This window comes from Thermobaculum sp. T2p (genome assembly GCF_059335935.1).
This window is the reverse complement of the sequence record NZ_JANZYQ010000014.1, coordinates 115344-173014: the sequence shown is the minus strand read 5'-3', so window position 1 is coordinate 173014 and position 57671 is coordinate 115344. Positions and strand designations below refer to the sequence as shown.

Genomic DNA, 57671 nt, shown 5'->3' with positions numbered 1-57671 from the left:
CGTCCGTTTAAGGTTTGGGCTGATGAAGAGGAATACTCTGCTCTATCTGTGATTATTGCCACCGGAGCATCTGCCAAGTTTCTGGGTGTTCCAGGTGAGTCGGAATTTATGGGAAGAGGCGTATCAGCCTGCGCTACCTGTGATGGCTTTTTCTTTAGAGACAAGAAGGTAGTGGTAGTTGGTGGTGGCGATGTGGCAATGGAGGAAGCACTGTTCCTAACTCGATACGCTAGTTCTGTGACCGTTATACATAGAAGGGACCAGCTACGGGCTAGCAAAATAATGCAGGAAAGGGCTAAATCCAACCCCAAGATAAATTTCATCTGGAACACAGTGGTCGAAGAGATATTAGGGGATCAAAATGTCAAGGCTATAAAAGTTCGTAACGTCGTTACAGGAGAGTTGAGCGAAATCCCCATTGATGGTGTTTTCATAGCAATCGGGCACAAACCTAACACTGATATATTTGTTGGCCAGGTAGAACTGGATGAGAAAGGCTACATAAAGGCCCAAGACTCATGGAGCACAGCTACCAATATAGATGGTGTATTTGCAGCAGGGGATGTACGTGATCACAAGTACCGTCAGGCTGTGACAGCTGCTGGTGATGGATGCAAGGCTGCAATGGACGCCGAAAGGTGGTTGGAATCTCAGGGCGTGCAAGTGGACATAAGTGATGAAATTTACTCGCTACCTAAATGAGCAATGCTAGCGGTACTTGTATCCGGGGGCGAGATGTCGTCTCCAGATCTATTTGCCCCCTTATTGAAGGAAGCAGATTTTCTTGTAGCAGTCGATTCGGGTTATCATTTGTTTCGGACAGCAGGAGTCAAGCCCAACCTCTTGGTTGGTGATCTTGACTCCATCTCTCCAGAGATGCTTACCCATGCTCGAGAAGCTGGAGTTGACCTAATAACATTCCCGACCGAAAAGGATTATACAGATACTGAATTAGCCATAAATCAGGCTATCGATAATGGTTGTTCAACCATCTTGGTCGTAGCTCCTTTTGGAGATAGGATCGATCATACTTTGGCCAACGTTCTCCTGTTGACCTCTCCTAAATTTAGGAATTGTGACCTGAGATTGCTTAATGAATATCAGGAAGTGCGGCTTATTAGAGGGTCTATAAGCATTCACTCTCGCCCTGGAGAGCTGATATCTTTATTACCACTGTCGGATGTGGTTGAGGGCATAACTACTGCTGGGCTCTATTACAGGTTGCAAGATGCTAACATGATTAGAGGACCGGCTCTGGGAATTAGTAATGTTGCTACTTCAGAGATAGTGTCAGTCTCTGTTGTTTCTGGTGATCTACTGCTAGTTCGGATATTCTGGAATGGCTTGGACTCTGATGAATATATACGTAATGAGCTTGGATGTAAGCCGCTAGACTAATCTCATTTGGAGGCAGTGCTATGGAAAGAGCAAGCAATGATGGGCTAGGTTCCTTAGATGCCTTTTCGACGCCTAAGGGGACTTCTTATTCGTACTATAGCCTAGAGAAGCTAGCATCTCAGGGATATACATCAATAGATAAATTACCCTTAACTATAAAGCTATTTCTTGAAAACCTTTTACGTAATTCCTCCCGAGAGAGCCAGAGCGAAATAGATCGCTTAGCCAAATGGTCTCCTCAAGATGCCGGCGGATATGAATTTCCATGGATGCCTGCTAGGGTATTGTTACAAGACTTTACTGGGGTACCTGTAGTGGTTGATCTTGCAGCTATGAGGTCGGCTGCAGCGCGTATGGGTAAAGATCCTAAGAAGATCAATCCTTTGGTACCTACAGATCTTGTTATAGATCATTCTGTACAAGTGGATTTCTTTGGTACCAGGATGTCTTTCTATCAGAACGTTGAGCTAGAGTACCAGCGCAACGCGGAAAGATATGCATTGTTGAGGTGGGCTCAACAAGCTTTTGATAATTTCAGGGTTGTTCCTCCCGGTACTGGTATTGTTCATCAGGTTAACCTTGAGTACCTCGCCAAAGTAGTGCAAGTGTCTACACATGGCGACAAACAGATAGCTTATCCAGATACCTTAGTAGGGACTGATTCTCATACCACCATGGTTAATGGGCTTAGCGTTCTTGGATGGGGCGTAGGTGGTATTGAAGCCGAGGCGGTACAGCTGGGGCAGCCTATGTATATAGTCTGTCCCGAGGTTATAGGTTTTAGAATAACCGGCGAGATGAAAAGTGGTACTACAGCCACCGATCTAGTATTGACCATCACTCAGATGCTGAGGCAGAGAGGCGTAGTGGATAAATTTGTAGAGTTCTTTGGTCCTGGCCTGGATAAGCTTAGCGTTGCTGATAGAGCTACGATTTCGAATATGTGTCCCGAGTATGGAGCTACAGCCGCTATTTGGCCTATAGACGACGAGACACTTAGATATCTTAGGATGACAGGCAGATCTGATGAACTGGTTGATCTTGTAGAACGCTATGCCAAGCTTCAGGGAATATTCAGATATTCCGACTCAGCGGAGGCTACCTATAGCGATGTGATAGAGCTAGATCTGTCTACTGTTGAGCCAAGCATGGCCGGACCTAGGAGACCCCAGGACAGAGTGGCTCTCCAGGATGTAAGAAAATCCTTCTATGATACCTTTGGATCCCTGATACGTGCCCATAATGAGCAATCTCATGGTGTTGACAGTAGTTCTTCTTTGGGGACTGCAACACTTGAAGCCAAGCGAGTAGTTGATGTGAGATTGGACGGTCAGCATGGGGAAATTTCAGATGGATCGGTAGTGATAGCCGCTATCACCAGCTGCACCAATACTTCTAATCCATCTGTTATGCTCGCCGCAGGGTTGGTGGCCAAGAAGGCTGTAGAGCGCGGGCTGCTTAGTAAGCCTTGGGTAAAGACAAGCCTTGCACCTGGATCTCAAGTGGTTACTGATTATCTTGAGCGATCAGGGCTTCTCTCATTCCTCGAGGCTTTACGTTTCCACCTGGTTGGTTATGGATGCACAACCTGTATAGGCAATAGCGGTGCTATATTAGGCCCTGTTGCCGAGGCGGTTCAGGAGAATGAGCTGGTGGTAGCTGCGGTTCTCAGTGGTAACAGGAATTTTGAGGGTAGGATAAATCCACTGGTTAGAGCTGCATATTTGGCTTCTCCTCCGTTAGTCGTGGTTTATGCTCTAGCTGGGACTGTCGATTTGGACCTTACCAGAGATCCCGTGGCCTATGATCCTAACGGTCAACCAGTATTCCTGCATGACATATGGCCTACGCAAGAGGAACTCAATGAAGTACTTGAAAAGTCTGTAAGTGGTGACTCTTTCCGGAAAATATACTCAAACGTGTTCTCTGGAGACGATCATTGGCGCAATCTTCCCGTGCCTCAAGGGGAACTTTATAGCTGGGATCCCGACTCTACTTATGTTCAAGAGCCGCCTTACTTTGATGGTATGTCGATTGATCCAGAACCTCTTCAGGACATACGCGGGGCCAGGGTCCTTGCCTTACTTGGCGATAGTGTCACTACTGACCACATTTCGCCAGCAGGATCTATCCCCAGGAATAGTCCTGCTGGCGAATATTTGATGGAGAAAGGGATACCCCCTGTACAGTTCAACAGCTTTGGTTCTCGTAGAGGTAATCATGAGGTGATGATGAGGGGTACGTTTGGCAACATACGCCTGCGGAACATGTTGGTCCCTGACAGGGAAGGCAACTGGACCATACATATCCCCTCAGGTGAGGTAACAAGCATTTATGAAGCTGCGATGAAATATAAGGACGAAGGCGTGCCTCTGATAGTAATAGCCGGTAAAGAGTACGGAACAGGGAGCTCCAGGGATTGGGCAGCTAAGGGGCCGAATCTTCTTGGAGTTAAGGCCGTGATAGCTGAGAGTTTCGAGAGAATACACCGAAGTAACCTTATAGGCATGGGCGTGCTTCCTCTACAGTTCCTGAATGGACAAAATGCCCAGCGTCTAGGGTTGAGTGGCAAAGAACTCTATTATATATCTGGAATAATGCACATGGAGAAACCGAGATCTAAGCTACCGGTTGTAGCTGTGCGTGAGGATGGATCCCAAGTAGAATTTGAGGTCCTAGCGCGAATCGATACTCCAAAAGAGCTTGAGTACTACAAGCATGGAGGAGTGTTGCAATACGTCCTAAGATCCTTGATCAAAGAGAATTAGGTACAGGTAGGGTAGCTGCCTCTAGCTAGAGGCAGCTACCCTTAGAGAGTCAACAAGTTTTCTTATCTCTTGTGCAGCGCTCTTTGGGTCATCTGCACCTACTATTGCAGTTGTAACTCCAGGACATAAGATGCCAGTGGACATAACGTCTTTTAGATTATCTGCCCTTATACCTCCGACAGGTACGACCGGAATACTTACTGTCTGCGTGAGCCGTCGAAGGCCATCTATTCCCATAGAGGGACCTTTATCGATGGCCCATCTTGTCCTGAATAATGGCCTGGCGACTATAAAGTCAGCGCCTGCTTCCTGAGCTTCTAATGCTTCCTGGGGGTCGTAAGCACTGGCGGCTATTAGCATGGTATCCCCTACTAGCCTTCTTACGACCTCTATAGGTAGGTCTTCTGGTCCCAAGTGCACTCCATCTGCTTCTACAGCCATGGCTATATCTGGTCGGTCATTTATTATCAAGTAGGCATTATATTGCCTAGTAAGTTCCCTCAGCTGTTTGGCGACTTCATATTGCCTTCGAACGGTAGCTCTCTTATCTCTAAATTCGATAACATTAGCCCCACCCTCTAAAGCGAGCTTTGCTACCTCCGTGTGCATTCTACCACCTGATAGGTCAGGGTCCGTTATCACGTAAAGGTTAAAATCTAGTGCCTTGGTAGGCATTAACTTCACCTCCAGTAAACAAGTAGCACCTAGCGCGGAATAAAAGACTGTACTTAGTACAGCACTAATACTGCCAGCAATATAGCATAAAACTAGTTTCTGGTAAGCAAGCTATATAACCCCAGCTACAGCTAGATCCGAAATCCTAGCTATTACCGTAAGGTAGCAACTCGTTCGTGAAATAGGACTTATAGTCAGGCTCCTGCTTGAGGGGTTTATTGTCAGGACCTAGCAGATTACCTGTTTTGTACATGAAGCGTGGATAATTTGTCCATACGCTCAGATCCTGTATACCCCAGTGCTTCTTTTCTGCTTTGTATCTAGGACTCAGCCACCTCTGACTCTCTACAACCAATCCTGGATCCGGAAACGTACCCTTGGGTGCTGCCTGTATCAGTATCTTTGCCGAATCATCAGGATGCTTTATAGCATACTCATAGCCTCTAGCCGTAGCCTCCATGAATCTCTTAGCTAATTCGTGAGATCTGTCTAAGAATTTTCGGCTGGTGATTATAACTGGTGTGTAGTAGTCGGGTACACAATAGTCCTTAATATAGAATACGTTCAGTTTAAGCCCCTCTCTCTTTGCCTGAATACCTTCCCATCCCATAAATATCCATACGAAATCTGCTCTCTTGGCCTTTAGAGCTTCATATCCAAATACGTTGGTGGTTACTGTCTTGAAATCTCCCTTTCCACCGTCGCACTTTATTACTTCCGATATAACTGGTTTCTCAAAAGGAGAGCCAAAGCCAGCGTATCTTTTACCATCGAGCATTCTTGGCCTGCTAATACCGGATTCTTTCAGAGTAACCAAGGCAGAAGTGTTGTGTTGTATGATAGCAGCGACAGATACAACGTCTAATCCTGCTGCTTTGGAGGTGACGACCCCTTCCTCGAAACTGATACCGAAATCCGCCTTACCCTGAGATACTAACTGATTAGTATCTGTTTCAGAGTAAGGGAGTATCTTGAGGTTTATCCCTTTTTCTCTGTACCATCCCTTCTGCAGGGCCACATATATGCCTGTGTGGTTTGTATTTGGAGTCCAATCGAGTGCCAGCGTTACGGTCTGTAATTTCTTGTTGCTTCCTTCGCTTGAGATTGGTGTTGTTGTGAATGTACCTCTTACAACACTTGGAGTTGCTTGAGGAGCCTGGCTACCGCATGAAACTATCAGTAACATCAAGATAGTTAGGATAAGATATATTTTGCTCTTGCTGAACATACAACCTCCTACGAAGTAGCTTTTGCATGCCATGGTATTAGTTTGCGCTCGACTAGATTTGTCAGCCAGAATAGACCTACACTAAGCAATGCAGTAACACATATTGCTGCAAAGACTAGATCTGTTCTGAAAGAGTTCTTGGCTGTTTGGATGAGTATGCCCAATCCTTGATAAGCTCCAACATATTCTCCAAATATTGCTCCTATTACTCCGTAAGTAACACCGACTTTTATCCCGGAAAATAGGTAGGGTAGCGAGGCAGGTAACTGAACCTTGGTCAGCGTTTGTAGCCTATTGGCACCCATGGTCTTCAGCAGCTTTATAAGCTCCCGGTCGGTACTGCGAAGTCCATCTACCATGGCAACTACTATCGGGAAGAAAGTCACCAGCACTACGACTATGACTTTCGGAGCCAGTCCAAAGCCGAACCATAATACAAGTAAAGGAGCGAGCGCGACCATAGGTATAGTTTGAGACACTACGAGCACTGGATATAAGGTTCGATCCACGAGTTTAGAAATATCTATCAGGATGGCTAGGAACGAGCCTACTATGATCGAGATGGTCAAGCCTATGGCAGTTTCTAGTAGGGTATAGAGAGTATTGTTCAATAGATCACTTCTTGCATACCATAGGGCAGCAACTATCCTTGAAGGAGATGGCAATACCGTTTGGTCGACTCCTGCGGCTCTAACGTAAACTTCCCAGACAAGGAGCATCAGCATTATAAATAGTATTGGAAGCAGTAATTCACTATTTGACTTGTGCTTTGACTTTACTTCCTTCACCTAAACTCTCCATAATTTCCCGCTTTATTGCCAAGAATTCTTCGCTAAGCTTCATGTCCAAAGTTCGGGGCCGGACAAAAGGTACATTTAGCACCTCCAAAATTCGCCCGGGTCTTGGAGTAAATACTACAACTCGGTCGGAAAGCCATATAGCCTCTTCGATATCGTGTGTAACCAGCAGCGTAGGTATCTTGATTTCGTCCCATACGCGCATTAGCCAAGTCTGCATTTCGACTCTGGTTAGTGCATCCAGGGAAGCAAAGGGTTCATCCAGCAGCATAGCCCGACCTTCACAGCACAGAGTTCTTATAAAGGCTACTCTCTGTCGCATGCCTCCAGATAATTTGGAAGGAAGTACGTCCTCAAAACCTTTTAGTCCTGCCAGTCGAAATAGTTCTTGAGCTCTACGCCTAGCGGTTCTCTTATCGACACCCTTGAGTTCTAATCCTAGTATTGAGTTGTCGAGAGCAGTACGCCAAGGTAATAACAAGTCCTTCTGAGGCATATAACTAACACGTCCTAGCCTATGGGTGGAACTACCGATAAGAACCTTCCCCTGTGTTGGCTCTTCCATACCTGATATGATGTTTAGTAATGTTGTCTTGCCACAGCCACTAGGACCTATTAGGGATACAAATTCTTGGTCATATACTGTAAGATCGACGCTATCCAAAGCTTTTGTAGCCGTAGCGCCCTCGCCGAATACTTTGGATATCCCAATTACTTCAATGGCGATGTTAATCTCTGTTGACATGTCCCATCACTCCCAAACAAAAAAGCCGTCGGGTAGAAGCCGACGGCCAAAGAGATCTATGTGATTCCCTGCGCCAGCATTACCCGGTTCAGGTTCCAACGGTCGGTGGAGCTCCCTGGGGATTGTCCACCCTCTCAGCCCGGCTGACCCGAGCTCCCGTATCCTCAATATTTACTTGTCACCAGACTATAGCAACGCCGATAACCTTTGTCAATCTAGAAGTTGGCAATCTAGACCCTACTGGTAATGTTTATCATAGCCTCGTGTAGTTTGCCGTTCGAGGCAACTATTTCGTTCTTATAGCTAGTAAACTTACCCCCATAGAAGTCAGTTACCTTACCTCCCGCCTCCTGAACTATTATAGCTCCTGCGGCTATATCCCAAGGGAAAACATATCTTTCATAGTATGCATCCATCTGCCCTGTTGCTACATAGCAAAGATCTAGCGAGGCAGATCCTAGCCTTCGTACTCCTTGAGCATGCAATGTGAAGTAAGTCCATAGCTCTATTATGCTCGAGACCTCTGACCTATCATATGGAAATCCTGTGACCACAAGGGAATGTATCAAATCCTCAGTATCTGAGACCTGTATAGGTTTGCCGTTCTTTAGGGATCCTTCGCCCCTGGCTGCCGTGAACATCTCATCCGATATGGGGTTGTAAACCACTCCGAGTATCGTCTCTTCCTGATGCTCAAGGGCTATGGATACTGCGAACAGAGGAAAGTTGTGCGCGAAGTTTGTGGTGCCATCTAAGGGGTCGATTATCCACCTGAGAGGCTGAGTGCCCTCCTTGATACCACTCTCTTCCGCGTATAAACCATGATCAGGAAATGCCTTGTGTATAGTTTCTATGATTGTCTTTTCAGATTCAAAATCCGCGGTTGTTACTAAATCCACCCGGCCTTTATAGTGAACCTGTACACCTTTCTCAAACATGCTTCTCAGGACTTTTCCGGCCTTGTAAGCTGCCTCGATAGCTACTTCCAGCTCTTTTTGCACTCTCTTTTCTCCGATCGATCAGATAATTGGTTTCCTTAGGCATTTTAGTACAATCGGGCCTGGGATTCTCCGATGTTGTATTTGCGGATACACGTTAGTACATATATGATTGATCTAGCTAGAAACATGATGCTTCAGGAGTAAAGCTTTCCATGAGTAAGCGGGTCGATGTTGAGACCAGGGTTCGTGAGCTTGCATCTAAGCACCCTGGTTGGACTCCCAGTCAAATAGCTATTTACCTTCAAGGAGAGAATATCAAGATCACGAGCGACGAAGTTAGGAGAATACTAAGAGGCTCTCAAACTGGTTCGTCAGCACGCACGCGCTCTGCCACACCTGTTACCCGACATACTAGTAGCTTGCCTATAGGTACTATCTTCGGGCTAATCTTTTTCATAATTCAGACAGCTGTGTCCTATGTAGATCCCAATAACTACTACCTTTATGCTGAGATTGCATTAGCAGTGATCGCAGTTGGGCTTATAATATGCGGTGCCTTAGCTTCTCGTATTGGAGCTCTAGCTGCGAATGCTGGAGCATTGGCCGGTCTTGTATTTGGCATAGTCAGCTTTTTGCTCTTAGTAGTATCATATAATTTCTTCCCAGGGATCTATTCTAAGTTGCACTATGATGTTTATCCAACAGCACGAGAGTTTATACCCAACGGTCTAGTTCTTTATGTTGCTTTCTTGATTGTCTCTGTAGTAGCTGGGTTCGTCCTAGGATGGATAGGAGGGAGGCTATTTGGACGTAGAAAGAGGAGAGTTGCATTTCAGTAGCTTTTAGCTGATCATAGGGCTAAAAAGTTGAGGAAAATGCATGCTTGCCAACCTTATAAAAGGTGTTCCATACTCGTTCAAGCCCCTGCTTAGTCCTGCAAGTTGGGTGCTCTATGACCTTGCGAATACCATATTCAGCTTTGCTGTACTCAGTTTTTATTTCCCTCTGTGGCTCAAGGCTGTTGGAGGCTCGGATCAAATTTTTACTAACGCTCTGGCTGTCTCTTACTTGTTGGTCTTCATTACGGCTCCAATCCTAGGTGCTGTATCAGATCAAGCCCGTCGTAGAATACCCTTTCTCGTAATTACTACCTTGATATGTGTAGGATTTACATTTTTCCTGGGAAGTGATGGGCTTCTGTTGTCTCTAGCACTAGTTGCTATTGCTAACTACTTCTACCAGGTAGGGTTGATATTCTACGATGCTTTGTTAGCTGATGTTAGTACTGAGAAAAACCGGGGACTTATCGGAGGCATAGGCGTTGGATTAGGATACTGTGGATCTATAGTTGGTCTACTAATTGGTAGCTTAGTACTAGGCGATAGCACATCAACTGATAGATACAGTTTGGTCTTCAAGGGTATAGCCTTATCCTTCTTATTGTTTTCTTTGCCTTGTTTTTTTCTTGTAAGAGAGAAAGAAAGGCGTGCACTCGTAGTGTCCCCAGCTTCTGCTGCGGCAGAAGTACTGCATAACCTTAGAAATACATGGGGGCTTATGAGGCGTTGTGAAGGACTTGGCAGATTCCTCTTAGGCAGGGTTTTTTATACAGATGCAGCTAATACCCTTATATTAGTCATGGCTATCTATATGACTGAGGAGATTGGGCTAAGTAGGACGGATGCTGAGAAGATAGCATTTGTTAGCATCATAGCTGCGATATTCGGAGGCATCCTCTGGGGCGTAATAGTTGACCGTGTGGGACCCAAAAGGACGCTGGAAATGGTCCTGATCCTTTGGATGATAGTGCTTGCCTCGGGCATAGCTGTTCCTATCCTTCATTTGAGCTCGCAATTCTTTTGGTTGATAGGTTGCCTAGCAGGTATAGCCTTGGGAGGAACATGGAGTTCTGATAGACCGATGATGATAAGGCTATCGCCGCGTGACTACCTGGGGCAGCTTTACGGATTGTACAGTATGGCAGGTCGTTTTTCAGCTATAGTTGGACCAGTGCTTTGGGGATTAATAGTTGATACATGGGGACTTGGGCGACCATTGGCGGTAGCTATCTTACTGATCATGATCTTAATTAGCTATCTGCTTCTGCGTAAAGTAGATGATGGTGTGAGAGCTTGGATGGGAGAAAAATATGTGCCCGTTACCACATATTTGCAGTAACGGGCACAACCCAAAATATAAGATTTTATGCTTGTCTATACTTCGGCTGCTTCAGGCTCTCTAGCTTTGGCACTGAACTGGATCTGTCCATTCACATAATCTACTAAGATAGTATCTCCATCCCTAAATTCGCCTTGCAAGATCCTCATAGCCAGAGGCTGGACAACTTCCTTCTGTATAACCCTCTTTAGGGGACGTGCGCCATACACCGGGTCGTATCCAGCGAGCGCTAGATGCTCCTTAGCACTTGGCGTTAGCTCCAAGGTCATGTGCCTGTCCTTGAGCCTTTCCCTTAGGCTATTTAGCTGCAGCTCTACTATCTGCTCGATCTGCTCAACCCCTAGAGGCTTGAATATCACTATCTCATCTATTCTATTGATCAACTCCGGCCTGAAGTGTGCTCTCACTGCATCCATGACTCTGCTTCTAACCTCTTCCCAGCTCAGGCCAGGTTCCATGATCCATTGACTACCAAGGTTCGAGGTCATGATTATTATGGTATTTCTGAAGTCTACAGTTCTCCCTTGCCCATCAGTGAGCCTACCATCGTCCAGCACCTGCAGGAGTATGTTCAGGACTTCAGGGTGAGCTTTCTCTACTTCATCGAATAGTATCACGCTGTAAGGCCTTCTTCTCACTGCTTCGGTCAACTGCCCAGCCTCTTCATATCCAACGTATCCAGGAGGAGCTCCTATGAGCCTGGATACAGAATGCTTTTCGGTATACTCGCTCATGTCTATTCTGACCATAGCCCGCTCATCGTCGAATAGAAACTCGGCTAGAGCTCTGGCAGTTTCGGTCTTACCTACTCCTGTTGGACCCAAGAACAGGAAGGACCCTATAGGGCGATTAGGATCCTGCAACCCAGCTCTCGCGGCTCTTATGGCGTTAGCCACCGCAGATATAGCCTCATCCTGACCGACAACTCTCTGTCTCAGATATTCTTCCATGTGGATAAGTTTCTCCACCTCGCCAGATAGTAACTTGCTAACAGGTATGCCTGTCCAGCGGCTAACTACTTCTGCTATATCCTCTTCAGTCACCTCCTCTTGTACCATTCGGTTTTCGGAGGTCCTTGCAAGTCGCTCCTCTAGCTCTTTGAGCCTCCTCTCCAGATTAGTCAGGTCAGAGTACTTGAGTTGAGCAGCCCGGTTGTAGTCGTAACTCCTCTCTGCCTGCTCGATCTCATGCTTGACCCTATCTATACTCTCCTTTACAGAGTTTATTTCCTGTAGCAGGGACTTCTCTCTTTCCCACTGCATACGCAGGGCTTCTCTCTTTTCCTTGAGATCAGCCAGTTCCTTCTCAAGGTTAGCTAGTCTCTCCTTAGAAGCTTCATCCGTCTCCTTCTTGAGAGCCTCGCGCTCTATCTCTAGCTGCAAGATCCGACGCTCAAGCTCGTCGAGCTCCACTGGCATGGAGTCTATCTCCATCCTTATCTTAGACGCTGCTTCATCCACCAGGTCTATAGCTTTGTCTGGTAGAAAACGATCCGATATGTATCTATGAGAGAGTACCGCAGCTGCCACTAAAGCGCTGTCTCTGATTCTCACGCCGTGATGGACTTCGTACCTCTCTCTTAGACCTCGCAGTATGCTGATGGTATCTTCTACAGAAGGTTCGCTAACGTAAACGGGCTGGAACCTTCTCTCCAGGGCAGCGTCCTTCTCTATATACTTGCGGTACTCATCCAGAGTAGTGGCACCTATAACTCTGATCTCACCTCTAGCTAGCATAGGCTTAAGTATGTTCCCTGCATCTATTGCGCCTTCTGCAGCGCCTGCACCCACTACAGTATGAAGCTCATCTATAAACAGGATGATCTTGCCTTCGCTGCTGGTTACCTCTTTGAGCACGGCCTTCAGTCTTTCCTCAAACTCACCACGGAACTTTGTGCCTGCCACCATGCCAGCTAGATCAAGCTGGATTATTCGGCAGTTTTTGAGACTCTCTGGTACATCTCCACGTACTATTCTCTGGGCTAATCCCTCGACTATGGCTGTCTTGCCTACCCCAGGCTCGCCTATAAGTACTGGGTTGTTTTTCGTGCGTCTGGATAGCACCTGAATAACGCGCCGAATCTCTTCGTCTCGACCTATCACTGGGTCTAGCTTGCCTTGCTCAGCCAAAGCTGTGAGGTCACGTCCGTACTTCTCAAGAGCCTGGTATTTCTCCTCGGGGTTAGGATCTGTGACCTTCTGGTTACCCCTTACCTTAGACAACGCTTGCAACACGGTATTCCTGTCAAGGCCCCTGCTTCTTAGTATTCTCCCAGCGGTGCCCATGTCTTCACACAGAGCCAGTAATAGGTGCTCTGTGCTCAGATATTCGTCCTGCATCTGTTGAGCTTCTCGCTCAGCATTAGAGATGATTCTTGATAGTGCAGGCGAAAGGTAAACCTGTACACCCGTGCCACTTACTCTTGGTAGTCTACTAAGCTCAGCCTCTAGTCCCCGCACTAAGTCTTCAGGTGAAGATCCAGCAGACCTAACAACCGCCGGTACGATGCCGTTTTCCTGAGTAAGCAGAGCATAAAGCAGGTGCTCAGGCTGTATTTGACTATGGCTCCTGTTTTCAGCCTCTCTTTGAGCTTGAATAATTGCCTCTCTAGCTTTTTCGGTCCAACGCTCTGCGTTCATGTTGATCACCTCTATAGTTCATTCTTGCTCTTCCTCTCCTGACCATTCACGCATTGAATGCCAGGATCTCCGTAGTCTCAAGACTTCCCTAATACCAGCGTAATTGATGCCCTTCTTAGCTAGCCGGGCTATCTCTATAATTAACTCTACGTCTTCGTCGGAGTACCTTCTTGTCTGTCCTTCGGTCCTAGCAGGACTAATCAACCCGTATTCCTCGTATTGCCTCAATGTATGAGTAGGTACTCCTGTCATGATGGAAACTACACTTATTGAATACTTTGGGAACTTTCTGTCTTCATGATAGTTCTGGTTGCTATCCTTTCTCATACTTCATCCTACTAAATCTAAGAATTTTTGTCAAGTTTTATGTATAACAATGGTAAGCATGAATTATAAGGTTACAAAACTTGCATGACGTTTGCTGTTCATAATTTTACCTAAATATCTCAGACATTGATTGCTTTACACTGCGATAAACGGGGATATAGAATGCCTAGGTGATTTAATCTGAGGTATTGTGTATGAGTAAAAAGATCTTCTACAACGCTCGCTTTCTAACGCTCAGGTCCCAAGAGGAGGTTGTCGAAGCTATTGCGGTTCAGGATGGCAGAATAGTCGCTCTGGGCTCTCGAGGTGATTGTGAGAGCGTACTTGGTACTGGTTTCCAGAGTATCGATCTATTTGGATACTGCGTAATACCTGGATTGACGGATAGTCACATCCATTTTGCTGAGTTCTCGAAAAAACAGGATTGGCTTGATCTTTCTGAAGTTAATTCGCTGCAAGACACTCTACAGAAGGTAGCACAGAGAGCTTCAGCTCTCCCAGCGGGTTCTTGGTTACTTGGAAGTGGTTGGACGATGAATAATTGGCAAGATGCTAATAGACCACCCTCTAGGCGAGATCTTGATAACATAGCCCCTGACCACTTAGTGGCACTCTTTAGCAGGGATTTCCACTCTGTATGGGTCAATACTCTTGTGTTAGAGCGTGCGGGAATCTCTAGAGATACTTCTGCGCCTCCAGGAGGTGAAATAGCTAGAGATGAATCAGGAGAACCTACTGGTTGGCTTTTAGAGAATGCTCAAGACCTGATAGATCATCTTCTACCGGATTACTCTCAGGAGCTGCCTGAGCTTATAGCGAAAGCCTCTTATAAGCTGCTCTCCAGAGGTATCACTTCCATACATGATTTTGATGGTGTAGATGCTATAGAGGCTTATAAACAGCTATCCTCCAACAGGAAGATTGGGTTTAGAGTATATAAAACTATACCAGCTTACTATCTGGAAACTGCTATAGAGCAAGGCCTCAAGACCGGGCATGGTGATGAATGGTTCAGGATAGGGCCCGTTAAATTCTTCTCCGATGGTGCTTTAGGTTCTCGTACTGCTGCAATGCTCGAGCCCTATTTAGATGATCCTAGTAACACTGGAATAGAGGTAATGAGTCTTGAGGAATTGAAGGAAGGTATATATAAGGCCAACAATAACGGTATCGCTTGTGCTATACATGCCATTGGAGATAGGGCTAATCGGAACGTCCTAGATGCATTCGAATACAACTTTGGAATTGACACGAATTTCAGAGGCTTCAGAAACAGGATAGAGCATGTACAGCACCTCCATCCTAATGACCTTCCTAGACTCGCACAGCTAGGGATAATAGCCTCGATGCAACCCATTCATTGTATCTCTGATATGATGGCTGTAGACAAGCTGCTTGGTGATAGGGGGAAGTTTTCCTACGCTTGGAAAAGTCTGTTAGCCCAGGGAACAAGCTTGGCCTTTGGCTCAGATTGCCCTGTAGAAACCCTAGATCCTTTTGTCGGAATATATGCGGCTGTTACAAGGCGCAGGCATGAGTACGCTCCAAATGGATGGTATCCTGAGGAAAGGATATCAGTTTATGATGCACTGCGCGCCTATACATTCGGTGCCGCTTATGCTTCTGGGGAGGAATCTATAAAGGGTGTCATTGACGTTGGCATGCTTGCAGATTTTGCAGTAGTGTCATGTGATCCTTTACATTGTGATCCCGAAGCTTTGCCGGAGACGAAGGTACTCGCTACCTACGTAGGTGGAGAGGAAGTCTATACATCTTAAGTTGGAGGTTTTTGATGAACGAGTCTCTTTTGCGCGGTCTGCTTACCACTCCTGGTGTATCCGGTAGAGAGGAAAAAATAAGAAAGTATGTCATAGATCAACTCTCTTCTCTCGTCGACGAGGTTAGCGTCGACGCTATGGGTAATGTTATAGGGGTGAAGCATGGAGAAGAACCTAGTGTAATGCTTTCAGCACACATGGATACCATAGGATTTCTCGTCAGCCACATCGATGATGATGGCTTTATACGCTTTGTACCAGTTGGAGGTTTCGACCCTAGGACCCTGGTGATGCAGAGGGTAATAGTCCATGGGAAGAACGATTACCCCGGGTTGGTATCCCCTTCTTCTAAACCTATACATCTCAGTAGGCCAGAGGATCGAGACAAAGCTATAAAAATAGAAGAGCTCTTTATAGATCTCATGATGCCGCCTGACAAAGTCAAAGAGAATGTGCAGGTAGGCGATCCTATTTCACTTTGTCGAGAAGTGCTCGTCAATGAGTGGTCATTTGCTAGTGCATACCTAGATGACCGCATTGGGGTTTACATAATGCTAGAGGCTCTCAAGAGAGCCTCTCCCAAGGTCAAGGTGTATGCTGTGGCATCGGTACAGGAAGAGGTGGGTCTCCGGGGAGCCCGTACTAGTGCTTATGGTATAAATCCAAGCATAGGTGTTGCTATTGATGTAACTATTGCGGGCGATATACCCGGGATGGATAAAACTCAGCAGGTTACATCTTTAGGCAAAGGAGCTGCTATCAGCATAATGGATGCTGATTCGATTTCTGATCCTAGACTAGTTTCACAGTTTAGATCTGTAGCGGAGAAGTACAATATTCCATATCAAATGGAAATTTTGCCTAGGGGAGGCACAGATGCCGGGGCCATCCAGCAAGCGCGTGCAGGGGTGCCGGTAATAACGCTTTCCATACCAGTAAGATATATACATACTGTTAACGAATCTGCCAGGATATCTGATCTAGAAGCTACGGTTGATCTTCTGGCTAAGTTTTTGGAACATGCCCACGAGGTGGATCTATCATGGTAAGCAGATCTGATGGTAAACCTCTAGGATTCAATACCCGGCTTGTTCACTCGAGCACGTGCAGCTCACGAGTAGGAGACGTAAAGCCCGTAGTTCCTCCTATCTATTCTAGCGTTACCTATGTTTCTGAAGATCCAGCAGATCTTAAGGCCATTCTGCTTGGTGAGAAAGAAGGATACGTATACAGCCGTAATGGTAACCCTACGATATCTGAACTAAGAAAAGCTATAGCTGATATAGAGGCAGCTACAGATGCTGTAGTCTTTGCTAGTGGTATGGCGGCTATCCATGCTTCGCTGATTGCACTTGGCGTATCTCCTGGGACTAAGATTGTTGCCAGTAAGGACCTGTACGGCGTTACTGTTTCCCTGCTGAATGAGGTTATTAGACCTTTAGGAGTCGAGGTAATTTACACAGATCTGACCGATATAGAGAACGCTGAGCGCGTGATTACCTCTCAGAAGCCGCTAGTAGTGTTCTGTGAAACAGTATCTAATCCTTTGTTGCGAATAGTGGATATCAGGGCTCTAGCGGATATAGCTCATGCTGTAAGAGCTTTTCTCGTTGTGGATAATACTTTCTGCACTCCCCTTATGGTCAGACCTCTTGAGCTGGGAGCAGATATATCTCTGAACTCTACTACCAAGTATATTAGTGGCCATGGGGATGTGGTCGGAGGATGTGCTGCGGGGGCTTGGGACGTGTGTGGCCGGATGCAATCTGTAGCCATCTATAGTGGGGGCGTAATGGGTCCTTTTGAGGCTTGGCTTACTCTGCGAGGCATGAGGACGCTAGGGCTAAGATTTGCTAAACAGTGTGAGAATGCTCAGGCTATAAGCCGGCTTCTAAAGGATCATCCAGCAGTATCTACAGTAAATTATCCCGGCCTCGAGTCTCACCCACAGCATGATCTTGCTTCTGACATGTTCCATGGAACATACGGAGCTATGCTATCCTTCAGACTCAAAGACGATACAGTTGAGTCTGCTTATAGATTTATGCGTGCCTTGAAGATATGTCTACCTGCAACTAGCCTTGGTGATGTCTTCACCCTAGTTCTTCATCCTGCTACTAGCTCTCACCTTACCATGAATGAGGAGAGCAGACTTGCTGCTGGTATAACTCCGGGGTTAGTGAGGATATCTGCCGGTATAGAAGACACAGATGATATATTGACGGATATTGCTAACGCGCTCGATGCAGTCTAAAGATATCTCCCTTGAGAGAAAACTCTCAAGGGAGATAAGTCCTAATTTATTAGGACCCAGGACGAATCTCTCGACCGTAGTGTCTATCCTCACCAGTGATTGGTCTCGTTCTAAACCCAGGTATTTCCTGCGGTTTTCTTAGGCTATTGTTCTCATGCCAAGCCATAATTAGGAGCACAAACGATGCAGGCAGGAAAAATAGCCCTGTAAAGTAGACAAATGGAATAAAGTTTCCATCGTCCATCATGGGCACAAAGCCTAGCCCCCTTATAATGGCGGCTATAGGTGCTATAAGGCCCATCAAAGCCGATATGCCTGCCCAATATAGGTAGGCGCGCAGGGACCTGTCCACAAATCTTAATCCAATAACACTGGCCAGGAGCAACCCGATCGAGATGATGGTGAGTATGATTAAGATTATTTGTATTGGATGCATATCTACAATTTACTACAAGTGAGCGCTTCTTGCCAAGCCTAAACAATAGCTTCAGGGAATAAAGTTTGCTGCCTAAGATAGGTAGGAGAATAGGAGGCAGAAAACAGGCATGAAGATTTGCTTTCTCGGCGATGTAATGCTCGGAAGAGGGGTGAATGAAGCTTCCAGGCACATGTCTCCCCAGGAGCACTGGGGTGATACTCTCGAGCTGTTGAGTTTGGCAGACTTGCGTATTATCAATCTAGAGTGTGCTATTACTGATTACCATATCCCATGGACAAAGACTCCCAAGGTATTCCACTTCAGAGCTGACCCCAGAGCAGTAGAGATCCTTAAGACTGCTCACATAGATATATGTTCTCTAGCTAACAACCATACTCTGGATTTCTGTGAACAGGGCTTACTTGACACGCGAGAGTATCTGCTTAAAGCTGGTATTTGTCCTGTAGGTGCTGGGAAAGATATTTATGAAGCTTCTAAGTCTTGTATAGTGAAGGCTGATAACTTCATAGTAGGTGTAGTAGCTTTTACCGATAACGAACCTACGTTTGCTGCTGGTGAAAATAAACCCGGGACAAACTATCTAGAGGTATCTTTGGATCCATCCGTTCTAACTAAGGTAGAGACAGCTATCCAGCGGACACGAGATCTGGGAGCTGATGTGGTGATATTCTCAGATCACTGGGGACCCAACATGAGATTGCGTCCCTCACCTCTATTTAGGCAGTTTGCTCACCGAGTCATCGAATTAGGCGCTGATGTTTTCTACGGCCATAGTGCTCACATATTTCAAGGCATAGAGATATATCAACATAAGCTGATACTCTACGATACAGGAGATTTTATTGACGATTATGCTGTTGATCCTGTCCTACACAATGATTGGTCTTTTGTATTTGAATGCTCGTTTGAAGACCATAGCTTTTCATCCCTGACCCTTTATCCAGTTAAGCTTTCTTTTGCACGTGTGCAAAGGGCGAGGGGCCAAGAGTGTCAACAGATAATCCGCAGGATGTTGGAGCTGTCTGCTGAGTTAGGGACTAAGTTAGATGTACGAGATGAACTTATAGTATACCAAGTATGAGGTTATTGCATAACTGAGTTATGGTTCTTCTATGTGTTGGGGGATTACAATAGGTTGTGATCTGTTACATCTGGAGTTGTAATAAATGGATTTACTTGAGCTGTTAGGAAGGGTACTAGGTATAGTTGTTATCGATTTGGTTTTGAGTGGAGATAATGCAGTTGTCATCGGAATGGCTGCCCGAAAGCTCCATGGTAAGCAAAGAAGAAGGGCTATAGTCCTTGGGGGAGCTGCTGCCATAGTACTTAGGATGACCTTTACTGCCTTGGCCGCAGTGTTGCTCAATATTCGTCTCCTAATGGCTATAGGTGGTACCGTCCTTATATGGATAGCTTTTAACCTCTTGTCTCCTGAGTCCGATGGTGTCGGCGAAGTGGAGGCAGCCCGAGGAATCTTGGATGCTATGAGAATCATTATCTTGGCCGATCTGATAATGAGCCTGGACAACATACTAGCGGTAGGTGGAGTATCTCATGGTCATATCGGGCTATTGGTCTTTGGACTTGCGCTGAGCATTCCCATACTTATGACTGGAGCCAGCTTGGTTGCTCTGCTGGTAGACAGATTCCCATGGCTAGTGTGGCTTGGGGCAGTTATTCTTGCTTATACTGCTGGCCAGATGATTATAGAGGATCCTATAGTACATGATCTGCTAGAGGATATACCTCATATATCTAAACTATTCCCATTCGCTGTCATAGTTTTCGTAGTGCTCATCGCAATTTCTAGGGGCAATATCCCAAGGTTCTATTCTCGCAAGTCTCAAAGGTATGAAGAAGATCCATCGCCTAGTAAACCGCGTGTTGATTCTCATATCAGCGTAAAACACTAAGGAGTATAAGTATGAGTCAGCCTTCTGAAGCTGCGAGCCTCGCTTTACACCATCTAGCAATAAGACCGGATACACGTACTTCGGGTTCAAATCCCTGTATTGTTATGCTTCACGGTAGAGGTAGTAATGATGAAGATCTAATAGGCCTGGCACATGAACTGGGAGAAGATCTATTTTATATTTCTGTTAGGGCTCCGTTTGAACTTGGCTTTGGCTATCATTGGTATGAATTCATAAGTGTTGGCACTCCTGAAAAGACGACATTCAAGAGATCTATAGAGCTGCTCAGGGAGTTCCTAACTAAATTACCTCAATCGTATCCCATAGACCCAAGCAAGATCTACTTGCTTGGGTTTAGTCAAGGAGCCGTTATGGCTGGGTCTATTCTACTTCAGGACCCAGGCGTTGCTGCAGGAGCAATTATGCTAAGTGGTTACGTGGTTACACCCAGAGATGATAACGGGGATTCTTCTCTAGCTAACAAGCATTTCTTTGTTGCTCATGGTCTGTACGACGATGTCATTCCTGTAGATTTTGGAAGACAAGCCTCAATAGTGCTTAAAGAGCATGGTGCAGATGTTACCTACAAAGAGTATCCCATAGCTCACTATGTATCAAACGAAGAAGTAAGTGATCTGAAATCATGGATCGCGCGTAAGCTAAATGCATCTTCTAGTTGTTGAGTGGCCCTTATATCACTTAGCTCATGATAATCGACCTACAAGTCTGATACACTGTCTAACTGTGATGTGAATGTGGTGTTAGGTTAGTGTTTTTAGGGGGGATGATGTTTATTCGGACTATTAGGGTAATTCTTGCTTTTCTTATATCTACAGGACTAATTCTTTCTCATATAAACGGCTCCCAAGCTTCAGATACAGAGTATTACCTGGTAATAGTCAAGAATAGGCAAAGGCTATACTTAGCCAGAGGCAATCCTGATTCTCCGCTTTGGTCAGATGTCATAAAAGAAATTCCCGTCACCACTGGCGCTCTTTGGACCCAGAAGGGTCTAGAAACACCTAGTGGATATTTCAAGGTTATAGAAAAATCTAACAGACCTAATCAGGGTGGTTATGATTTCTCCGATACAGGGGATGTTGTGCTCACCCCGTATTTCATGAGGTTAGCCATACCCAATAGAGGCGGTATAGGTATACACACCTATAAGGGTTATACGCTAAAGATATGGCGATTTGGTGTCCCTGGAGGGGAGAGTACTCATGGTTGTATTGCAGGGCCACCTAACGATATTCAGGATCTTTATAAGAATTACGTAATACCTGGTAAGACTAGGGTCTGGATAGTAGATGATGCTTCCGAGGCTTTCAAGGATATAAAACCACCCGAACCGGCTAAAGTGACTGTGGTCAATAATAAAACCTGGGAAATTGTGGAAAGTCCTACCAATGAGCAGTTCTACGCGATAGATATGCTATCAGATGATCTAGGTTGGGCTGTGTCAGGAGATGCTTATTATAATCCTCGCACTAACAAGTACGGCTGGAGAAGCCATATATGGAAGTGGGATGGTAATAAATGGACATTAGAACAGACCATACCTTATTGGATACACAGCATCTACATGTACAGTCCCAATGAAGGGTGGGCAGTAGGTCAAAACTATATGGGTGGTTTCCATTACGACGGCACTAAATGGACCAGGGTAGATAGACCAATTCCCAGGGTGCCCTACATGAGCGATGTGGACATAATCTCTCCAGATAATGCATGGATGGTCGGAGGTGGTGGGGAGATTTTCCATTGGAATGGCCGTGGATGGAAGGTAGATGTAGAACCAGATATCATGAAGACTTTGAGGGCGGTGTCTATTCTTCCAGATGGTATCGGTTGGGCAGTTGGAGGCGGATGGGATACTGTTACAAAAGAGACAATCCCTATGGTGGCACGTTTTGTCAATGGGGATTGGAAAGCAGTTGATGTGCCCATAAAGGAGTTGTTTTATGGAGTCGACACTCTAAGCGATGATGATGCGTGGGCAGTGGGTTCTGGCGGAGCAATAATCCACTGGGATGGACACGAGTGGAAGCAAGTTTCGAGTCCTACCAAAGACAGACTTAGTGATGTAGTTATGCTTAGCTCCAATAACGGTTGGGCTGTAGGTGACGAGAAGGGAGTAGCTTTGCATTGGGATGGTAGATCCTGGTACAAGGTAAAGCTACCACTGAATGAAAAGTTCTATGAGCTGGATGCTTTACCTAGTGGTACTGTTTGGGCTGTGGGTAGCCATGGATCTATAATCAGGTTGACCGACGTTGGCAAGTCCTCCGGCTCAAAGAATATTGCTGGAAATCCTTCTTCATCGGACGAAGGACCAAGTAAGGATAAGGAGGTTGCCGATAATAATAGCGCTGAGAGTCCTAAGCCTTCGCCTGAACCTACACAGATTATATCTAACGATGGCAAGTCAAGTGGAAACAGCTCTGATACAGGTATCGAGGCTCAGGATGGTAATTTCTCTAAGATAACCCCAACGCCTCCATCAAGCGATAGTGATTCGGATCAGGCATCGTCTACAGTATCTTCAGGGTCTGGGTTACCGGTCATGCCCGTTGTAGCCACAGGGGGACTGTTGATAGCTTTGGTTGTTGGGTTAATTCTCAGAAGGCTGTTGTAAACAAGCTGGTCGGAGCCTTAGAAAACATGTAACTTTCGCTAGGTTCCGACCAGCTTTTTATTTAATGCAGCTAACGCAGGGTGAGCCCCAAGGTTGTGGCTATTTGCCTAAGTACACATGCTTTGTTAGTATCATCGTTCTGAATGATCTCTTCCGATAGACTTCTTAGGAGCTCTACTGCCTTGGGAGTGTTCAAGTTATCTTCCATTGCTTGCCTGAAAAGTTCAAACTCATATGTATCGTGAAGCTCTGTATTGTCTGCTGGTGCTCGGCTTGCGGCTATCCTGATCTTTTGTGCCAGCTTTTCCGCTTCTTCAATCATGCTGTCCTGGTATTCCCAGCTTTCTTGATAATGGTGAGATATTAGTACTAACCTCACAGCATCTGGAGAATAGTTCTGTAAAAGCTTATCTACGAGCACTAGATTTCCTAGGCTCTTGCTCATCTTTTCACCTTGATATCTCAGCATGCCTACATGTACCCAGTGCTTTACAAAAGGTGAGATTCCAGTGTAGCATTCGGATTGTGCTCTCTCACATTCATGATGAGGAAATATGAGGTCAGCCCCACCTCCATGAATAGTTAGAGAAGCTCCCAAATACTTTAGGGACATAGTTGAACACTCGATGTGCCATCCTGGCCTCCCCTTGCTCCATGGGCTGTCCCAGGCAGGCTCATCTTCCGCGCTCCTTTGCCAGAGTAAAAAGTCTAGAGGATCATCTCGTAGAGGATCATCTGGATTTCCGCCCCTTTCGCGAGCTATAGCTATCATTTCTTCTCGGCTCAGCTTACTCAGCTGGCCAAAGCCTTCATACGTGTCTATGTCGAAGTATACGTTGCCATTCCTGACGTAGGCATGCCCTCTATCTATTAGCTTTGAAATTATTTCCACCATACCGTCTATTTCTTGAGTAGCGTGAGGATAGTGATCAGGCATCCTAACATTCAAAGCCCTAAGATCAGAGAGAAATCTGTTAGTTTCTCTTTCTGCGAGGTCAAGATAGAACATATTGAGTTCTTTAGCTTTCCTTAGTATATCGTCATCTATGTCTGTTACGTTTTGGGTATAGATGACTTGGTATCCCGTAGATTCCAGGTATCTTATCAATACATCAAAAGTTATATACAGAAATGCATGTCCTAAATGAGTAGTGTCATATGGTGTAATACCACAGACGTAGACGGATACCCTACCATCTTCGCCAGCTAAGGGTTTGATCTGATTTGTGAGTGTGTCATAAAGTTTCATACAGTAAGATAAAATCCTCCTCTCTTGGCGGATGGGTGTTGTGATTAACAACCTGCGGACCTATTATACACTTACGTACAACTAGTACTATTCTAGGTATCATGCAGCACTTTCGGCATGTTTGGAGGCGCTATGACAATCTATGATGTTACTGTGCCTATACAAGAAGGTCTCCCAGTATGGCCTGGCGAAGAGGGGCCGACCATCAAACGCACTTCTAGTATAGATGCTGGAGATAAGGCGAATGTCAGCCTAATAAGAATGGTAACTCATACGGGCACTCATGTGGACGCACCCCTGCATTTTTTGCCAAGGCTAGAAGCATTGATCGTGTGCCGTTAAGCATACTGTGCGGTCCGTGCCTTGTAATAGAGAAGATAGGTAGTGGTCATATATCTGCAGGTGATATACCAGAATTACCTTCTCATATAACACGAGTTTTGTTCAAAACCACCAATTCTACCTTATGGGAAAATCCAACTCATGATTTTGTCAACGAGTATGTGTGCCTTGAACCGGAGGCGGCCGAATTACTAGTTAGAAAGGGAGTTCAACTAGTTGGCATGGATTATATGTCTGTAGAGCCACCTACAAGTCAGGAAAATCCAATACATAGGCTGCTATTAGGGAACGGTATAGTTATTATCGAAAACTTGGATTTACGTGATATTTCTCCAGGGGAATATAACCTGGTGTGCCTACCATTAAAGCTATCTGGGGCAGATGGTGCACCTGCTAGAGTGATACTCATATCTGACAAGTGATAGAATTGTCGTGTAAGGAGTGTGTACCAATGGCTGTACGAAGAATATTACAAATGGAAAATCCAGATGATCTAAGCATTCTTCGGAAGAGGTCCTCGCCTGTGACTAAATTTGATAGCGAACTGAGGAAGCTTATTGAGGACATGATCGAGACGATGCGCGAGGCCGACGGGGTGGGACTTTCTGCAGTTCAAGTCGGGGATCTACGTAGGGTCGTAGTGATGGAGATGCCAGGGAAATACGAGCAAGATGAAGATGGTAACCAGATTGAGGTATCTCCGCCTAAGTTGTATGTAATGATAAATCCTGAGATTACAAAGGTATCTCATGATAGGATTCCTATGCAGGAGGGTTGCCTTAGTCTCCCTGGTAGATATGCTGAAGTTCCTAGAGCCCCATGGGTGGAGGTACGTTACAGAGACCTGAGCGGCAAGGAACATAAGCTTCTAGCTGAAGAACAACTTCTTAGCCAATGTATCCAACATGAGGTGGACCACCTTGATGGTATCCTGTTTACTGAGAGGATAGTTGACTGGAGTACCTTCAGAGACGAGCGCCAAAATCAGAAGAAGTCTCGCTTTCCTCTACCTAGAAGCAAGAAGATAGATCTACCTGATGAATTGTTAACTAGCAGGCGATAGTGCTCTATGCAGCATATGGAATCGAGAAGCCCCATCGTAGCTATAGGGGCTATCGTGCTTAAGGACGACCGGATACTTTTGATTCGTAGAGGTAATCCTCCTAACCAGGGTCTATGGAGCGTGCCCGGGGGCAAAGTCAAGTTGGGTGAAAAGCTACAGGACGCTGTTAGGAGGGAAATTAGAGAGGAATGCTCTATTGACTGCATTCCTCTAGATCTATACGAAGTAGTTGAGCGTATTTATCACACTCCGGATGGTGAGATATCCTATCATTACGTTATCGTCGACTTTCTAGCACTGTGGGTGGGTGGAGAACCAATTGCGAGGGATGATGCACTAGATGTTGGATGGTATGGATTAGAGGATCTCAACGGCATTCAAACTACTGAGGGATTATCAGAGGTAATTCACAAACTGCTACTGAGATATAAGTCTTACTTAAAGGCTATATACTAACCACCTATTTGGCTCATAGTCCTGTTAGCCCTCACGAAGCCTGGCTCATTTATCTTATGCTTCATTTCCTTCTTCTTGATAGCTTGCAGCATTATTTCCCCTATCTGGTCATCCGACATACCTGATCTTAGTGGAGTGCGTAGATCCGTCTCCCAAGTAGAAAACAGACAAGTCCTCAGTTGACCATCTGCAGTTATCCTAATTCTGTTACATGTGGAGCAAAAAGGCTCAGAGACTGGATTTATAAATCCTATCTCTCCTTTACCATCAGCGAACCTGTATACCCTGCTGGTAGAGGAGGGGTCCGTGTCAACTGGAACTAAGGGATATACGGCATTAATCATCTCAAATATCTCTCTGCCGGTCAGGATCTTGTCCGGGGACCAGGTTTGATCCGCATCCAAAGGCATAAACTCAATAAATCGGACTACATAAGGCTTTCTTCTGGCAAGTCGAGCGAAATCGAGTACTTCTGGCTCTGTGAATCCTCTTATAGCTACTGTGTTGATCTTGATTGGCCTTATAGTAGGATATTTCTCGAGTTCTTCCAGTCCTGCCAACACCTCAGAAAGGTGGTCTCTTCTTGTTATGTGCTGAAACTTCTCCCTCACCAGAGTGTCCAGACTTACATTTATGCGGGTGAGACCTGCTTCTGCCAGGTCTTTCGCCATCTTTCTAAGAAGGAAGCCGTTCGTTGTCAAAGATACATCTTCTAGGCCTGGGATGTTGACCAAGCGATGTATAAGCTCCGGTAGACCAGCCCTCACCGTAGGCTCGCCACCTGTGACACGTACAGACTTAATTCCTCTTTCTACAGATATTCTTACAAGGCGCTCTATCTCATCGAAGGTCAGTAGCTCAGATTTCTTCAACCATGGCAAACCCTCTGCTGGCATGCAATAAGTACACCTGAAGTTGCATTTATCTATAACGGACACTCGCAGGTCTTCTATATGTCTACCAAAGCTATCTATGAATTTTTGAGGATGATGATTGAAACTCATATCTTTATGCTCATTATACAACTGGGGGACTTTAAATTCTTCAGTTACTAAGAACTATTGCAAGTTCTGTTCAGATATAGATGGACATCAAGTATGATGCCAAGAGTCCTAAGCGATAGCTTCTGAACGGTACTGGAGTTCGTAGAGTCTATAATAATAACCTCTTTGAGCAAGTAACTCCTGATGATTGCCCTGCTCGACTATTCGACCTTTGTGCATCACTATAATGCGGTCTACGTTCTGTACAGTCGATAGCCTATGGGCTATTACTATGCTCGTCCTGCCCTTCATAATCTTGGCGAGAGCTTCTTGAATAAGCGCTTCCGTCTCGGTATCTATGCTTGAAGTTGCTTCATCTAATATCAGCAGCAACTCTGGATTGAAGGCTATAGCTCTGGCAAACGATATAAGCTGCCTTTGCCCATGGGAGAGCCCTGCACCCCTCTCTAGGACAGGCTCGTTATATTTCAAAGGCAGTTTTTCTATAAATGTATGGGCATTTACGTACCTGGCAGCCTCTTCGACTTGCCGATCACTGATGCTGGACTCGTGCAGGCGTATATTGCTAGCTATAGTTCCTGTGAACAGAAATGGATCCTGTAGAACTAACCCTATGTGCCTTCTGAGATCCTTGATTGAGATCTCTTTGATATCAATGTCATCTATAAGTATCCGCCCTTTCTGTATGTCGTAGAATCTACATAGCAGGCTTATTATGCTGGTCTTGCCTGCTCCAGTAGCGCCGACTAGCGCCACGCTCTCTCCTGGCAAAACCTTGAAACTTACATCCTTTAGCACCCACTCTTCATCATTATAGGCAAACCAGACATTCTTAAACTCAATCTCTCCTCGAATATGCTGCAGCGGCTTGGCATCAGGAGCATCCTTGATGTCTGGCTGTTCATCTAGCAGCTGGAAGATACGTTCGCAGGCAGCCATAGCGCTTTGCAAAGCATTATATTTTTCTGATAGATCTCTAATGGGTAGGAAGAATCTATCTACGTACTGGAGGAATGCTACCAAGGATCCTATGGTAAGGGTTTCTGCTATTACGCTCCTTCCTCCAAACCATATAACTAAAGCAGTGGCTGAAGCTGTAATTAGTGAGAGCAATGGTCCAAAAAGGGCAAAATAGAATAGTGATCGCAGTGCTGATTTCTTATAGTCCTGATTAAGGGCATCAAACTGTTGAAAGTTCTTATCCTCTCGATTGAATAGTTGAACTATATGCATGCCACTAACATTTTCAGATATGAATGCGTTGATACGTGATAGCCTGACTCTTAATGCCCTAAAAGCTGCACGCATCCTCTTTTGAAGAAAATTAGTGATTACCACCAGTATGGGTACAACTAGCATAGTTACTATTGCTAGCTTCCAATTGAGCCAAAATATAAGGACCGTGATACCTAACAACGTAAAAGTGTCACCGATAATCGTGACCATACCTGATGTCAGAAGCTCGTTGAGGGAGTCTACATCATTGGTGACTCTTGTTACGATCCTGCCTACTGGCGTCCTATCGAAGAAAGACAATGACAGGCTTTGGATTTTACTGAAGAGCTCCATCCTTAGGTCATACATTATCTTTTGTCCCAGGACGCCTGTTGCATAGCTCTGGAGGTAGCGAAACAGGAAGCTGAGCAAGTTTATGATAAAGTAGACAACGGATATGAACAGGAGCCCGTTAAAATTGCCTTGTGCTATGTAGTTGTCAATAGCTATTTTGATAATATAGGGACCTGCGAGATCTGTTAGGGAGGTGCTAATAAGTAGAAATACGCCTAGGATAACTAGACCCTTGTAGGGAACAATGTAAGTAAGCAGCCTCCTAATCAGATTCAGATCATATTGCTTGGCAACTATTTCCTCTTCTTGGATGACCTGACTCACTTCAACTTCTCTTTCTAATTCTTTCTTCTAAGTATAACAGTACCCATATAACAGGAGGTATTGATGATAAGACAGCTCTGGAGGCTTACTTATGCCATTAACTTGGGGGATGTAAGCATGTGTGCTCCGGCTGTGTATGCAGAGAGAAAAGGCAGAGCATGGGTATTAGAAAGGGCGGATGAAAGCGGATATGAAGGGGTTGCTTGTGTAGATGATGCTGCTAGACTGGCAGTTCTGCTGCTTAGAGCTTATAAGAGGTTTAGACTACCATGGGCTAGAGATTGGGCTCAGGGCTTGATTAAATTCGTCAAGTTCATGCAAGAAGAGGATGGTAGTTTCGCGAACTTCATACTCGATTGGGATGGAAAGAAGAATTATTATGGGCCCACGAGTTATCCTGGTGGACAGCCTTGGTTGGCTCGTGGGTTATGGGCCTTAGCTTGGCATTACATCGTGTTCAAAGACATGGACTCGCTAGAGCGTCTAAGGCGTGGTGTTGGGCTATACCTAAAGCAGTCTCATAAGTTTATGGATGTGAATGCTCTGGTTGCCTATACCCTCCTAGAGTTATATGAGCACGCTCATGATCGAGATTTTCTAGATATAGCTCTGTCTGTTTGTGAAGAAATCGCTTCTCATAAGAGAGATGGCCTATTACTAATCAGTGATGAGGATACACTCCCACATCTGTGGGGTTATATTCAGCCAGGTGTACTTTTCAAAGCTTGCCAGTATACCAATAATACAGATTGGGAGGATCTTGCTACCTACAGTCTGCATTCATATTTGGCTCCAATAGTAAGAAGCGAATTTGATAAGCCGACTACTCTCCCCTACGAGGTCAGCTCCACAGCATTTAATTTCCGAATTGCTTATGAATATACAGCTAACGAAGAATTTAGGACTTTATATGAGAAGGCTAAATCTTGGTTCTATGGTGATAATCCCGCCAAATCACCCGTGTATGATCGTAACCTTGGCATGGTGTACGATGGGATAGATAACAAATCAGTGAGTAAAAATTCAGGTGCAGAGAGCAATATCGAGGGTGCTATGGCGTTGTTTGATGATCTGCCATGGTATCAGTATAAGTTGGGTGAAGTAGAGTAGAGGTAAGCGTGGAACCAATTTGGACGGAAAGATATATCCATAGTATATGGGTGCGATCCTTAGAAACTAACCCTGAGAAGAAAGCAAATCTAATCTTTCTCCATGGTATCCCAGCTACTTCTTATATTTGGCATCCGATTATGTTAGAGATCGGAAGCAAATATCCTTCAAAGGCCCCCGATCTTCCAGGACTCGGCAGATCGGACCCGATTAGTCCATCTACCTTATCTTCCTATCATTACTTTATCGATCGTTATCTGCAGATATTTGCATCTAAGAATGTCGTCTTAGTAGGACACGACCTCGGGGCTTTATATGCTTTGACCTACGCTGCTTGGAGACAAAGGCGGCTATCAGCCTTGATACTAATGGATACTACTCTGTTCCTGCATCTTGATATCCTGGCATCTCTAGGATTTCTTGCATGGCCGATAGTAGGGGAATTATATCCTCACCTCATAAGTAACCCTAGGTATATATCTTTACTTCGAAAATATATCTGGTCTATCTATCCAGTTCAGACTAATGAACTAGTAATTAGAGACATCATAAGCAATTATTCCAGACTACTTCCATGGCAACAAATAGTTAGGTCCATTAGGGGGATAGATCCAATAAGATGCCTGCTCGCTAGAAGGCTGGTCTCTAAATTGAATTTGCCTGTATTGATCCTTTGGGCGGCAGATGATCCTTATTTTCCTGTTACAGATGCCTACAAACTGAAAGCTTTGCTTCCCAATTCAAAGTTAAAGCTTATTGATGAGGGTGGGCATTTCTTGATGCTCTCTAAGAGTGGAGAAGTCGCCAACGCCATATCCGATTTTTTGCGGGAAATAAAAATCTAACCTGGTTTCCGTTTTTGCAGATTTATTACCCATGAAGCGCTGGATTTTCTTTCTTGTTTATCCCTGCTGTTTTATCCTCTTGTCGACTCATGAATTTATTAGGAGGATTAGTATGAATACTGAATACTACGCAGATACTCTTACTGCTAGAGGATATATCAGACAGTACTCACTACCAACAAAGAAGAAATCTGCAAAAGCTCTATGGTTTGTACTGACATTGCTGGCGCTGATCTGCTCTACGATATTTCTCACTCTATTAACTCACTGGGGATATGATATCCTACTCCTGCTGGGCAAGTTTTTATCATAGGGGGATATCTTGGCTAAAACGAGAGCAGTCCTCGCTCTTGACATTGGCGGTAGCAAGCTAGCTTCCGCTGTGGTTACTTTGAAAGGTACCATCATCCAGAAATACGTTCAACTAACCCATAATCCTAGAGACGGCGTCGGTGTCTTTAATCAGATCGTAGCATTGTCCCGTGCTTGTCTAGCTGCTACATCTGATGATATAGAAGTGACTTCTGTCGGTGTAGGAGTGGGGGGCCCAATGATCTTACCAGACGGGGTGGTCTCTACCCTTAACATTCCTGGTTGGCGTGATTTCCCGCTAAAGTCTCGACTACAGTCAGCCCTGGGCCTACCAATTTATATGGATAATGACGCTAAAGCTTTCGCCTTAGGTCAATATATGTTTGGTGAGGGCAAAGGCAGTAGCCATATGATGGGCATAATTCTTTCTACTGGGGTTGGAGGGGGAATCATAGCTTCGGGTAAGCTTCTGCATGGTAAATCTTACAATGCTGGACATATAGGCCATATGGTTGTTGAGCAAGATGGGCCTCGATGTGCTTGTGGTGGTAGAGGTTGCCTTGAGGCCATAGCTTCCGGTCCATCTATAGCTAAGCTTTATGTTGAAGCGTTACAAACAAGCTCATCTCAAGATACTTCTAAAATCACTTCTGAGGTAGTAGCCCGTAGAGCTTTGCAAGGTGACGAAGACGCTAGCAAAATATTTGAACGAGCAGGAACAGCCGCGGGAAGAGCAATAGCTAGCGCTGCCTCTCTACTTGATATAAACCTGTTTGTCCTTGGTGGAGGAGTTATACGTTCTGGAGACTTGATACTTAATCCTTTGCTTAGGGCAGTTAGAGCTCATGCTAAGCTCTCATTTCTAAATAACCTGAAGATAAGAGTGGCGACAGATCCAGGAGAGGCGGCGCTCATCGGTGCCGCCTCCTTAGCGATAAGTGAGATTGTTAGCTAACATAAGGTACTGCTGAGAGTCTAGGATATGAGCTAAAACGCACACGCTTTAGATCTCAGCAAGCCTCACTTCCACCTGACCGTTACTAATCCTAGTTTGAAATCTCTTAGCAGGGTAAGCTGTGGGGCCGTCTATTATGCTTCCATCAGTGACATCAAATTTAGACCCATGCCAAGGGCAGGTGATTATTCCAGAGTCGAATTGGCCCTCACATAGAGGTCCCCCTAGATGAGGACACGTATTAGCCAAAGCGTAGACATTTCCTTCCCATTTGACTAGCAACAATGGTACATTATCAACCGATGTACATACAGGAGTGTTTTCCGCTAGCTTGGATTCTTCTATGACTGGCTTGAAGTCCTTTGGCTCCTCCAAGGTACCTGTCCAGTTGACTCCGGAGTGGTACTCCATTACTAGCTCTCCGCCCAAGTAAGAGGAGGCGATGACAGTTGCATACCCCAGAGTAGATAGTAGTTTGCCTGTGCGCCTATGTCCTTGGGATCTAAGCACCAGAGATAGAGAGTAAAGGGCTGTGCTAGATAGGTTCAACAGACCATGCATTAGGCCTACCCTTTTGGGCTTATCTATCAGATGCTGCCAGTCGGTCAGCCCACTCAGAGAGGCCGGAACGCTTGCCAACAGACCAAGTAAGATGGCCCTATCAGAAGCTTTTGCTAGGGAATGATCTCCATTTTCAACCATGTCGAGGAAGATAGAAGTTGTCCAAGCACCAATGGGTACATCTGATAGGGCTGGATGTAGTGCGTGGCCTAGCCATGTACCGTTTAGTATATTTTGAGTTTCCTTTCCTAGTCTGCCTGTGCTCTGGAAAGCTTTACCTATGGATTGTTGTATCGCGTCTCCTAAGCTGTCCAACCAGGCTTGCCGATCTATCGCATCAACTAATTTCTTGAACATAATTGGCCTCCTTAGGTGGACTTACCGGGACTTTCAGCAAGAAACAAGCCAAGTAAAGTTTTGCAAAACTATTCGAAGTGTTATCCTCAAGTATGGGCGATCATATAATGAGCTTTGTAATCGAGAGGATCCTGCGTTACAGGTACATAGTTTGTTTTCTCTGGCTATTGCTAGTTGTTGTTTCTCTCCCATCTGCTGTTACTTTGCATGACAAGCTCAAACTCGGCGGTTTCACTACCGATAATCTCGAGTCAGTACAGGTGGAGAAGATACTTCAGGAGGACTTTAGGCAATCACCTACTGCTCTAGCGATTGTGTTTTACAGCTCAAAATTAACTGCAGATTCTCCTCAATTCATTTCGGAGGTAAAGAGGGCTCTTAGCAAGGTATCTGAGCAACCTTATGTAACCGAGATACTTTTTCACGATATATCACCGCAACAAATATCGCCAGATAGACATACTGCCATAGAAGTAGTGGAATTAAGTATACCCGCCGAAGAAAGCTACAAGGTTATTGGCGAAATTAGGGATAGTATCCAGCCAACTTCTCTAGAGGTACAAATAGGTGGTGCTCCCATATTCTATGCCGATATAGAACGTGCTAGCCAAAGGGATCTTCGTCGCGCAGAACTCCTAGCTGTACCTATAGGTGCCATAGTTCTTTATTGGGTCTTTGGGTCAATCGTTGCTGCGGCCCTACCCCTCATAGTAGGGGGCGTATCTGTATTTATAGCTCTTGGTCTTCTTAGCCAGGTAGCAGATCACACTGATATATCTTTGTTGGCAGTTAATGCTGTCACCATACTAGGTTTGGGATTGGCTGTAGATTATTCGTTGTTTATTGTTACTAGGTTTAGGGAGGAGTACGAAAACTCAGAAGATGTGGAACAATCTCTTGCTATAGCAGTGGCCACAGCTGGTAAAGCAGCATTCTTCTCTGGTCTCACAGTGGGGCTTGGTCTAACGGGGTTGATATTGTTTAAGTTTATGTTTCTAAGATCTGTTGGCATAGCTGCAGCTGCTGTGGTCACCTTATCAATATTAGCATCCATTACTCTACTTCCTGCCTTGATAGCCATTCTGAGCAAGTTTGTAGTTAGAGGCACTCTTTCAAGATCTATGGCAGGCAGTTATATCTTCTGGCGATCCCTTGCTGAGAAAATGATGAGCAAACCGCTACTAGTAGTAATCCTGGTAACGCCTGTGCTTGTGTCGATGGGATTACCTTTTTTGAACGCGCGCTTTAGCTCTCCTGATCCTAGCATATTACCTGCTCAGTACGAATCTCGGAGAGTATTCGACCTGGTTAACAAGAGCTTTGGCCCAGGTAGCTCCGCCCCGATTACCGTTGTGGTGGAAGCGGATAAGCCCCTTACTTCACCTAGTTCTTTGGATTTACTTTTTAGGCTCTCGCGTGCTGTTCAACAGGAATCTGGAGTGACAAGAGTATTCAGCATAGTTGATATAGATCCCCGGTTAAGCTTAGAGCAGTACAAGCTTATCTATGCCAATGCTCATAATGTAAGAGATCCATTTGCGGATACTTTTCTTCGATCCTTTCTCTCTGGGAACAAGACTTACATGCAAATATTTACTGAGTATGGATGGAATGATCCTAAATCTAAGGATATTGTTACTAAGCTGCGCAATACACAACTACCTATGGGTTATAAGCTATTTGTGGGAGGCCCTACAGCTCAGGTGATGGATATATCTTCCGAGCTTTGGAGAGAATTCCCCCCGGTGTTCCTTTTTGTTGTCGCTAGTACTTATATAGTTCTTCTGTATCTTCTTAGGTCATTGGTACTTCCCTTGAAAGCGATACTTATGAATCTGTTATCTATATGTGCAAGCTTTGGGGCACTTGTATGGATCTTTCAGGAAGGACACCTAAGCTGGTTGTTCAGATTCGATTCTCAAGGATATGTTGAGTCCACACTGCCTATCCTCATGTTTTGCATCTTATTTGGTTTGTCCATGGATTATGAAGTGCTGCTGCTAAGTCGTATCAGAGAAGAATGGGATAAGCATAAAGATAACAAACAAGCTGTGATATCTGGTCTTGCAAGAAGTGCAAGGGTAGTTACTTCAGCTGCTCTTATAGTGGTAGGGGTAGGGCTGTCTTTTATATCGGCTGAGATTATCCTTACCAAAGCTTTGGGTTTGGGTACCGCTCTGGCGGTCTTGATAGATGCGACTCTCGTGAGGATGATCCTTGTGCCAGCACTGATGAGACTCTTTGGTGATTGGAACTGGTGGATGCCTGGATTAATTCCCGCCTCACAAAAGGAGCACAGTATTGATGCTGAACCGTAGGTGTTTTCCTATTATTTGTGTGCTTATGTTGCTTATATCAGCATGCTCAGCCGGATTACAGCCGGCACAAGAGGGACAAATTCAAGGATACAATCTGTATAGTATAAACACTACTCCAGCTCCTGATTCCTTACCTAGGCTGACTTTGCCAAGGGATGATCTCCCTCATAATTACTTAACTGAATGGTGGTACTATACTGGACACTTGACAAGCCAAGATGACTATAGAAAGTATGGCTTCGAGTTTGTCATCTTTCAAGTTACTCGAAAGAGTTTTCCCAAGATATATCTAGCTCACTTTGCTATCACCGACTTGAATCGAATATCCTTTAGCTACGATCAGCGTAAGCAATTTGGAGGTAACACCGCCACAACACAAAGGTTGAACCTAACCTTAGGATCGTGGACTCTAGAAGGACTTGGTGGCAATTATAAGATCCAGGCAAACATGAAAGGTTATTCTATAGATTTGCACCTTATATCTCAAAAGCCTCCCGTACTCCATGGAGACGATGGCGTAATATCTTTTGGGCCTGCCGGAGATTCGTATTATTACAGCTATACCCGGTTACTAGTTAGAGGTACTCTGGTAGATCATGGGGTAAAGCATGCTGTAAATGGGCAAGCATGGATGGATCATCAATGGGGTAACTTCCTTACGAATCTGGGAGGAGGTTGGGATTGGTTTAGCCTTCAATTAGACAACGGCACTGAATATATGATCTTTGTTCTGCGTGATAACAAGGGTAGATGGTTGGGCCAGTTTGGCACCTTTATCGATAAACTTGGTAGAAGGCGTGAACTAAAATCCAGTGATTTTTCCATACAAGTTACTGATTATTGGATCAGCCCACTTACAGGCGCAAAGTATCCCTCAGGCTGGCTGATACATATCCCAGTAGATAATAAGCAAATAAGGATACAACCAATAACAAAAAACCAAGAACTGAATACTAAGCAAACCACTGGAGTAATATATTGGGAAGGTGCTGTGAGAGTCATTGAGAGATCAGGTAAAGGATCCACGACTGGCAAAGGATACGTGGAGCTGACAGGGTATGCTGATTAGTACTTAAGCTAGACCTAGCTTCTTGGCTGCTAGGATCAACCTTTCTATAAATGGGCGCAGAAAATTGGTTATAAGGAGACCTATGAAAGCTGCTAATGCACCTACGATCCATCCTGCTAGGACATCGCTTGGGTAGTGAACCCCCGCCATAACACGAGCTATACCTATCGAAGCTGCCAGTGGTAACACAAAAGGCGCAAATCTCTTTTCGTGCAAGGATATACCTAAAGCTAGTGCCATTGCCACTGCGGCTGCGTTACTAGGGAAAGACGAGTCAGTTGGCCTATAAAACAACAGATTGACATCTAGATGCATGAAAGGTCGATCTCTGAAATAAAATATGTTGCTGGTAGCCACTATAACGTTGGCAATCCCAACACCAACCGCAGCGTTGATTGCGCCTAATTTCCACTTAAGATTTTCCAATTCCCTAGCACCAAACCACATGAATAGAAGTACCAGTGATAGGCTAACGGGCACGAAGTATTCGTTTACCAGAAGTTGAACCAGCACATCAACTTCTGGATTCTTACCCACCATACTGTTTAGTTTGAGCAAGAGTTGAGTGTCTATGGAGTTCATCAGCTACCTCTGTAATTGCTCTCTTTCTTGTAAGTTCTGGGACTTACAGCAAGCTTAATCTCCTCATAGGCTTGTGAAACTCGTGAAGCGGCTAAGGATAGGATTTGTTCTTTGTTGCTGTGCCTCAGCAGATTAATAGATAAACAAAAAATCACGGACAGTAAAGCGGAGAACAAAAACACCCCAAATAGCTGTGCTCCCTCCAGCCTTGGCCAAGGACATTGATAGAAAGGCGACATAGGAGGATAGAACTTTGGATGCGATACTATGCCTTTTATGCTTTTGATGGCGTAGCTAGCTTGTGTGAAGAAAAGCACGTAAGAAATTACTATAAACGCAAGTCCTACGATTATGTTAGCTGGTTTACTACTGAACAGCTGGAGATGCTTCCTGCCAGCTCTTACTGCTGCTAGCTGTAAAATCCCTAGGCAGGAAAAGAAAGTCAATAAAAAATATTGCCAAGTTATCTCGTGAAACAAGAATGACATTCAGTTCTCCTTGCAGAGACTAAGGCAGTAACATTGCAATACTACGTTATGAAACTCTATTATAGGATTGCAATGCTCTGTAAACCTGTTGATTATAACTTACTCCAGATGGATGCGCTCCATGAAGAATGTGGAGTAATAGGTATATGGCAGCCTCAGGAGGTCTTCGATACAGCTAACTACTTAATACTTGGTTTGACAGAGCTTCAGCACCGAGGACAAGAGAGCGCAGGAATAGCAATACATGATGGGAACTCCATACACACCCTTATAGGAATGGGTAAGGTAAGGGAGGTATTTAGGGACGGCCCTCCTCCAATCCAAGGCAAGACAGGTATTGGCCATGTAAGATACTCCACCACAGGATCTAGCTGTGTTGAAAATGCTGGTCCTTTCCTTGTAGGACAGCACCCTTTGCGGATGGCGCTAGCACATAACGGTAATATCTCAAATTCCGAGGAACTCAAGGCTTTAATGCCCGACGAGACTTTTATCTCTAACACGGATAGCGAAGTAGTTGCACGTCTCATAATTCGGGCTCCAGGCGGCGATCTAGCAGAGAAGCTATGTAGTGTGGTGCCGATGCTGAGAGGCGCATATAGCTTTGTAATGCTTTATGACGGTAAACTTTATGCTCTACGCGACCCTCTTGGCATGAGGCCTCTTGCTTTCGGCAAGATAGGTGACGCTTGGATACTGGCTTCTGAAAGCGCTGCAATAGAGAAGTTGGGGGGCGAATATATACGCGATGTCCTCCCAGGTGAATTGCTAGAGATAGGCCATGATGGTGTCAGAAGTAAGATAATAGCTTCGAGCAATCGCCATGCCTTCTGCGTTTTTGAGTACATTTATTTTGCTGGAGCCGCTACTTCAATAGAGGGCAAATATGTATACTCAGTTCGACAAGCCCTAGGCAGGAAGTTAGCTCAGGAGCATCCTGTGTTTGATGCTGATCTAGTGGGCGGAGTACCAGATTCGGCTATTCCCGCAGCTATTGCATATGCTAGCGAATGTGGCCTTCCCTATGAGGAAGTATTTATCAAGAGCCGCTATGCCGAGAGATCATTTATAAAACCCGATCAAAGGCTAAGGCGTTTGGAAGTAGATCTGAAATTTTCTATAGTGAAGCCAAATGTAGAGGGCAAAAAGATAGTTATCGTAGATGACTCCATTGTTAGAGGCAATACCATGAAGCGGGCGGTAAGTGCCTTAAGAAGATATGGTGCAAAGGAGGTTCACTTACGAATAACTTCTCCTCCACTGAAGCATCCATGTTACTATGGGATCGACATAAAGTCGGATGAAGATCTGATAGCTGCGCATTCTACTGTGCAGGAGATTGCTAATTATATAGGTGTTGATTCCTTAGGATATCTTAGCTTGAAAGGTCTGGCCGAAGTTATAACCGATAAGCTAGGGCAGGAGGCTTTGTCCTTGTTCCATGCGACACACTGCTACGGCTGCTTTGATGCTATAGGGTATCCATATAGCAAGCTGTCACCAGAACCGGCTTATAGCTCTTCTACATAGATCTCTTACTCTTGGTATATCAGGCTATACATTCCTTGCTATTTTTACCTTTCTGCCGTCGCTAAAGCCCCAACTTTCTATATCCACGTTGTAAGAGAAGGGGTCTAGAAATACACCGTTACATGCTTTACTTTCATCCTGAGTCTCGAATAACTCCTGAAGCAGACCCCACATGATATCCTTTGGAATTAGATGTCGGTAACCTGGATATACGTAAGAGAATAAGATTAAATGCCATAATAGCAGTGTTCTATGTCTTCCAAGCCTGTCTATAACCTTATTCCAGTCAATATTTCCTTGCAGAGCAAGTATTAGATGGACAATGTCATGACCATCAAATCTGTGTCTTAATGCTACGAAGCACTTGGAAGCGATAATCTCCTCAGGTGAAAGTACGCTAACCTTCTGCCCTAGAAAATCAATACAATGGCCTCCTTTTATGTGCTCCCTTTCGACTACTAGCTCCCCGTTGTCGTTCCCAAATATTATATCTATGAATAAATCATCTATATAAGCTTTTATTAGCCAATGCGTGAACTCTACTCTGATGGTAAATCCCACCTCTTCAAGAGCTTTTGTAGCATGCTCTACATCTCTATGAGATATAAAGATATCTATATCCTTTGTTCCCCTCCATAGACCAGTATAAGCGTTTAGTGCTATTGCTCCGCCAAGAGCAAACGGTAAGCTGGACATGGTCAGGGTGCTTACCGCTTTACGGTATACTTCTTGCTCACGTTCACTGAATGAAACGGCTTGTTGGTGAGAGGTGGATTGTAATTCTTGTTTACTTATAGTATGAGTTTTGGGTGTGCTCATAGGTAAATGCTGCCCATATAACCAGGGAAAATATAGTATCATCTTGAAGAGCATAAATCGTGCCTGAATATCAAAGATAAAGATGCGGGAGGTCCCTTAATGTCAAATAGCGGTGCTACTAATAGCGATGCCTCTGACCGTAGTCATCATGCTGTTGCTAGTGGCTTGGAAGGCATCGTAGTGGCGCAGACCGAGCTTAGTGATGTCGATGGATTACATGGAAAGCTCTGTATCAGGGGGTATGATGTAGAAGAGATAGCAACTAAGGCTATTTTTGAGGAAGTAGCCTTCCTGCTTTGGCATGGTAGGCTTCCTAAGAAGGCTGAACTGGAGGAATTACACTCAAACCTTGCGACAGCCAGAAGACTTCCAGAGGAAACTATCGCAGCATTGAACTTTGCTGCTAAACGCATGCATCCTATGGATGCGCTTCGCTTCGCGGTTGCTTCTCTTACAGCTGACGATCCGAACATAGAAGATGACTCACGTGAAAATAACCTCCATAGAGCTATAACGCTCACAGCAAGAGTGCCCGTAATAGTGGCAACCTATCATAGGTTAAGGAGCGGATTGTCAGTCCCTGAACCCAAGGATGATTGGGGAATAGCTGCCAACTTTCTTTATCAGCTTAAGGGCAGTGAGCCCGATCCGGCCGAGGTTAGGGCACTAAACACTTATCTAGTTACAGTGGCAGATCATGGTATGAACGCTTCTACCTTTACCGCCAGGGTGATAGCGTCTACACAGTCGGACATGGTTTCTGCTATTACCGGAGCTATAGGAGCTTTGAAGGGACCATTGCATGGTGGAGCTCCGGAGGGAGCACTAGAGATGATAGAGGCTATAGGCACTCCAGATAGGGCTGAATCCTGGATGAGAGAAGCTATCTCCCAAGGCAAGCGCTTGATGGGATTTGGGCATAGAATCTATAAAGTAAGGGATCCAAGAGCTGAAGTGCTCTATAGAGCTGCAGAGGCCCTGGCTGATGAAACTGGGGAGAAGGAGGCGCTGGCTTTAGCCAGGGAAGTTGAGAGAGTGGGAGTGCGCATCCTGGCTGAGTATAAGCCTGGTCGGAACCTGAACACCAATGTAGAATTTTACACTGCTCTACTACTAAGAGAGCTTGGCTTAACCAAAGACTTATTTACCCCTACATTTGCAATAGGTAGAACTGCTGGGTGGACTGCTCATATCCTCGAGCAGAAGTCTTCTGGGCGTCTAATAAGACCAGAATCTGAGTATGTTGGGCCCAGAGATCTGAGGTACGTGCCTCTAGAGATGCGATAAAACATCAAGAATACTACACAGCCCGATGATAATGTGATGTGGGAGCCGCATCTCCTAGGAGATGCGGCTCAGCATTTCTTCTCTTACTTGGTTGGCCGCTTGTACCATATTTCTTAACGAAGGCGTTGCTTCTTCCGGCCTCCTGGTCTTCAAACCACAGTCTGGATTGACCCAAACCTGCTCGGGTCTAAGGACTGTAAGGGTTGCCCTGATGTTATCTGCCATCTCTTCAACTGTTGGTACTCTAGGAGAGTGCACGTCATATACCCCAGGCCCGACCCCTTTATCGTAACCGTGCTGCCTGAACACCTCCAGCATTTCTAGATCTGATCGGGCGTTCTCTATGTATAGCACGTCAGCATCCATATCGGATATAGCTTCTATTATGTCTCCGAACTCGCTGTAACACATATGAGTGTGAATCTGGGTTTCCGGCCTTACCCCGGAAGATGAATATCTAAAGCATTTGACTGCCCAATCTAGATATTCTTTCCACTCCGATTTCCTGAGTGGTAGACCCTCTCTAATTGCTGGTTCGTCTATCTGAATGATCTTGATACCTGCTGATTCCAGGTCCAGCACTTCTTCTCTTATAGCCCTAGCTATCTGTAGGCAGGTTTCAGACCTTGGCTGGTCATCGCGCACGAAGGACCAGTTGAGGATTGTAACAGGTCCTGTAAGCATACCCTTGACAGGCTTTTCCGTCAGAGATTGGGCGAACGTGATCCACCTTACTGTCATAGCTGTCGGCCTGTTGATGTCCCCATAGATAATGGGAGGCCTAACATACCTTGATCCGTAGCTCTGTACCCATCCATGCCGTGTAAAAGCAAAACCATCAAGCTGCTCTCCGAAGTACTGGACCATATCGTTTCTTTCATACTCTCCATGAACGAATACATCCAGGCCCAGATCTTCTTGCAGATCTATAAGCTCTCTGATCTTGTTCTCGATATACCCTTCATACTCCTGTTGAGAGATCTCGCCGTTCTCGAATTTTCTCCTTATCTGTCTGAGTTCAGGAATCTGAGGGAATGAGCCTATAGTTGTGGTAGGTAGCAACGGTAGTGGTAAAGTATTTCTCTGTGTCTCCACCCTGGATTTGTAATCAGGATCTCGAGTGTAATCAGATTCCTTTATAGATCTGATCTTCTCTCTTACCTCTGGATTGAACCTTCTTGTAGAGGCATTTCTCCTTTGGATGACCTCAGCATTTGCCTCTAGCTTGTCCTTTATAGCCTCTCTCCCGAGGTTGATCCCGTCTCGTAGAACTACTATTTCTTCAAGCTTCTGCTCAGCGAAGGCAAGCCAAGATTTGAGTTCATCGTCAATGTGGGTCTCCAAATTGACATCGATGGGCACATGTAGGAGTGAGCAGCTAGAAGATACCATAAGCTTTTCACTTCCAACCTCAGTAGCAAGGAATTCAAGCTGCTCTAATTTTGTGTGGAGGTCCGTAGTCCAGACATTTCTGCCATCTACCACTCCAGCTACCAGGTACCTATCCTCGGGAAATCCAAACTTTCGAATGTATTCAAGGTTCTGATGACCTCTGACCAGGTCGAGACCGATTGCGCTAACTGGTAGATTGACTACTTGCTGATAGGAATCACCTAGATGGCCGAAGTACGTAGAAAGTATTATTTTGATGTTTGTATTTGAAGCTATTTGGCCATATATTCTGTGTATCGCATCTAGCTCTTCCTGGGTACGATCCTCTACGAGTATAGGCTCATCAAGTTGAATCCACTCTGCTCCAAGATTTGCCAGCTGGTTAATAACTTCTACATAAACAGGCGTTATCTTGTCAGACAGAGCAAGTAAGGGATTAAAACGTTCTCCCTCAGGTCTACTCAGTAGCAGATATGTTGCTGGGCCAACCAACACAGGTTTTGTGCTGATACTTATATCCTTAGCAAGCTGAAAGTCGTCATAAAATTTACTGGATGACAATTTGAATTCCTGATCGGGATAAAGTTCAGGAACTATGTAGTGATAATTGGTGTCGAACCACTTGGTCATGTCCATAGCATTTGCAGCATTGGTCCCAGATCCGCCCCTAGCCATAGCAAAGTAGGTATCTAAATCGACGCCTTGGTTATCATGCCTAAATCTAGGAGGAATAGCCCCAAGCAGAGTCGTAGTATCGAGTACATGGTCGTAAAGAGAGAAATCCCCAGAGGGTATCAGATCTATACCTATAGACTTCTGAGTTTGCCAGTTATTTACTTGGATCTCCTTAGCCGTTTGCAAGAGATCTTCTTTGGATATCTTGCCAGACCAATAAGATTCCAGCGCTTTCTTTAACTCTCTGTTCTTACCAATCCTTGGATAGCCATGTATTGTAGCTAGAGCCATGCTTTACTCCTCTATTTCACTTATTTGCTGCTTGAGCTTCAGAACTATTGCTAGCAGTTGGACGCTTGTCCATATCCAGCGCTTCAAAGACCTGTGCACATACATCGTATCTACCAAAAGACGGCATGAGGTAAATACCTTGTACGAGGTGTTGTGCTTGATGAACCAACTCCTGTGCGAGACGTACTCCCTCCTGTAGACCATTGGAGCCGGCACGCCTCATAGCATCAAGTATATGCTCGGGTACATATATTCCCGGTACCTCGTTATGCATAAACTCTGCGTGCTTATAGCTTTGCAATGGTAGCACACCAAGTATGAAAGGAACGGGGATGTTACCTACTCTATCAAGAAACTTTTGAAGATCCTCTACATCGTATAGGGGTTGGCTCATGATGAGATGAGCACCAGCCTCTATCTTTTGCCACATCCTATCGATTTGGAACTCTAGGTCCTTAGCTGTTGGATCAACAGCAGCTGCTATGCAGAACCCGGCCTTGGCCCCTATCTGCTTACCTGCTAGATCGAACCCTTCATTCATTCTAGAAAGAGCCTTGATTAATCCGACGGAATCTATATCCCAAACACCTGTTGCATCTGGATAGTCTCCGAGGCTGGGAGGGTCGCCCGTAAGAGCTATGACGTTCCTTATACCCATAGCGTGAGCACCTATGAGATCGCTCTGTATGGCCATGACGTTCCTGTCTCGAGTAGTGAAATGTATGATAGCCTCGATGGGAGTGGTTTCTTGAATGAGCTTGGCTAGTGCTATACAGCTCATTCTGACCCTCGCCATCGGGCTGTCACCTATATTGATCCACTTGACCCCCTTCTCGGCCAACATTTTCGCGCCCTCAAGAGTTTTGCGGGCACTTAACCCCTTAGGGGGATCTACCTCAACGCTAACTATGAACTCGCCCTTCTTTATTGCCTGTGCAAGCTTGGTAGGTTCAGGCTCTCCAGAGGGTACAGCGGTTATATACGGGGACTTCTGTTCAATATTAACAGTAACCGTAGTAGCATGATTGCCATCTTTGATTGCCGTAGCCATGGCGGATATATGGGCAGGCGTCGTACCACAGCAACCACCTACGATTACCGCACCAGCTGAAATGAATTTCTTCGCATACTCTGCAAAATATTCTGGAGTACTTATGTATACGAAGTGTTGGCCTCTACGAGAGGGTAACCCAGCGTTAGGCTGAGCCGATACCCTGTGTGCACCTGCAGCGATCAATCTCATTACAACGTCTAGTGTGCCTTGTGGCCCGACTGAGCAGTTGACACCAATTACATCTACATCCGAACCTTTCAACGCCTTTACGAAATCCTCAGGGGTATCACCGCCGTGAGTGAGCTCGTCTTCGCCAAAAGACATCTGAGCTATAATTGGTAGCTCACACACCTCCTTCGCAACTTCTATTGCAATCAATAGCTCTTCAAGCTCTGAGAAGGTCTCGAACATTATGATATCGGCACCCCCCTCAAGGAGCGCCTCTATCTGCTCATGGAAAGTATCGCTAATTATCCTATCTGTCAGAGAATTATATTCGGTTGCGGGCCTGCCTATTGGACCCACCGAACCCGCAATAAACGCTGGTACTCCAACTATCTCACGGGCCTCTCTAGCTATCTTTACCCCTCTTAGGTTTATATCCCTGACTTTTTTCTCTAGCCCAAATTCCTTTAGCCTGATTCTATTAGCTCCAAAGGTGTTAGTGGTTATGATCTCCGCGCCAGCCCTGAGATAATCTATATGCACACCGCTAACAAGGCTTGGATCCAATATATTGAGTTCGTCGAAGGATTTACCGTAAGGTACACCCCTCTCGTAGAGCTGCGTACCGATAGCTCCGTCCGAAAGTATTGGACCTTTTTCTAGACGCTCTACAAAAGGATCTTTCATAATTTTATTGTATCCTCTCTATGTTATCAGGAGACAGCAATAGGCCCCTTGCGCAATGACAAGGGGCCTATAATGGTTGTCCCTTATCTTGCGACTTGGTCGCCGGAATTGGCACCTGGCGCTCCTAGGCGCTGGTTGCCGGGCTTCACAGGGCCGTCTCCCTCCACCTCTCTTGATAAGGTTGCTTATTTATTCTTTTATTGGAATAAGAATATGTGCTGGACCCCTTACATGTCAAGGCTTATTACCCGTGTGATATTATAAGCTAATAAGTAAGAATCAAACTTCTCAGAGAAGTTGTACCAAGAATAGGAGGTACCTTAGTGGCTGACAACTTCATGGAGGCCGAAAGACTATTATTTACTAGTGAATCCGTGACACAAGGGCATCCGGATAAAATCTGTGATCAGATTTCTGATGCTGTACTGGATGCTTTTCTTGCAATTGATCCTAACGCACGGGTAGCCTGCGAGGCAGCTGTGACGACTGGTTTAGTAATGGTCTTTGGTGAGATTACTCTGCGCGAGGGTTACGTGGATATACCCTCTATAGTTAGAGATACCGTGAAGGAGATAGGTTACACCTCCTCCGAGTACGGCTTTGACTACGAGACTTGTGGGGTTGTGACTTCTATCAAAGAGCAGAGCTCCGATATAGCTATTGGTGTAGATTCCTCGCTCGAGGTGAAGACATCTCACAACGTTGACCCTTATGATCAGCTGGGTGCTGGTGATCAGGGCATGATGATAGGCTTTGCTTGTGATGAGACTCCTGAGCTCATGCCCATGCCTATATATCTGGCACATGCTCTTACAAAGCGATTAGACTATGTGCGCAAGTCAGGTATAGTGCCCTATTTCAGGCCGGATGGTAAATCTCAGGTAACGGTAGAGTATAGTAAGGGCAGGCCAGTAAGAGTTGATACGGTTGTCGTTTCTATTCAACATGACCCTGATGTTACCCTAGAGCAGATACGCAAGGATGTAAGGGAGCATGTAGTTGAAGCGGTAATTCCTTCTGAACTAATAGATAAGGACCTCAAGTTGTATGTGAATCCTACAGGAAGATTCGTATCTGGTGGCCCGAAAGCAGATGCTGGGCTTACCGGGAGAAAGATAATAGTTGATACCTATGGCGGTATGGCGAGACATGGAGGCGGTGCCTTCTCGGGTAAAGATCCCACCAAGGTAGACAGGTCCGCATCCTATATGGCCAGATATATAGCTAAGAATGTGGTAGCTGCCGGACTTGCGCGTAGGTGCGAGCTTCAGGTTAGCTACGCTATCGGTGTGGCTCATCCGATATCTATCATGGTTGAGACATTTGGTACTTGTGCCCCTGGCATTACAGATGCCAAGATAGAGCAGCTCATCAGAGAGCATTTCGATCTTAGACCCAAAGCCATATTGGACAATCTCAGACTCCAAAGACCTATTTATAAGCCGACAGCTACTTATGGGCATTTCGGAAGATCAGATATAGACGCGCCGTGGGAGGAGACTGATAAGGCTGATATCTTAAGAAGGGCTGCTGGTATAGAATTGGTTGAACAAGGTGTAAGTAATTAGTTTTTTGCAGTCAGTACGGTTTGTGCTATGAGAAGATTCATATCTGAAGATGAGCCATTGACGCCAGAAGAAGAGGAGGTTGGAAGGCTTCTAGCGGAGAGGTATCCAGACGTAGCTCGTCTGCTGTTGGCGGCAGCAGATATAACTCATCTTTCCTATGATCAAAAGAAGAACACGGATTTCCTTATGAAACTCTCAGGCATAGCTGCCGATGTGTTAGTTTCAAATATGCCTGCTGCTGAGGCTAATGAGTATGTACTTCGAAAGATAGAAGTTCTGAAGGCTGAACTACGAGAGAATATGTTTGGGCCCCAGACTGGACCTTGGGCTCAGGGCAAACCTCCTAGGATCTAGGAATATCAAATTGGCTAAGGTTTATTTTTTGGGAGCAGGCGCATCGCATGAAGCAGGAGTGCCTTTATCAAATCAAATCTTAGCTGCTGGCTTGCAACTATTAGAAAGCTTGAGCTCTCGACAACCCGCTGAGAGCTCAAGTTACTTAAGTGCACTCTCGGACCAAGATATAGAATTAATATCAAACGTGTATGATTGGATCGGAAGAGTCTTTCATGCCGGTAAGCTCGATACTTCTCATCTGCCTCCTTTAGACATAATTTGGGGTCTGGCTGATATAGCTATCGGCAGGAAGTCCAAGATAGTTCCTAAAGACTTTGATATATCTGAAGCGCTGATCAATCTAATTCAGCACGTAGTTGCAGGATGCCGAGTGATCTATGATCAAGAAGGTAATCCCTCTTATGATTTCTCCACGAAATATGACAACCCATTTACGAGGTTTGTAGAGGTTGTGGAAGAAGATGCGATTTTTATAACCACCAACTACGATCTGCTGCTAGAGAGAGCTATAAAAGAATCTGGGAAAGATTTCTGGTATGGGTTGGAAGGTAATACTCCATCCAGTGGGTATCTGATGATAAAGCTTCATGGTTCTTTCAATTGGAGATACTGTGCGGAGTGCGATGAGATCTATGTACTTGATGGGAATCTGCAAGATGACAAACCCATCTATGCGCCCAATGCGAAAACTTGCCCTAGGGATGGTAGTGATCTACATGCCGTCATGATCCCGCCAAGCTTAGTACAGGTAAATATGATTCGCAGCCTACAAAACGTATGGAAGCTAGCTCATAACGCTATCCGTACGGCTGATGGAATGGCGATTATTGGGTATTCTATGCCTGATGCAGACCTGGAGATAATTTATCTTTTACGTCATGCGATGTATCTTAATAAGAGTATTACCGAAGGTGGTATAGAAGTAGTCGACTCCCGTCCTGAGACCATCGATAGGTACAAAGCTCTGCTCGGAGCTCATCTTATCTCAGAGTACCCTATGAGCTTTGATGAATATTTGGAGGTTCGCAGGGAACAGGGTAGTTAGGTAAGCCGTATTGCTAGACCTAACGATTCCATGCCAAGCATCCTAAGAGTTTCGTGGTCTGCTGGGGGATTATAGAGACCAGCCCTGGCATCTCTAAAATACCTCTCTAGAGGCAGCTTCTTAGATAATGCGTTACCACCGGCGAGCCTCATAGCTTTATCCGTTACCTTTATGGCACAGTTGGTACAGGTGTATTTGGTCAGGGCTACGTCCCCTGATATTTTGTCTCTAATCTCGATATTCTGATTCCAGCGTTTTGCTGTCGTTTCTAGCATTATCTCGGCAATACGAATATCTGCTGCGATCTCTCCTAAACCCTGTTGCACGTGTTCTAATTCTGCTATAGGCTTTCCCAAAGCACTTGGGGTTCTGTTTTTACAAAAGTCGACTATGAACCTCTGAGCTGCTTTAGCTATACCTAGGTATATAGCGGAAAGGGTCAGTGCAGACCATACTCTTCCACTATTTGCAGGGGCTTGGCTTTCTTTAGGAATTATGAGAAACTTATCTGGGACAAACACATCCTCCAAGATGAGATCATGTGATCCTGATGCTCTCATACCTAACGTATTCCAGGTTTCTTCGATAGACAGTCCGTCGGAATCTCGAGGGACCAAGAAAGTAGCTCTTCGGTCATCGACAGCTGCTAGAACTATAAAGTAATCTAGGATAGGTGCTCCAGTGACAAAACTCTTCCTACCATTGAGAACCCATCCATCATTCTTCTTCTCTGCCCTTGTCTGAGGTAAACCTCCGCGGCTTGGAGAACCCATCTGTGGTTCGGTTGCCGCCGAGTTGATCATTGCCCCCTTTTCAACAACTTCCCTGCAGATGAATTCAAAAAAACTTTCTGGCCAATCTCTGCTCTCAGCCTGCCTGCCAATTAGGGATAAGTGCATACCAAGTACCAGAGCGGTACTGGCATCCCCCTTAGCTATCTCTTGTTGAACAGCCACAAGCTGCTCTATGTTAATCCCTACACCGCCGTATTCTTGAGGCACGGTGAGTTTATGCAAACCCTCATTCCTAATAACTTCAAAGTTTTCGAATGGGAAAGAGGCTTCTTCATCGTGTCTAGCTGCCTCAGATGCAATTTGTATACTGATTTGACTTGCTATGCTTAGCACACTGTCAACAGTAGACAAAGTTTCAGGTTGCGAATTTATCATGCCTAAGCTCCAATCTTCTTTTACCTAAGTAGCAGCCAGGACTCCAAGTTCTGCAAGCTCAGTGCGAAAATATTCTATAGTACGAGGTATACCCTCAGATAATGAGATGCATGGTGCCCAATCTAACAAACGCCTAGCTTTAGATATGTCCGGACACCTTCTGTGAGGGTCATCTCCCACTATAGGTCCCTGGAAGCGTATCTCTGAAGAGCTTCCGGTCAGCTCTATTATCAGCTTTGCATAATCTAGCACCGAATGTTCATCTGGATTTCCTAGATTAACCACTTCTCCAGATGTTTTTTCGGACTCCATCATGCGTATCATACCTTCTATTGTGTCATCGACATAGCACAAGGCTCTAGTTTGCTTGCCGTCGCCGTAGACTGTGATAGGTTTGTTTAGTAGAGCTTGGGTAATAAAGCTAGGGACTATTCTTCCATCGTAGGGATCTGATTTTGGCCCATAGGTATTAAATATTCTTACTATACGTACATCCACCTGCCTTACTCTGTAAAAGGCCATACACAGAGCTTCTCCGTACCTTTTGCCTTCGTCATACATGGATCTTGGGCCTGTGCTGCTTACGTTTCCCCTGTATTCCTCGCTCTGAGGATGCTCAAGTGGGTCTCCGTATACCTCTGAAGTTGAAGCATAGAGTAAACGGGCACCGTGCTTTTCGGCAAGCTCAAGAAGGTGAAGAGTGCCCTCACTGTTCACCCTAAGCGTCTCTATCTGGCGAGATTGATATCCTGGAGGGCTGGCAGGGCTAGCTAGATGGTATATGCGATCAAACGGACGGCTTGTGTTGGGAATACCTTCAATAACGTCGTGCTCTATAAAACAGAACCTGGAATGTGTTAGTAAGTTAGCCAGGTTTCGAATCCTACCTGTGCTAAGGTTATCTATACACACTACCTCATGTCCTTGCTCAACTAGCCTCTCACATAAATTAGAGCCAACAAAGCCAGCTCCGCCAGCAACTAGAACGCGCATAGACCTCTCCCAGACATGAACCTATAAAGCCCGACTAACGTTCGAGTTATGATACCTTATTACCGGTCGCATTACTAAATTCTGTATTATGATAAACAATAAATCTTGAAATTATTAACTTTTGATAATTACTAAGTTAAATCCTGTGATTAGCCTTTGCTTATCTTGTTAGGTAAGAGTTCAATGCTTGAAAGAACATCTAGTAAGTTGATTAGAGAAGAGCATATTATATCTCCTGTTTTGATGGATATCGCAAGCCTAGAAGGGTTGAGAGGCCTCTTCGACTTCATTAGGCGCTATGGTATTAGCAATAGGTATACCACTAGGGTTATTTACACTACTTTATTCAAACCTTTATTAGATCGAAGCACGGCATTAGTGTTTCTAATATTGCTTAGTCCGATCTTGTTATTGATAGGACTTGTAATTTATCTTGACAGTGGAAGACCGATTATACTGTCGCAGGAGAGGGTGGGAAGAGGAGGATCAATAATCAGGATATACAAGTTCCGGACAATGCTCCAGCCTGAGAGGTGGTCCGATGTTGGATATGATCCCAACTCTATGCCTCACAAGATGAGGGACGATCCACGGGTTACCAAAGTTGGGCGTATACTAAGAAAAACCAGCTTAGATGAAATCCCTCAATTGCTCAATGTCTTAAAGGGTGATATGAGTCTGGTTGGTCCTAGGCCGGAACTACCTGAGATAGTTGAGCGTTATCAAGATTGGCAACACTTTAGGCATTTAGTAAAACCAGGAATAACTGGTTGGTGGCAAGTTATGGGTAGAAGTGAGCTGCCAATGCATGAGAATACCGACCTTGATATTTATTATGTACTTCATCAGGGCTTAAAGTTAGACGTTGAGATATTGCTGAGGACTATTTGGGTGGTGTTTTCAGGTAAAGGTGCTTTTTAGAGTTTAGTCTAAGGGTGAAGCTATGAGTGAATCTCCAAGGTGGGTATCTCCCAGACAAGAACCTGCGATTGGCCTGGGGGAATATTTGTGGATGCTAATTAGGAATTGGTGGATACTACTCATTACAGCTGCGCTTCTTTCTGCTGCAGGCTATGCCTGGGCTACTTATCAGTATCCTTCTTATTCGGCAAGTGCAGTCCTGATGGTTAACCCCAGTTCTACCCCAGGGCAGATAGATCCTCGTTACCTTCAAGTCGCCAACTCAATGATTGGCACATATCAGGAGATCATTACATCCCAACCTGTGCTTTCTAACGTTGCCAAAGAGATAGGATGGAAAGGGAGGGTATCGGCGCTCAAGGATCATTTTGATGCTAAGAATCCTATAAATACTCAGCTATTAGAAATAAACGCAACTTTTAACGATCCACAGACTAGTATCAAAGCTTTGAATGCACTTATACAGGGTTTTTACTCATGGTACAGCCAAAGACTACGTGCTGATATACAGTCTGACCTACAACAACTCAATCGTGAGATAGCACAGGCCTCTGCACAGGTAGATGATGCCAGGGCTGTATATATGGAGGCTCTTAGGTCAGCCGATAGTTCCACACCAGCTGGTAGGCAGGAAGTCAGACAGGCGCAACTTGCACTGGCCCAGGCTAACAATACTTATCAGGGATTGCTCCAGCAGAGGCGTGATTTACAGGTTCAAATCCTGTCTCCAGATTTAGGTATCACTACCATCATACCTGCTCATCTCTCCGGCTCTCCCTCAAGGAGCTCCAAGATCCTAAATACCCTTGCCGGGCTCCTTATAGGTCTAGGGTTGGGTAGTGTCCTGTCTGTAGCCAAGGAAAGATCTAGACGTAGAGTATTCTCTAAGTCTCAAGTTGAGCAATACCTAGGGGTTCAAGTTTTAGGCGATGTAAAGCTGAGTAGACTCCGAAGGTTTGATGTTGAAAGCCTATCCAGGACACCAAGTGTTAGATTAATTGCTGCTAAGATCAGGCGCGATTTATTAGGTTCTGAGGAGCGTGTAGGTACTGTATCCACTACTGAAGACACAGACCAACAAATCAAGGTCGCGGCAGCAATCGCCAAGGCTATGTCTTATACCGCCAGCCGTGTGCTATTAGTAGAATGCGCAACAAAGAATCCTGCTCTAACTAAGGTCTTTGATCAAGATAATGATAAGCACCCTAGGGTAGGCGATTCTGCTCCCGCGGTTGTATCCTCTGTTGAAAACCTTGAACTCATGCTTGTACCTCCTACCTCCAGTTCTCGTAACCTTTCCGAACTAGGGTTGCACGAGCTTATAAGTGATTCCGAGGATGTTTCCAGCTTTGCGTTGCTTTATATTGCTGATCCAATAAACAACACTAACTCCGATCTTCTTGCTGGTAACAAGGTAGATTGTTGTGTAATAGTTACACAGCGCAACAAGACTCTTTTATCTAAGTTGGAAGAAACTGCAAGATACTTAGACATAATGGGATGTTATGTGGCTGGTATTGTACTAGTAAGGGAAACACTTTTGTGAGATGTTGGTGATGCATGGTTATATCACGAGATGCCACGGAGCTTGCTAGCTGTCGTCAGAGCCACAAATACTTACGATTTTTGTTCTGGATTGAATCTGCAGTATCGGTAGTGGGTTTATTACTTGTTACAGATCCTAGACTACGAGGATGGTCCGGACTAACCCAAACTAATAACGGTAGCTCTTCATCTGATCCCGGCAATACCCTATTATTTGCCACCTATGTGTTAGTCCTTCTTTTTTCTCTAATACACTACGAGCAAATATTGAGAGTTACGAAGAAAGCTCTCCCTCTGTTAGTCCTTGTTGCTGTAGCATTTTTGTCAATCCAATGGTCAATTCAACCCACAGCTACAAAATCAGCTGCTCTCTGGTTAGCTGGTACTACCTTGTTTGGAATTTATTTTGGTTCCCGTTTCACTCTGCGCCAGCAAATCAATATCCTATGCGTGGTTGTAATCTGTGCTGCTGTTCTTAGCATAATCGCTGTAAAGCTTTTTCCGGAGGTTGCTATTGGAACTGGCTCTTTCGCCGGTGATTGGCAAGGTATATATCTACACAAGAACAGACTGGGTCGCATAATGTCACTTGGAGTTATGCTATTCGTTATTCGAATCAGTCGTTACAATATAAAAGACTTGTTTTATATCGCCGGCTTGCTATTATGTGCTTTCCTGCTTGTCAAGTCCGATTCTTCTTCTGGTTTAGTCGTTGCTCTAGCAGTTATCCTGACCAGATTAGGATTAGATTTCTTGTCCAAGGATAGAGCGCTCTACAAATCCCTTATTATCTCTGCCTCTATAACTGCTGCTGGACTAATTCTAGCTATATTAGCTAATCCTTCTGAAGCTGCTGCATTGGTAGGAAGAACAGGGACACTTACAGGGCGTACTACCTTATGGGCTTATTTAATGAATTTTGTCCATGAAAGGCCCTGGACTGGCTACGGCTTCGATGCATTCTGGAGTAGAGATAGTATTACTCTAGAAATAGTTCAAAGGTCGGTATATTGGGCTCCCAATCATGCTCATAATGGGGTACTAGAGGTACTGCTCGACTTAGGAGTGTTAGGGTTAATTTTGTTAGGTCTTATATGGTTAAGTGTCTTCGTTAGAGCTATGAGGCTAGCCTTAGCGAGAAATAGCCTCGAGGCACGCTGGCCTCTGATGTATGTCGTATTCTATACACTCTGGGTGATACCTGAAGCAGCTGCTTTGGGACCTGCTCAGATAAATTTCTTATTATTGGTAGCTGTTTTTTCCTATCTAATCGTTCAAAGGTCTGTGACAGGCCCCACTCTTGCTACCGACCAGTTAAGTTATCCCATCTTACTTGAACCTATTAGCAAGTAAGAGCTTGAGAGATGAAGGTCTCTATGTCTATGGTCGTAGAAAACAGCTTGTGGCATAAACTATTTACTGTATATAAGAGCTACATCTTAGGTAAGAATGCTCTTGGCCTGATCGATCAGGCTTTGATATCTGCTGGCAATTTTACCGTGATGGTTTTGCTCGCCAGGCAGTTAGATCCTCATGATTTTGGAATATTTACGCTTATATACACTGCTTTGCTTTTAGCCAACAATGTCCAGACTGGTCTCATTACTCAGGCCCATAACGTCCTAGCGGTTACTAAGAAAGGAAGAGAGTACAATACATATACAAGTACCACGGCGACTTTTCAGCTTGCCGTAATAACTCTTGCCTTAATACTAGGCCTATTAGCTTTAGGCTTATCTAAGATATTCTCCCCCGGGTTGATTGCGATTGTATTATCTACTCTTTGCGCTCTTATAGCTTGGCAAGCCCAGGAGTTTACAAGACGCATACTCTATACTGAAGACAGGCTTGGGGGAGTGCTACTGAACGATCTCATTAGTTATGGTGGGCAAATCTTATTGTTAGTATTCCTATGGTTGGTGGGCAGCCTAAGTAGCGTTACAGCACTCTATTCGATGGCAGCTACTTCTGCGGCCGCAGCAGTCTTAGGAACCTTCCAGATTCGGCATGCTTTGGGCACAGAGGTAAGTGTTGCTATTATCAAGGAGATATGGGACTACGGTAAATGGGTGGCAGCTGGTAGGATTGGATATTGGCTGTCGGTACAGCTTTACGTCTACATAACCGCGATATTGGTGGGACCTTTCGCTGCTGGCGTTATAAAGGCTGTGCAGGTTATACTAGGTCCCCTTAACGTACCACTGATATTTCTAGATACCATCCTTCCGATCAGGTTTAGCCGAGCATTGGATACACAGGGTCTAAATGGCTTCAAACGACAGATGAGATTATCGTTTGTAGCGACAGCGCCATTGCTGATTCTTTACTGCGGCTTAGTAGCTTTATTCTCTACAGAGATCCTAAGACTTGTATATGGAGCAAAGTACGAACAATATGGTCTGACCCTATCACTATTTGCTTTATATTACTTTGTTACTTATGTTGGCAGGATAATATCTTCGGGTCTAAGGGCTATAAGAGAGACAAGATCGTTTTTTACGATCTTTGTTTCTTCCACCCTGATAGCGCTGATTCCAGGAATATTTCTAGTCCTAACCCTGAAGGTAAACGGGGCGATTTTGGCGATGAACTTAGGCTATTCCATAGTAGACTTTTTCTGGTTCAGAAGACTAGTAAAATCTATGCACTTACAAACGCCAACATAAGTATGATAAAGAAGGCTATCAAATTTAGGTAGCCATAGTGATGCATCATAGGCATGGCAAGAGAGGTAATGAGTAGTTTAGATTTGGCATCTAACTTTTCTTGCCACTCCTCGTCCGGCTTAATCTTTACGTTACCTGTACTAAACCTACTTGGATTGCCTGATACTGTGTGAGTTGGAGCCAGTCTCACCGTGTTTTGATCCACGAATGGGGTTTCATTCTGATCTTTTATTCCGACCATCTCGAGTATACGTTCGGTAGCGCCCTTGGGGTTTTGGACGAAATCTTCATATCTCAACAGGATATATTTTTCCGGATCGTTCTTCTTCCAAAGAGCTTCTATAGTCGAGTTCCACAGAAGCCAGAAGAAAGTGCTTTCTATAGGGCTGTGCCCCCTCATGTATTTGTTACTTCCCTGGTCTTTCATCTCTTTCTTTCTAATCCATGAATAGGCTACAGCCCTCGGGTCCCTGACCATGTGAACTACATAGAGATCTATATTAGGGATGCTATCCAGAATGTAGCCGTATGTAGGAAACTTGGAGGAGTCCACTATTACTTGTGATTCCGATGCGGCTTTTACCTCTTGGTATAGAGACGCTAGCGTATACCTGTAGGTATCTACTCTTGATATAAGCCTATTCCTTATGCCTGGAAGGGCTAACATAGGGATATGCCTGGATCTTAGCCCGTTTTCGGTCCAATGTGCCATGTATTCTATCTTGGCTTGATCATTACCTACTATAGGTTCTAAGACATTTCGCCAGAAAGTACATTCCTTTAAGGGTGTTCCACAACCACAGAGCCTGTTTTCTATAAGACCTCTTTGCCAGATGTATCTTATCTCTCCTGTTGAGAACAAGCCGCTATACTGCCCTAATATGTTGTCCAGAATGGTCGTGCCGCTTCTTCCCCATCCAGCAATGTATAGCACTTTGATTTGATTAGACATCTACCCTCTGCTCAGTTCATTAGTATATTTTTATGATAACTGCTCATCACTTTATAATGGAAGTGTTATGGTTTCTTGGGGAGGGCGTCGACATAGCTGACTCGAATCAAAGATGTCATAAACTATCTCTTGTTGAATATTGTCTAGTAATTTATACCTACTTGGTAACCTCTGGAGCCTTTATACCTCTTTTATATTCCATATGGCATCCGAACGCTGACTTTATAAGTATTGTGCATTCCATGCTTCCTTTCTTCTATGTATCTTATGTTGCAACTTTGGTCCTCATTATAATCAGGGCAAAAATGATCATCTCGAGGATACGGCATGTGTGGCCGATATCGATGTTCTTAATCTGGAGTTGTTTATCTCTTCTGTGGGCGGTTGATCCCTCCATTACTCTGACTAAACTGACTATCCTTTTGGGAGCTACTATAGTAGGTATATATATTGGCACTGTATTCAATCAAAGACAACAGATAAATTTACTATTTATCACCTTGTTAGTAGCCTTAATATGCAGCGTAGTGTTTGTTCTGATTAGTCCTGAGTATGGGATTATGACAGGCTATCATGCCGGTAACTGGAGGGGCGTGTTTTATCATAAGAATACTTTTGGGAAACTTGTTGTCTTGTTTGCTGTATTAGGAGCCATATTAATTTGCCAAGCAGAAACCTTAAGGAAGCGATTTGTTCTAACTATATCCTTAATTTCCTCAGCAATGCTGGTTTGGCTATCAGACTCTGCTGTCTCGAAAGTAATAACCATTGCAATGCTATTCTTATTCATCCTTTTAATCTTCCAAATCAAAAACAAACAAGTATTAGTTCCTATATGGTCTAGTGCTACAGCTTTAGTGCTAGGGATGGGTTTACTTCTAGCTGGCAACCTACATGTTGTGTTCGCGGCACTTGGTAGATCTTCCAGCCTTACTGGCAGAGTCCCTTTGTGGGAAGCGCTTATACCGATGATACAAAGTAGGCCGTGGTTAGGATATGGCTACGGTAGCTTCTGGTTGGGTAATAGATGGCCTTCTAGCGTTATATGGAATCAGATTGGGTGGTACCCTTTCCATGCTCATAACGGCTTTTTGGAAATACTAATTGATTTGGGTTTAGTTGGATTAGCATTCTTTTTGATTAGCTACTTAATAATCTCTCTAACTGCGGTTCGTAAACTTTTTGCAGTTAGACATATTGGTCATATGTATCGTCTTTGGCCCTTGTTATATT

Annotated in this window: 50 protein-coding genes, 1 pseudogene and 2 riboswitches (2 of these 53 cut by a window edge); of the genes and pseudogenes, 32 read left to right on the top strand and 19 right to left on the bottom strand. The window is 44.9% G+C overall.

From position 1 onward, the window contains the following. The 3 genes in view from trxB to acnA are tightly spaced (at most 20 nt apart) and all read left to right on the top strand, a layout consistent with a single transcriptional unit that may run on beyond the window. A protein-coding gene (gene trxB, locus N2245_RS07420; RefSeq protein WP_494536098.1) for a thioredoxin-disulfide reductase crosses the window boundary here: on the top strand, positions 1 to 702 show its 3' portion. The gene continues 276 nt to the left of window position 1, outside the view; the window shows 702 of its 978 coding nt (coding positions 277-978); the start codon falls outside the window, past its left edge; the stop codon is at positions 700 to 702. Positions 703 to 705: 3 nt separating this feature from the next. Continuing rightward, a complete protein-coding gene (locus N2245_RS07415) occupies positions 706 to 1398 on the top strand; it encodes a thiamine diphosphokinase (RefSeq protein WP_494536097.1) in 693 nt (230 codons plus the stop codon). 20 nt (positions 1399 to 1418) lie between these two features. Further along, on the top strand, positions 1419 to 4166 hold the full coding sequence (acnA, locus tag N2245_RS07410) for an aconitate hydratase AcnA (protein WP_494536096.1): 2748 nt from the start codon (positions 1419 to 1421) through the stop codon (positions 4164 to 4166). A gap of 21 nt (positions 4167 to 4187) precedes the next feature. On the opposite strand, the gene thiE is transcribed toward acnA, so the two are convergent. The 5 genes from thiE to N2245_RS07385 form a co-directional block, all read right to left on the bottom strand. Beyond that, the gene (thiE, locus tag N2245_RS07405) at positions 4188 to 4841 is read right to left on the bottom strand and encodes a thiamine phosphate synthase (RefSeq protein ID WP_494536095.1); all 654 of its coding nucleotides are present in this window, start codon (positions 4839 to 4841) and stop codon (positions 4188 to 4190) included. A gap of 145 nt (positions 4842 to 4986) precedes the next feature. Continuing rightward, positions 4987 to 6069, bottom strand: a complete 1083-nt coding sequence (locus N2245_RS07400) for an ABC transporter substrate-binding protein (RefSeq protein ID WP_494536094.1) — start codon at positions 6067 to 6069, stop codon at positions 4987 to 4989. An 8-nt stretch (positions 6070 to 6077) separates the two neighbouring features. Next, a complete protein-coding gene (locus tag N2245_RS07395) occupies positions 6078 to 6857 on the bottom strand; it encodes an ABC transporter permease (protein WP_494536093.1) in 780 nt (259 codons plus the stop codon). Further along, a complete protein-coding gene (locus N2245_RS07390) occupies positions 6823 to 7611 on the bottom strand; it encodes an ABC transporter ATP-binding protein (RefSeq protein WP_494536092.1) in 789 nt (262 codons plus the stop codon). Before N2245_RS07390 ends, N2245_RS07395 begins: the two co-directional genes overlap by 35 nt. A gap of 48 nt (positions 7612 to 7659) precedes the next feature. Then, positions 7660 to 7781, bottom strand: a riboswitch (TPP riboswitch). A 60-nt stretch (positions 7782 to 7841) separates the two neighbouring features. Next, positions 7842 to 8612: an inositol monophosphatase family protein gene (locus tag N2245_RS07385; RefSeq protein WP_494536091.1), complete on the bottom strand. Its 771-nt coding sequence runs from the start codon at positions 8610 to 8612 to the stop codon at positions 7842 to 7844. 152 nt (positions 8613 to 8764) lie between these two features. Here N2245_RS07385 and N2245_RS07380 point away from each other — a divergent pair, with 152 nt between their 5' ends. Both N2245_RS07380 and N2245_RS07375 read left to right on the top strand, forming a co-directional pair. After that, positions 8765 to 9391, top strand: coding sequence for a helix-turn-helix domain-containing protein (locus N2245_RS07380; RefSeq protein WP_494536090.1), 627 nt, complete (start codon positions 8765 to 8767; stop codon positions 9389 to 9391). A 40-nt stretch (positions 9392 to 9431) separates the two neighbouring features. Continuing rightward, positions 9432 to 10730: an MFS transporter gene (locus N2245_RS07375; protein ID WP_494536089.1), complete on the top strand. Its 1299-nt coding sequence runs from the start codon at positions 9432 to 9434 to the stop codon at positions 10728 to 10730. A 35-nt stretch (positions 10731 to 10765) separates the two neighbouring features. On the opposite strand, the gene clpB is transcribed toward N2245_RS07375, so the two are convergent. Beyond that, positions 10766 to 13369, bottom strand: a complete 2604-nt coding sequence (gene clpB, locus N2245_RS07370; RefSeq protein ID WP_494536088.1) for an ATP-dependent chaperone ClpB — start codon at positions 13367 to 13369, stop codon at positions 10766 to 10768. 18 nt (positions 13370 to 13387) lie between these two features. Then, positions 13388 to 13696, bottom strand: coding sequence for a MerR family transcriptional regulator (locus N2245_RS07365; RefSeq protein WP_494536087.1), 309 nt, complete (start codon positions 13694 to 13696; stop codon positions 13388 to 13390). Between the two features lie 194 nt (positions 13697 to 13890). On the opposite strand from N2245_RS07365, the gene N2245_RS07360 reads away from it, so the two are divergent. The 3 genes from N2245_RS07360 to N2245_RS07350 are packed head-to-tail and all read left to right on the top strand — an operon-like array spanning position 13891 to position 17728. Then, positions 13891 to 15474, top strand: coding sequence for an amidohydrolase (locus N2245_RS07360; RefSeq protein ID WP_494536086.1), 1584 nt, complete (start codon positions 13891 to 13893; stop codon positions 15472 to 15474). Positions 15475 to 15488: 14 nt separating this feature from the next. After that, complete coding sequence (locus tag N2245_RS07355; RefSeq protein ID WP_494536085.1) at positions 15489 to 16523, top strand: M42 family metallopeptidase; 1035 nt, start codon at positions 15489 to 15491, stop codon at positions 16521 to 16523. Next, positions 16517 to 17728: a trans-sulfuration enzyme family protein gene (locus N2245_RS07350; RefSeq protein WP_494536084.1), complete on the top strand. Its 1212-nt coding sequence runs from the start codon at positions 16517 to 16519 to the stop codon at positions 17726 to 17728. Before N2245_RS07355 ends, N2245_RS07350 begins: the two co-directional genes overlap by 7 nt. A 49-nt stretch (positions 17729 to 17777) precedes the next feature. On the opposite strand, the gene N2245_RS07345 is transcribed toward N2245_RS07350, so the two are convergent. Next, entirely contained in the window at positions 17778 to 18164 is a 387-nt protein-coding gene (locus N2245_RS07345) for a hypothetical protein (protein WP_494536083.1), read from the bottom strand. Between the two features lie 109 nt (positions 18165 to 18273). On the opposite strand from N2245_RS07345, the gene N2245_RS07340 reads away from it, so the two are divergent. From N2245_RS07340 to N2245_RS07325, 4 genes are all read left to right on the top strand, one after another. Continuing rightward, complete coding sequence (locus N2245_RS07340; protein ID WP_494536082.1) at positions 18274 to 19248, top strand: CapA family protein; 975 nt, start codon at positions 18274 to 18276, stop codon at positions 19246 to 19248. 85 nt (positions 19249 to 19333) lie between these two features. Continuing rightward, on the top strand, positions 19334 to 20080 hold the full coding sequence (locus tag N2245_RS07335; protein WP_494536081.1) for a TerC family protein: 747 nt from the start codon (positions 19334 to 19336) through the stop codon (positions 20078 to 20080). Between the two features lie 11 nt (positions 20081 to 20091). Next, entirely contained in the window at positions 20092 to 20763 is a 672-nt protein-coding gene (locus N2245_RS07330; RefSeq protein ID WP_494536080.1) for an alpha/beta hydrolase, read from the top strand. Positions 20764 to 20864: 101 nt separating this feature from the next. Beyond that, the gene (locus N2245_RS07325) at positions 20865 to 22718 is read left to right on the top strand and encodes a L,D-transpeptidase family protein (RefSeq protein ID WP_494536079.1); all 1854 of its coding nucleotides are present in this window, start codon (positions 20865 to 20867) and stop codon (positions 22716 to 22718) included. A 70-nt stretch (positions 22719 to 22788) separates the two neighbouring features. Here N2245_RS07325 and cysS read toward each other — a convergent pair whose 3' ends face one another. Continuing rightward, the gene (gene cysS / locus N2245_RS07320; protein ID WP_494536078.1) at positions 22789 to 23967 is read right to left on the bottom strand and encodes a cysteine--tRNA ligase; all 1179 of its coding nucleotides are present in this window, start codon (positions 23965 to 23967) and stop codon (positions 22789 to 22791) included. A gap of 117 nt (positions 23968 to 24084) precedes the next feature. Between cysS and N2245_RS07315 the strand changes: the two are divergent. The 3 genes and pseudogenes from N2245_RS07315 to N2245_RS07305 all read left to right on the top strand — a co-directional run bounded on the left by N2245_RS07315 (position 24085) and on the right by N2245_RS07305 (position 25828). Continuing rightward, a pseudogene (locus N2245_RS07315) lies at positions 24085 to 24731 on the top strand (cyclase family protein). Positions 24732 to 24760: 29 nt separating this feature from the next. Beyond that, positions 24761 to 25372 (top strand): peptide deformylase, encoded by a 612-nt coding sequence (gene def, locus N2245_RS07310; protein ID WP_494536077.1) that lies wholly within the window; start codon positions 24761 to 24763, stop codon positions 25370 to 25372. A 6-nt stretch (positions 25373 to 25378) separates the two neighbouring features. Beyond that, positions 25379 to 25828, top strand: a complete 450-nt coding sequence (locus N2245_RS07305; RefSeq protein ID WP_494536076.1) for an NUDIX hydrolase — start codon at positions 25379 to 25381, stop codon at positions 25826 to 25828. On the opposite strand, the gene moaA is transcribed toward N2245_RS07305, so the two are convergent. Together moaA and N2245_RS07295 are read right to left on the bottom strand one after the other, a co-directional pair. Next, positions 25825 to 26832, bottom strand: a complete 1008-nt coding sequence (gene moaA / locus N2245_RS07300; protein WP_494536075.1) for a GTP 3',8-cyclase MoaA — start codon at positions 26830 to 26832, stop codon at positions 25825 to 25827. The genes N2245_RS07305 and moaA overlap by 4 nt on opposite strands. Positions 26833 to 26940: 108 nt before the next feature. Then, positions 26941 to 28725: an ABC transporter ATP-binding protein gene (locus N2245_RS07295; RefSeq protein WP_494536074.1), complete on the bottom strand. Its 1785-nt coding sequence runs from the start codon at positions 28723 to 28725 to the stop codon at positions 26941 to 26943. Positions 28726 to 28788: 63 nt separating this feature from the next. Here N2245_RS07295 and N2245_RS07290 point away from each other — a divergent pair, with 63 nt between their 5' ends. The 4 genes from N2245_RS07290 (at position 28789) to N2245_RS07275 (ending at position 31947) form a co-directional block, all read left to right on the top strand. Next, positions 28789 to 29835, top strand: coding sequence for a hypothetical protein (locus N2245_RS07290; protein ID WP_494536073.1), 1047 nt, complete (start codon positions 28789 to 28791; stop codon positions 29833 to 29835). Between the two features lie 8 nt (positions 29836 to 29843). After that, a complete protein-coding gene (locus tag N2245_RS07285) occupies positions 29844 to 30680 on the top strand; it encodes an alpha/beta fold hydrolase (RefSeq protein WP_494536072.1) in 837 nt (278 codons plus the stop codon). A 112-nt stretch (positions 30681 to 30792) separates the two neighbouring features. Next, positions 30793 to 30993, top strand: a complete 201-nt coding sequence (locus tag N2245_RS07280; protein ID WP_494536071.1) for a hypothetical protein — start codon at positions 30793 to 30795, stop codon at positions 30991 to 30993. A 9-nt stretch (positions 30994 to 31002) separates the two neighbouring features. Then, positions 31003 to 31947 (top strand): ROK family protein, encoded by a 945-nt coding sequence (locus tag N2245_RS07275; RefSeq protein ID WP_494536070.1) that lies wholly within the window; start codon positions 31003 to 31005, stop codon positions 31945 to 31947. Positions 31948 to 31995: 48 nt separating this feature from the next. Here N2245_RS07275 and N2245_RS07270 read toward each other — a convergent pair whose 3' ends face one another. Further along, complete coding sequence (locus N2245_RS07270) at positions 31996 to 32865, bottom strand: Rieske (2Fe-2S) protein (protein ID WP_494536069.1); 870 nt, start codon at positions 32863 to 32865, stop codon at positions 31996 to 31998. Between the two features lie 107 nt (positions 32866 to 32972). Between N2245_RS07270 and N2245_RS07265 the strand changes: the two genes are divergently transcribed. Next, complete coding sequence (locus N2245_RS07265) at positions 32973 to 35183, top strand: MMPL family transporter (RefSeq protein WP_494536068.1); 2211 nt, start codon at positions 32973 to 32975, stop codon at positions 35181 to 35183. Beyond that, entirely contained in the window at positions 35170 to 36252 is a 1083-nt protein-coding gene (locus tag N2245_RS07260) for a lipocalin-like domain-containing protein (RefSeq protein WP_494536067.1), read from the top strand. The genes N2245_RS07265 and N2245_RS07260 overlap by 14 nt, the downstream gene beginning before the upstream one ends. A gap of 3 nt (positions 36253 to 36255) precedes the next feature. Here the strand turns inward: N2245_RS07260 and N2245_RS07255 are convergent, their stop codons facing one another. Continuing rightward, positions 36256 to 36834 (bottom strand): phosphatase PAP2 family protein, encoded by a 579-nt coding sequence (locus N2245_RS07255; protein ID WP_494536066.1) that lies wholly within the window; start codon positions 36832 to 36834, stop codon positions 36256 to 36258. A 257-nt stretch (positions 36835 to 37091) separates the two neighbouring features. Here N2245_RS07255 and N2245_RS07250 point away from each other — a divergent pair, with 257 nt between their 5' ends. Then, entirely contained in the window at positions 37092 to 37247 is a 156-nt protein-coding gene (locus tag N2245_RS07250; RefSeq protein ID WP_494536065.1) for a hypothetical protein, read from the top strand. A gap of 147 nt (positions 37248 to 37394) precedes the next feature. Next, on the top strand, positions 37395 to 38852 hold the full coding sequence (gene purF, locus N2245_RS07245; RefSeq protein ID WP_494536064.1) for an amidophosphoribosyltransferase: 1458 nt from the start codon (positions 37395 to 37397) through the stop codon (positions 38850 to 38852). A 24-nt stretch (positions 38853 to 38876) separates the two neighbouring features. Here the strand turns inward: purF and N2245_RS07240 are convergent, their stop codons facing one another. Beyond that, positions 38877 to 39671, bottom strand: coding sequence for a nucleotidyltransferase family protein (locus N2245_RS07240; protein WP_494536063.1), 795 nt, complete (start codon positions 39669 to 39671; stop codon positions 38877 to 38879). A 99-nt stretch (positions 39672 to 39770) separates the two neighbouring features. On the opposite strand from N2245_RS07240, the gene N2245_RS07235 reads away from it, so the two are divergent. Then, complete coding sequence (locus N2245_RS07235) at positions 39771 to 40958, top strand: citrate synthase (RefSeq protein WP_494536062.1); 1188 nt, start codon at positions 39771 to 39773, stop codon at positions 40956 to 40958. A gap of 54 nt (positions 40959 to 41012) precedes the next feature. Here N2245_RS07235 and metE read toward each other — a convergent pair whose 3' ends face one another. Then, positions 41013 to 43316 (bottom strand): 5-methyltetrahydropteroyltriglutamate--homocysteine S-methyltransferase, encoded by a 2304-nt coding sequence (metE, locus tag N2245_RS07230; protein ID WP_494536061.1) that lies wholly within the window; start codon positions 43314 to 43316, stop codon positions 41013 to 41015. A 16-nt stretch (positions 43317 to 43332) separates the two neighbouring features. Then, a complete protein-coding gene (locus tag N2245_RS07225; RefSeq protein ID WP_494536060.1) occupies positions 43333 to 45222 on the bottom strand; it encodes a bifunctional homocysteine S-methyltransferase/methylenetetrahydrofolate reductase in 1890 nt (629 codons plus the stop codon). A gap of 80 nt (positions 45223 to 45302) precedes the next feature. Then, positions 45303 to 45404, bottom strand: a riboswitch (SAM riboswitch). Positions 45405 to 45560: 156 nt separating this feature from the next. On the opposite strand from N2245_RS07225, the gene metK reads away from it, so the two are divergent. From metK to N2245_RS07210, 3 genes are read left to right on the top strand one after another with little or no spacing between them, the layout of a single operon-like run. Beyond that, the gene (metK, locus tag N2245_RS07220; RefSeq protein ID WP_494536119.1) at positions 45561 to 46790 is read left to right on the top strand and encodes a methionine adenosyltransferase; all 1230 of its coding nucleotides are present in this window, start codon (positions 45561 to 45563) and stop codon (positions 46788 to 46790) included. 27 nt (positions 46791 to 46817) lie between these two features. Beyond that, complete coding sequence (locus tag N2245_RS07215; RefSeq protein ID WP_012875128.1) at positions 46818 to 47144, top strand: hypothetical protein; 327 nt, start codon at positions 46818 to 46820, stop codon at positions 47142 to 47144. Between the two features lie 10 nt (positions 47145 to 47154). Continuing rightward, positions 47155 to 48192, top strand: a complete 1038-nt coding sequence (locus N2245_RS07210; protein WP_494536059.1) for an SIR2 family protein — start codon at positions 47155 to 47157, stop codon at positions 48190 to 48192. On the opposite strand, the gene N2245_RS07205 is transcribed toward N2245_RS07210, so the two are convergent. Then, positions 48189 to 49361: an acyl-CoA dehydrogenase family protein gene (locus N2245_RS07205; protein ID WP_494536058.1), complete on the bottom strand. Its 1173-nt coding sequence runs from the start codon at positions 49359 to 49361 to the stop codon at positions 48189 to 48191. The genes N2245_RS07210 and N2245_RS07205 overlap by 4 nt on opposite strands. A gap of 24 nt (positions 49362 to 49385) precedes the next feature. After that, positions 49386 to 50354 (bottom strand): UDP-glucuronic acid decarboxylase family protein, encoded by a 969-nt coding sequence (locus N2245_RS07200; RefSeq protein WP_494536057.1) that lies wholly within the window; start codon positions 50352 to 50354, stop codon positions 49386 to 49388. 183 nt (positions 50355 to 50537) lie between these two features. On the opposite strand from N2245_RS07200, the gene N2245_RS07195 reads away from it, so the two are divergent. The 4 genes from N2245_RS07195 (at position 50538) to N2245_RS07180 (ending at position 55486) form a co-directional block, all read left to right on the top strand. Then, positions 50538 to 51275: a sugar transferase gene (locus N2245_RS07195; RefSeq protein WP_494536056.1), complete on the top strand. Its 738-nt coding sequence runs from the start codon at positions 50538 to 50540 to the stop codon at positions 51273 to 51275. A 22-nt stretch (positions 51276 to 51297) separates the two neighbouring features. Further along, positions 51298 to 52821 (top strand): Wzz/FepE/Etk N-terminal domain-containing protein, encoded by a 1524-nt coding sequence (locus tag N2245_RS07190; RefSeq protein ID WP_494536055.1) that lies wholly within the window; start codon positions 51298 to 51300, stop codon positions 52819 to 52821. Positions 52822 to 53417: 596 nt separating this feature from the next. Beyond that, positions 53418 to 54173 carry an O-antigen ligase family protein gene (locus tag N2245_RS07185; protein ID WP_494536054.1) on the top strand — a complete coding sequence of 252 codons (756 nt, stop codon included), beginning with the start codon at positions 53418 to 53420 and terminating at the stop codon, positions 54171 to 54173. Between the two features lie 23 nt (positions 54174 to 54196). Next, positions 54197 to 55486 (top strand): lipopolysaccharide biosynthesis protein, encoded by a 1290-nt coding sequence (locus tag N2245_RS07180; RefSeq protein ID WP_494536053.1) that lies wholly within the window; start codon positions 54197 to 54199, stop codon positions 55484 to 55486. On the opposite strand, the gene N2245_RS07175 is transcribed toward N2245_RS07180, so the two are convergent. After that, positions 55461 to 56438 (bottom strand): sulfotransferase family protein, encoded by a 978-nt coding sequence (locus N2245_RS07175; RefSeq protein WP_494536052.1) that lies wholly within the window; start codon positions 56436 to 56438, stop codon positions 55461 to 55463. The genes N2245_RS07180 and N2245_RS07175 overlap by 26 nt on opposite strands. 32 nt (positions 56439 to 56470) lie before the next feature. Here N2245_RS07175 and N2245_RS07170 point away from each other — a divergent pair, with 32 nt between their 5' ends. Next, positions 56471 to 57671 carry the 5' portion of an O-antigen ligase family protein gene (locus tag N2245_RS07170; RefSeq protein WP_494536051.1) on the top strand. 101 nt of this gene lie beyond the right edge of the window, so the window shows 1201 of its 1302 coding nt (coding positions 1-1201); the start codon lies at positions 56471 to 56473; its stop codon lies beyond the right edge, outside the window.

Bases quoted from the DNA above. Each gene is read 5' to 3' on its own strand.
- N2245_RS07415 (WP_494536097.1), top strand. From the start codon at position 706: ATGCTAGCGGTACTTGTATCCGGGGGCGAGATGTCGTCTCCAGATCTA.
- acnA (WP_494536096.1), top strand. From the start codon at position 1,419: ATGGAAAGAGCAAGCAATGATGGGCTAGGTTCCTTAGATGCCTTTTCG.
- thiE (WP_494536095.1), bottom strand. From the start codon at position 4,841: ATGCCTACCAAGGCACTAGATTTTAACCTTTACGTGATAACGGACCCT.
- N2245_RS07400 (WP_494536094.1), bottom strand. From the start codon at position 6,069: ATGTTCAGCAAGAGCAAAATATATCTTATCCTAACTATCTTGATGTTA.
- N2245_RS07390 (WP_494536092.1), bottom strand. From the start codon at position 7,611: ATGTCAACAGAGATTAACATCGCCATTGAAGTAATTGGGATATCCAAA.
- N2245_RS07380 (WP_494536090.1), top strand. From the start codon at position 8,765: ATGAGTAAGCGGGTCGATGTTGAGACCAGGGTTCGTGAGCTTGCATCT.
- N2245_RS07375 (WP_494536089.1), top strand. From the start codon at position 9,432: ATGCTTGCCAACCTTATAAAAGGTGTTCCATACTCGTTCAAGCCCCTG.
- clpB (WP_494536088.1), bottom strand. From the start codon at position 13,369: ATGAACGCAGAGCGTTGGACCGAAAAAGCTAGAGAGGCAATTATTCAA.
- N2245_RS07365 (WP_494536087.1), bottom strand. From the start codon at position 13,696: ATGAGAAAGGATAGCAACCAGAACTATCATGAAGACAGAAAGTTCCCA.
- N2245_RS07360 (WP_494536086.1), top strand. From the start codon at position 13,891: ATGAGTAAAAAGATCTTCTACAACGCTCGCTTTCTAACGCTCAGGTCC.
- N2245_RS07355 (WP_494536085.1), top strand. From the start codon at position 15,489: ATGAACGAGTCTCTTTTGCGCGGTCTGCTTACCACTCCTGGTGTATCC.
- N2245_RS07350 (WP_494536084.1), top strand. From the start codon at position 16,517: ATGGTAAGCAGATCTGATGGTAAACCTCTAGGATTCAATACCCGGCTT.
- N2245_RS07345 (WP_494536083.1), bottom strand. From the start codon at position 18,164: ATGCATCCAATACAAATAATCTTAATCATACTCACCATCATCTCGATC.
- N2245_RS07340 (WP_494536082.1), top strand. From the start codon at position 18,274: ATGAAGATTTGCTTTCTCGGCGATGTAATGCTCGGAAGAGGGGTGAAT.
- N2245_RS07335 (WP_494536081.1), top strand. From the start codon at position 19,334: ATGGATTTACTTGAGCTGTTAGGAAGGGTACTAGGTATAGTTGTTATC.
- N2245_RS07330 (WP_494536080.1), top strand. From the start codon at position 20,092: ATGAGTCAGCCTTCTGAAGCTGCGAGCCTCGCTTTACACCATCTAGCA.
- N2245_RS07325 (WP_494536079.1), top strand. From the start codon at position 20,865: ATGATGTTTATTCGGACTATTAGGGTAATTCTTGCTTTTCTTATATCT.
- cysS (WP_494536078.1), bottom strand. From the start codon at position 23,967: ATGAAACTTTATGACACACTCACAAATCAGATCAAACCCTTAGCTGGC.
- def (WP_494536077.1), top strand. From the start codon at position 24,761: ATGGCTGTACGAAGAATATTACAAATGGAAAATCCAGATGATCTAAGC.
- N2245_RS07305 (WP_494536076.1), top strand. From the start codon at position 25,379: ATGCAGCATATGGAATCGAGAAGCCCCATCGTAGCTATAGGGGCTATC.
- moaA (WP_494536075.1), bottom strand. From the start codon at position 26,832: ATGAGTTTCAATCATCATCCTCAAAAATTCATAGATAGCTTTGGTAGA.
- N2245_RS07290 (WP_494536073.1), top strand. From the start codon at position 28,789: ATGATAAGACAGCTCTGGAGGCTTACTTATGCCATTAACTTGGGGGAT.
- N2245_RS07280 (WP_494536071.1), top strand. From the start codon at position 30,793: ATGAATACTGAATACTACGCAGATACTCTTACTGCTAGAGGATATATC.
- N2245_RS07270 (WP_494536069.1), bottom strand. From the start codon at position 32,865: ATGTTCAAGAAATTAGTTGATGCGATAGATCGGCAAGCCTGGTTGGAC.
- N2245_RS07265 (WP_494536068.1), top strand. From the start codon at position 32,973: ATGAGCTTTGTAATCGAGAGGATCCTGCGTTACAGGTACATAGTTTGT.
- N2245_RS07260 (WP_494536067.1), top strand. From the start codon at position 35,170: ATGCTGAACCGTAGGTGTTTTCCTATTATTTGTGTGCTTATGTTGCTT.
- N2245_RS07255 (WP_494536066.1), bottom strand. From the start codon at position 36,834: ATGAACTCCATAGACACTCAACTCTTGCTCAAACTAAACAGTATGGTG.
- N2245_RS07250 (WP_494536065.1), top strand. From the start codon at position 37,092: ATGCGATACTATGCCTTTTATGCTTTTGATGGCGTAGCTAGCTTGTGT.
- purF (WP_494536064.1), top strand. From the start codon at position 37,395: ATGCTCTGTAAACCTGTTGATTATAACTTACTCCAGATGGATGCGCTC.
- N2245_RS07240 (WP_494536063.1), bottom strand. From the start codon at position 39,671: ATGAGCACACCCAAAACTCATACTATAAGTAAACAAGAATTACAATCC.
- N2245_RS07235 (WP_494536062.1), top strand. From the start codon at position 39,771: ATGTCAAATAGCGGTGCTACTAATAGCGATGCCTCTGACCGTAGTCAT.
- metE (WP_494536061.1), bottom strand. From the start codon at position 43,316: ATGGCTCTAGCTACAATACATGGCTATCCAAGGATTGGTAAGAACAGA.
- N2245_RS07225 (WP_494536060.1), bottom strand. From the start codon at position 45,222: ATGAAAGATCCTTTTGTAGAGCGTCTAGAAAAAGGTCCAATACTTTCG.
- metK (WP_494536119.1), top strand. From the start codon at position 45,561: ATGGAGGCCGAAAGACTATTATTTACTAGTGAATCCGTGACACAAGGG.
- N2245_RS07215 (WP_012875128.1), top strand. From the start codon at position 46,818: ATGAGAAGATTCATATCTGAAGATGAGCCATTGACGCCAGAAGAAGAG.
- N2245_RS07205 (WP_494536058.1), bottom strand. From the start codon at position 49,361: ATGATAAATTCGCAACCTGAAACTTTGTCTACTGTTGACAGTGTGCTA.
- N2245_RS07200 (WP_494536057.1), bottom strand. From the start codon at position 50,354: ATGCGCGTTCTAGTTGCTGGCGGAGCTGGCTTTGTTGGCTCTAATTTA.
- N2245_RS07195 (WP_494536056.1), top strand. From the start codon at position 50,538: ATGCTTGAAAGAACATCTAGTAAGTTGATTAGAGAAGAGCATATTATA.
- N2245_RS07190 (WP_494536055.1), top strand. From the start codon at position 51,298: ATGAGTGAATCTCCAAGGTGGGTATCTCCCAGACAAGAACCTGCGATT.
- N2245_RS07185 (WP_494536054.1), top strand. From the start codon at position 53,418: ATGCTATTCGTTATTCGAATCAGTCGTTACAATATAAAAGACTTGTTT.
- N2245_RS07180 (WP_494536053.1), top strand. From the start codon at position 54,197: ATGTCTATGGTCGTAGAAAACAGCTTGTGGCATAAACTATTTACTGTA.
- N2245_RS07175 (WP_494536052.1), bottom strand. From the start codon at position 56,438: ATGTCTAATCAAATCAAAGTGCTATACATTGCTGGATGGGGAAGAAGC.